This window comes from Bradyrhizobium paxllaeri, assembly GCF_001693515.2.
GTDB classification, from domain to species: domain Bacteria; phylum Pseudomonadota; class Alphaproteobacteria; order Rhizobiales; family Xanthobacteraceae; genus Bradyrhizobium; species Bradyrhizobium paxllaeri.
The window spans coordinates 1,812,333-1,868,562 of the sequence record NZ_CP042968.1 but is presented as its reverse complement, the minus strand read 5'-3'; the positions used below and the strand labels follow the sequence as shown (position 1 = coordinate 1,868,562).

The 56,230-nt window shown below is 63.9% G+C and carries 51 protein-coding genes; 24 read left to right on the top strand and 27 right to left on the bottom strand.

Features of this window, described 5'->3' with window-relative positions:
• Positions 1-135: 135 nt before the first annotated feature.
• Entirely contained in the window at positions 136-537 is a 402-nt protein-coding gene (locus LMTR21_RS08865; RefSeq protein WP_065753781.1) for an RT0821/Lpp0805 family surface protein, read from the bottom strand.
• Between the two features lie 122 nt (positions 538-659).
• On the opposite strand from LMTR21_RS08865, the gene pdxH reads away from it, so the two are divergent.
• Positions 660-1,301 carry a pyridoxamine 5'-phosphate oxidase gene (gene pdxH, locus LMTR21_RS08860; RefSeq protein ID WP_065753782.1) on the top strand — a complete coding sequence of 214 codons (642 nt, stop codon included), beginning with the start codon at positions 660-662 and terminating at the stop codon, positions 1,299-1,301.
• A 35-nt stretch (positions 1,302-1,336) separates the two neighbouring features.
• Positions 1,337-2,089: an SDR family NAD(P)-dependent oxidoreductase gene (locus LMTR21_RS08855; RefSeq protein WP_057840125.1), complete on the top strand. Its 753-nt coding sequence runs from the start codon at positions 1,337-1,339 to the stop codon at positions 2,087-2,089.
• Positions 2,090-2,205: 116 nt separating this feature from the next.
• Here LMTR21_RS08855 and LMTR21_RS08850 read toward each other — a convergent pair whose 3' ends face one another.
• Together LMTR21_RS08850 and LMTR21_RS08845 are read right to left on the bottom strand one after the other, a co-directional pair.
• Positions 2,206-2,424, bottom strand: a complete 219-nt coding sequence (locus LMTR21_RS08850) for a hypothetical protein (RefSeq protein WP_057840124.1) — start codon at positions 2,422-2,424, stop codon at positions 2,206-2,208.
• A 129-nt stretch (positions 2,425-2,553) separates the two neighbouring features.
• On the bottom strand, positions 2,554-3,531 hold the full coding sequence (locus LMTR21_RS08845; RefSeq protein WP_065753808.1) for a magnesium transporter CorA family protein: 978 nt from the start codon (positions 3,529-3,531) through the stop codon (positions 2,554-2,556).
• Between the two features lie 419 nt (positions 3,532-3,950).
• Between LMTR21_RS08845 and LMTR21_RS08840 the strand changes: the two genes are divergently transcribed.
• A complete protein-coding gene (locus LMTR21_RS08840) occupies positions 3,951-4,640 on the top strand; it encodes a L,D-transpeptidase (protein ID WP_065753783.1) in 690 nt (229 codons plus the stop codon).
• 25 nt (positions 4,641-4,665) lie between these two features.
• Here LMTR21_RS08840 and LMTR21_RS08835 read toward each other — a convergent pair whose 3' ends face one another.
• A complete protein-coding gene (locus tag LMTR21_RS08835) occupies positions 4,666-5,760 on the bottom strand; it encodes an extensin family protein (protein ID WP_148635943.1) in 1,095 nt (364 codons plus the stop codon).
• Positions 5,761-5,846: 86 nt separating this feature from the next.
• On the opposite strand from LMTR21_RS08835, the gene LMTR21_RS08830 reads away from it, so the two are divergent.
• Complete coding sequence (locus LMTR21_RS08830) at positions 5,847-7,475, top strand: fatty-acid--CoA ligase (RefSeq protein WP_065753785.1); 1,629 nt, start codon at positions 5,847-5,849, stop codon at positions 7,473-7,475.
• A gap of 107 nt (positions 7,476-7,582) precedes the next feature.
• On the opposite strand, the gene LMTR21_RS08825 is transcribed toward LMTR21_RS08830, so the two are convergent.
• Entirely contained in the window at positions 7,583-8,626 is a 1,044-nt protein-coding gene (locus tag LMTR21_RS08825) for an SEL1-like repeat protein (protein ID WP_246175405.1), read from the bottom strand.
• Positions 8,627-9,278: 652 nt separating this feature from the next.
• On the opposite strand from LMTR21_RS08825, the gene LMTR21_RS08820 reads away from it, so the two are divergent.
• Entirely contained in the window at positions 9,279-10,136 is an 858-nt protein-coding gene (locus LMTR21_RS08820) for a DUF1499 domain-containing protein (protein WP_065753786.1), read from the top strand.
• A gap of 48 nt (positions 10,137-10,184) precedes the next feature.
• Here LMTR21_RS08820 and LMTR21_RS08815 read toward each other — a convergent pair whose 3' ends face one another.
• From LMTR21_RS08815 to LMTR21_RS08805, 3 genes are read right to left on the bottom strand one after another with little or no spacing between them, the layout of a single operon-like run.
• Complete coding sequence (locus tag LMTR21_RS08815; protein WP_065753787.1) at positions 10,185-10,439, bottom strand: hypothetical protein; 255 nt, start codon at positions 10,437-10,439, stop codon at positions 10,185-10,187.
• Positions 10,420-10,842, bottom strand: coding sequence for a hypothetical protein (locus LMTR21_RS08810; protein ID WP_065753788.1), 423 nt, complete (start codon positions 10,840-10,842; stop codon positions 10,420-10,422). Before LMTR21_RS08810 ends, LMTR21_RS08815 begins: the two co-directional genes overlap by 20 nt.
• Positions 10,843-10,868: 26 nt before the next feature.
• Positions 10,869-12,872 carry a TonB-dependent receptor gene (locus LMTR21_RS08805; RefSeq protein ID WP_065753810.1) on the bottom strand — a complete coding sequence of 668 codons (2,004 nt, stop codon included), beginning with the start codon at positions 12,870-12,872 and terminating at the stop codon, positions 10,869-10,871.
• A gap of 376 nt (positions 12,873-13,248) precedes the next feature.
• On the opposite strand from LMTR21_RS08805, the gene LMTR21_RS08800 reads away from it, so the two are divergent.
• Complete coding sequence (locus LMTR21_RS08800) at positions 13,249-13,884, top strand: TetR/AcrR family transcriptional regulator (protein WP_065753789.1); 636 nt, start codon at positions 13,249-13,251, stop codon at positions 13,882-13,884.
• A 39-nt stretch (positions 13,885-13,923) separates the two neighbouring features.
• On the opposite strand, the gene LMTR21_RS08795 is transcribed toward LMTR21_RS08800, so the two are convergent.
• From LMTR21_RS08795 to LMTR21_RS08780, 4 genes are all read right to left on the bottom strand, one after another.
• Complete coding sequence (locus LMTR21_RS08795; RefSeq protein ID WP_065753811.1) at positions 13,924-14,844, bottom strand: MBL fold metallo-hydrolase; 921 nt, start codon at positions 14,842-14,844, stop codon at positions 13,924-13,926.
• Positions 14,845-14,999: 155 nt separating this feature from the next.
• On the bottom strand, positions 15,000-16,214 hold the full coding sequence (locus LMTR21_RS08790) for an acyl-CoA dehydrogenase (RefSeq protein ID WP_057856930.1): 1,215 nt from the start codon (positions 16,212-16,214) through the stop codon (positions 15,000-15,002).
• A gap of 168 nt (positions 16,215-16,382) precedes the next feature.
• On the bottom strand, positions 16,383-17,459 hold the full coding sequence (gene ribB / locus LMTR21_RS08785) for a 3,4-dihydroxy-2-butanone-4-phosphate synthase (protein WP_057836422.1): 1,077 nt from the start codon (positions 17,457-17,459) through the stop codon (positions 16,383-16,385).
• Between the two features lie 270 nt (positions 17,460-17,729).
• Positions 17,730-19,454: a cation:proton antiporter gene (locus tag LMTR21_RS08780; protein WP_065753790.1), complete on the bottom strand. Its 1,725-nt coding sequence runs from the start codon at positions 19,452-19,454 to the stop codon at positions 17,730-17,732.
• Between the two features lie 58 nt (positions 19,455-19,512).
• Here LMTR21_RS08780 and LMTR21_RS08775 point away from each other — a divergent pair, with 58 nt between their 5' ends.
• The gene (locus LMTR21_RS08775; RefSeq protein ID WP_084030672.1) at positions 19,513-20,052 is read left to right on the top strand and encodes a DUF3124 domain-containing protein; all 540 of its coding nucleotides are present in this window, start codon (positions 19,513-19,515) and stop codon (positions 20,050-20,052) included.
• Positions 20,053-20,110: 58 nt separating this feature from the next.
• Positions 20,111-21,355, top strand: a complete 1,245-nt coding sequence (locus LMTR21_RS08770) for an aminotransferase-like domain-containing protein (RefSeq protein WP_065753791.1) — start codon at positions 20,111-20,113, stop codon at positions 21,353-21,355.
• A 26-nt stretch (positions 21,356-21,381) separates the two neighbouring features.
• Here the strand turns inward: LMTR21_RS08770 and LMTR21_RS08765 are convergent, their stop codons facing one another.
• Both LMTR21_RS08765 and LMTR21_RS08760 read right to left on the bottom strand, forming a co-directional pair.
• A complete protein-coding gene (locus LMTR21_RS08765; protein WP_084030673.1) occupies positions 21,382-21,660 on the bottom strand; it encodes a helix-turn-helix domain-containing protein in 279 nt (92 codons plus the stop codon).
• A 111-nt stretch (positions 21,661-21,771) separates the two neighbouring features.
• Positions 21,772-22,758, bottom strand: coding sequence for a Bug family tripartite tricarboxylate transporter substrate binding protein (locus LMTR21_RS08760; RefSeq protein WP_065753792.1), 987 nt, complete (start codon positions 22,756-22,758; stop codon positions 21,772-21,774).
• Between the two features lie 36 nt (positions 22,759-22,794).
• Here LMTR21_RS08760 and LMTR21_RS08755 point away from each other — a divergent pair, with 36 nt between their 5' ends.
• Positions 22,795-24,486, top strand: coding sequence for an FAD-dependent oxidoreductase (locus LMTR21_RS08755; RefSeq protein ID WP_141688362.1), 1,692 nt, complete (start codon positions 22,795-22,797; stop codon positions 24,484-24,486).
• Between the two features lie 13 nt (positions 24,487-24,499).
• On the opposite strand, the gene LMTR21_RS08750 is transcribed toward LMTR21_RS08755, so the two are convergent.
• Positions 24,500-25,780, bottom strand: a complete 1,281-nt coding sequence (locus LMTR21_RS08750) for an amidohydrolase family protein (RefSeq protein ID WP_065753793.1) — start codon at positions 25,778-25,780, stop codon at positions 24,500-24,502.
• 296 nt (positions 25,781-26,076) lie between these two features.
• Here LMTR21_RS08750 and LMTR21_RS08745 point away from each other — a divergent pair, with 296 nt between their 5' ends.
• Positions 26,077-26,304, top strand: a complete 228-nt coding sequence (locus tag LMTR21_RS08745) for a hypothetical protein (RefSeq protein ID WP_065753794.1) — start codon at positions 26,077-26,079, stop codon at positions 26,302-26,304.
• A 68-nt stretch (positions 26,305-26,372) separates the two neighbouring features.
• On the opposite strand, the gene LMTR21_RS08740 is transcribed toward LMTR21_RS08745, so the two are convergent.
• Both LMTR21_RS08740 and LMTR21_RS08735 read right to left on the bottom strand, forming a co-directional pair.
• A complete protein-coding gene (locus LMTR21_RS08740; protein ID WP_065753795.1) occupies positions 26,373-27,545 on the bottom strand; it encodes a thiolase family protein in 1,173 nt (390 codons plus the stop codon).
• 100 nt (positions 27,546-27,645) lie between these two features.
• The gene (locus LMTR21_RS08735; protein ID WP_065753796.1) at positions 27,646-28,464 is read right to left on the bottom strand and encodes an aldo/keto reductase; all 819 of its coding nucleotides are present in this window, start codon (positions 28,462-28,464) and stop codon (positions 27,646-27,648) included.
• Positions 28,465-28,596: 132 nt separating this feature from the next.
• Between LMTR21_RS08735 and LMTR21_RS41445 the strand changes: the two genes are divergently transcribed.
• The gene (locus LMTR21_RS41445) at positions 28,597-28,725 is read left to right on the top strand and encodes a hypothetical protein (protein WP_283813546.1); all 129 of its coding nucleotides are present in this window, start codon (positions 28,597-28,599) and stop codon (positions 28,723-28,725) included.
• A gap of 52 nt (positions 28,726-28,777) precedes the next feature.
• Here the strand turns inward: LMTR21_RS41445 and LMTR21_RS08730 are convergent, their stop codons facing one another.
• The 6 genes from LMTR21_RS08730 to LMTR21_RS08705 form a co-directional block, all read right to left on the bottom strand.
• The gene (locus LMTR21_RS08730; protein ID WP_065753797.1) at positions 28,778-29,761 is read right to left on the bottom strand and encodes a tripartite tricarboxylate transporter substrate-binding protein; all 984 of its coding nucleotides are present in this window, start codon (positions 29,759-29,761) and stop codon (positions 28,778-28,780) included.
• A 30-nt stretch (positions 29,762-29,791) separates the two neighbouring features.
• A complete protein-coding gene (locus LMTR21_RS08725; RefSeq protein ID WP_065753798.1) occupies positions 29,792-30,808 on the bottom strand; it encodes a Gfo/Idh/MocA family protein in 1,017 nt (338 codons plus the stop codon).
• Between the two features lie 39 nt (positions 30,809-30,847).
• Complete coding sequence (locus LMTR21_RS08720; RefSeq protein WP_065753799.1) at positions 30,848-31,288, bottom strand: GlcG/HbpS family heme-binding protein; 441 nt, start codon at positions 31,286-31,288, stop codon at positions 30,848-30,850.
• Between the two features lie 191 nt (positions 31,289-31,479).
• Positions 31,480-33,060, bottom strand: a complete 1,581-nt coding sequence (locus LMTR21_RS08715) for an alkaline phosphatase D family protein (RefSeq protein ID WP_065753800.1) — start codon at positions 33,058-33,060, stop codon at positions 31,480-31,482.
• A gap of 231 nt (positions 33,061-33,291) precedes the next feature.
• Positions 33,292-33,690: a hypothetical protein gene (locus LMTR21_RS08710; protein ID WP_065753801.1), complete on the bottom strand. Its 399-nt coding sequence runs from the start codon at positions 33,688-33,690 to the stop codon at positions 33,292-33,294.
• A gap of 145 nt (positions 33,691-33,835) precedes the next feature.
• On the bottom strand, positions 33,836-37,309 hold the full coding sequence (locus tag LMTR21_RS08705) for an indolepyruvate ferredoxin oxidoreductase family protein (protein WP_065753802.1): 3,474 nt from the start codon (positions 37,307-37,309) through the stop codon (positions 33,836-33,838).
• Between the two features lie 189 nt (positions 37,310-37,498).
• On the opposite strand from LMTR21_RS08705, the gene LMTR21_RS08700 reads away from it, so the two are divergent.
• From LMTR21_RS08700 to LMTR21_RS08675, 6 genes are all read left to right on the top strand, one after another.
• Complete coding sequence (locus LMTR21_RS08700; RefSeq protein WP_065753803.1) at positions 37,499-38,440, top strand: hypothetical protein; 942 nt, start codon at positions 37,499-37,501, stop codon at positions 38,438-38,440.
• Between the two features lie 40 nt (positions 38,441-38,480).
• Positions 38,481-39,035 carry a carboxymuconolactone decarboxylase family protein gene (locus LMTR21_RS08695; RefSeq protein ID WP_065753804.1) on the top strand — a complete coding sequence of 185 codons (555 nt, stop codon included), beginning with the start codon at positions 38,481-38,483 and terminating at the stop codon, positions 39,033-39,035.
• Positions 39,036-39,836, top strand: a complete 801-nt coding sequence (locus LMTR21_RS08690) for an SDR family NAD(P)-dependent oxidoreductase (protein WP_065753805.1) — start codon at positions 39,036-39,038, stop codon at positions 39,834-39,836. It begins immediately after the preceding gene.
• Positions 39,837-39,915: 79 nt separating this feature from the next.
• Complete coding sequence (locus LMTR21_RS08685; protein ID WP_148635942.1) at positions 39,916-41,076, top strand: IS110 family RNA-guided transposase; 1,161 nt, start codon at positions 39,916-39,918, stop codon at positions 41,074-41,076.
• A gap of 744 nt (positions 41,077-41,820) precedes the next feature.
• Entirely contained in the window at positions 41,821-42,045 is a 225-nt protein-coding gene (locus LMTR21_RS08680; protein ID WP_065751568.1) for a hypothetical protein, read from the top strand.
• A gap of 231 nt (positions 42,046-42,276) precedes the next feature.
• On the top strand, positions 42,277-43,155 hold the full coding sequence (locus LMTR21_RS08675) for a DMT family transporter (RefSeq protein ID WP_065751567.1): 879 nt from the start codon (positions 42,277-42,279) through the stop codon (positions 43,153-43,155).
• A 123-nt stretch (positions 43,156-43,278) separates the two neighbouring features.
• Here the strand turns inward: LMTR21_RS08675 and LMTR21_RS08670 are convergent, their stop codons facing one another.
• From LMTR21_RS08670 to LMTR21_RS08660, 3 genes are read right to left on the bottom strand one after another with little or no spacing between them, the layout of a single operon-like run.
• Positions 43,279-43,662, bottom strand: a complete 384-nt coding sequence (locus LMTR21_RS08670; RefSeq protein WP_065751566.1) for a cupin domain-containing protein — start codon at positions 43,660-43,662, stop codon at positions 43,279-43,281.
• A gap of 17 nt (positions 43,663-43,679) precedes the next feature.
• Complete coding sequence (locus LMTR21_RS08665) at positions 43,680-44,384, bottom strand: SDR family oxidoreductase (protein ID WP_065751565.1); 705 nt, start codon at positions 44,382-44,384, stop codon at positions 43,680-43,682.
• Positions 44,385-44,404: 20 nt separating this feature from the next.
• The gene (locus tag LMTR21_RS08660; RefSeq protein ID WP_065751564.1) at positions 44,405-46,204 is read right to left on the bottom strand and encodes a thiamine pyrophosphate-binding protein; all 1,800 of its coding nucleotides are present in this window, start codon (positions 46,202-46,204) and stop codon (positions 44,405-44,407) included.
• Positions 46,205-46,396: 192 nt separating this feature from the next.
• Between LMTR21_RS08660 and LMTR21_RS08655 the strand changes: the two genes are divergently transcribed.
• From LMTR21_RS08655 to LMTR21_RS08620, 7 genes are all read left to right on the top strand, one after another.
• Positions 46,397-47,290, top strand: a complete 894-nt coding sequence (locus tag LMTR21_RS08655) for an IclR family transcriptional regulator (RefSeq protein WP_084030481.1) — start codon at positions 46,397-46,399, stop codon at positions 47,288-47,290.
• 179 nt (positions 47,291-47,469) lie between these two features.
• Complete coding sequence (locus LMTR21_RS08650; RefSeq protein WP_065751563.1) at positions 47,470-48,714, top strand: ABC transporter substrate-binding protein; 1,245 nt, start codon at positions 47,470-47,472, stop codon at positions 48,712-48,714.
• A gap of 293 nt (positions 48,715-49,007) precedes the next feature.
• Positions 49,008-49,883: a branched-chain amino acid ABC transporter permease gene (locus tag LMTR21_RS08640; protein ID WP_065751562.1), complete on the top strand. Its 876-nt coding sequence runs from the start codon at positions 49,008-49,010 to the stop codon at positions 49,881-49,883.
• Positions 49,880-52,414 carry a branched-chain amino acid ABC transporter ATP-binding protein/permease gene (locus tag LMTR21_RS08635; protein ID WP_065751561.1) on the top strand — a complete coding sequence of 845 codons (2,535 nt, stop codon included), beginning with the start codon at positions 49,880-49,882 and terminating at the stop codon, positions 52,412-52,414. The genes LMTR21_RS08640 and LMTR21_RS08635 overlap by 4 nt, the downstream gene beginning before the upstream one ends.
• A 112-nt stretch (positions 52,415-52,526) precedes the next feature.
• The gene (locus LMTR21_RS08630) at positions 52,527-53,486 is read left to right on the top strand and encodes a sugar ABC transporter substrate-binding protein (protein WP_065751560.1); all 960 of its coding nucleotides are present in this window, start codon (positions 52,527-52,529) and stop codon (positions 53,484-53,486) included.
• Between the two features lie 88 nt (positions 53,487-53,574).
• Positions 53,575-54,045 (top strand): cyclic nucleotide-binding domain-containing protein, encoded by a 471-nt coding sequence (locus LMTR21_RS08625; protein WP_065751559.1) that lies wholly within the window; start codon positions 53,575-53,577, stop codon positions 54,043-54,045.
• A 148-nt stretch (positions 54,046-54,193) separates the two neighbouring features.
• A complete protein-coding gene (locus LMTR21_RS08620; RefSeq protein ID WP_187399327.1) occupies positions 54,194-54,925 on the top strand; it encodes a PEPxxWA-CTERM sorting domain-containing protein in 732 nt (243 codons plus the stop codon).
• 162 nt (positions 54,926-55,087) lie between these two features.
• Here LMTR21_RS08620 and hemC read toward each other — a convergent pair whose 3' ends face one another.
• Positions 55,088-56,044, bottom strand: a complete 957-nt coding sequence (hemC, locus tag LMTR21_RS08615) for a hydroxymethylbilane synthase (RefSeq protein WP_065751579.1) — start codon at positions 56,042-56,044, stop codon at positions 55,088-55,090.
• Positions 56,045-56,230: the final 186 nt, after the last annotated feature.

Below are 56,230 nucleotides of genomic sequence, written 5' to 3'. Positions count from 1 at the left end.
ACGTCTCCTTCACGGGAATTCGATTTTTCGAAGCTTAGGGCAATTCGCCCGCTTTGGCTTCATCTGGGGAGCCAGTTGCATTTTTGCAACTACCCCAGGCCACTCAATCAAGGCGCTCAATAGCACCTTGAGGCGCTAACCCCTCGTCCAAGGCTTGATCGTATGGATTTCCCATCGGCCCTGGCCGGCCTTGCAGGCGGCACCCTGCAGCCAGCTCTCCGCGCGGCCGTTGACGTAGCTTGCCAGGAAATCCCGGCAGGTGCGCCCGTCCTCCGCGGAATAGGCCTGCGACAGCGGCGTCACCGAGCCGCGCGCACCGGTCTCCGGATTTTCCCAGGGCTGGCTGGAATCCTTGTCGCCCTTGGTCAGCACGTCCGAAGCGGCGGTGCGGGCAAAGGCAAGATCACTCTCGGTCGGCGCCGTGGCCGCTTGCTTGCCCAGCGCGCCCGTAACATCGGCGGCATTCATCTTGGCGTAGGCATCGGGGCGCGACAGGCTGCAGCCGCCCGTGCCGAGGCCGATCAAAATCAACGTCATTACGGCGCCTCGCGGCCCGATCGCCGATAGGCCAACGCGTCCCCATGCCCTATATAGGGCGAGCCCGTATCGGGGCTGTAACGCGCTCTGAGACGCGAGGGTACGCAACTGGGACTCCTGACATGACGGACACGACCTCCATCAAACACCCGACACCGTTAACATCGGGTGATTTTACCGCGGCCGAGGAACCGTTTGCGCTGTTCGCCGAATGGTTTGCGGAAGCCGTGAAGTCCGAGCCGAACGATCCCAACGCGATGGCGCTGGCAACCGTCGATGCCGACGGACTGCCGGATGTCCGGATGGTGCTGATGAAGGGCTATGACGCGGATGGTTTCGTGTTCTACAGCCACATCGCCAGTCAGAAAGGCCGCGAACTCGCCGCAAATCCTAAGGCCGCTTTACTATTTCACTGGAAGTCGCTGCGCCGTCAGGTGCGCGTCCGCGGCAACGTGTCGCCGGTGACGGATGAGGAAGCCGACGCCTATTTCGCCACGCGTCCAAAACAGGCGCAGATCGGCGCCTGGGCCAGCAAGCAGTCGCAGCCATTGGAGAGCCGCTTTGCCTTCGAGCAGGCGATCGCGCTGGTCGCCGCCAAATACATGATCGGCGACGTGCCACGCCCGCCGGGCTGGAGCGGCTGGCGCATTACGCCATCCCGCTTCGAATTCTGGCACGACCGCCCGTTCCGCCTGCACGACCGCATCGAATTCCGCCGCGATGCGCCGTCACAAGCCTGGAGCAAGGTGCGGCTTTATCCTTGATGCCATTCGTTGCCGCTCAAAGTTGAAAGACTTACATGCCTCCTTCATCCAACGCGCCGCGGCGCACGCTGCTTCTGACCGGTGCCAGCCGCGGCATCGGCCATGCGACCGCGATCCGGTTTTCCTCGGCTGGCTGGCGCGTCATCACCTGCTCGCGGCATGCCTTTCCGGAAGTCTGCCCGTGGGGCGCCGGTCCTGAGGATCACATCGAGGTCGACCTCGGAAGCCACGACGACACCGTGCGCGCGATTGGCGAGATTCGCCGACGGCTGGAGAACGACGAGCTGCACGCGCTCGTCAACAACGCCGCGATCTCGCCGAAGGCTCCGGGCGGCGGCCGGCTCGGCACCATGGACACCGACATCGAGACCTGGAGCCACGTCTTCCACGTCAACTTCTTCGCGCCGGTCATGATCGCGCGCGGGTTGATCGAGGAGCTGAAACACGCCAGAGGCGCCGTGGTGAACGTCACCTCGATCGCAGGCTCGCGCGTGCACCCGTTCGCCGGCGCGGCCTACGCGACGTCGAAGGCCGCGCTCGCCGCGTTGACGCGCGAGATGGCGTCCGACTTCGGCCGCGTCGGCGTGCGCGTCAACGCGATCGCGCCGGGCGAGATCGATACCGCAATCCTGTCGCCTGGCACCGAGAAGATCGTCGACCAGCAGATTCCGATGCATCGCCTCGGCACGCCGGATGAAGTCGCCAAGATCATCTATGTGCTGTGTACGGAAACCAGTTCGTATGTGAACGGCGCCGAGATCCACATCAACGGCGGCCAGCACGTGTAGTGCTGCGCATCGTAGGGTGGGCTGAGCGAAGCGAGCCCACCACTTCTTTCAGCGAGGGACAATGGTGGGCACGCTACGCTTTGCCCACCCTACGTCACCTCGCACGCAATGTCCGTTCACTCCGCGTAAAATTTGCGCTGCGCCACGCGTGGAGCAGCCGCTGCAAGATTGAACGTGCTCGAACACTCGTCTTCGTTCTCGCCGTCCGCCAGTGCCGCTCCGCAGTACCGGCAAAGCCGCGTCGAGAACGCCTGCGCCTTGCCAACGCCGCGGCCCTGCTGATAGCGAGCCAGCTCGATGACGTTGCGTGGCGACATTATGAGTTTCTCAACCATGGGATCCTCGCGGCCTGAGAGACACGTTATCGCAGACAAGTTTCGACCATTCGTTCAGTCCACCGCTCAAATTTTAGCGGTGGAGTTGAGCCGATCTTCGCACGTGTGGAAGCGCAGGGAACCGCTGTCTTACAGCCACTTCTTCCACTTGAAAAGAAAGTACGGCAGCACCGCTGCCATGAGCATCATGAACAACGCCATCGGATAGCCATGCACCCATTCGAGTTCCGGCATCACCTTGAAATTCATGCCGTAGATCGAGGCGATCAGCGTCGGCGGCATCAACACGACAGCCATCACCGAGAACAGCTTGATGATGTTGTTCTGCTCGAGATTGACCACGCCGAGCATGGCGTCGAGCGTAAACGTGATCTTGTTGGAGAGGTAGGAGGCGTGGTCGGTCAGGGAACCGACGTCGCGCTGCATGGTCTTGAGCTGCTCGCGCATGTCCTTGGACCATTTGACGCCCTCCACCACCGCCGACAGGAAGGTGACGACGCGGCCGATCGAGACCAGGCTCTCGCGGATCTTCGAGACCAGGTCGCCCTTGCGCCCGATCGCGATCAGGATCTGCGAATATCGCTTGGCCTGGCCATGGCGCGCGCTTTCGGGTTCGAAGATGTCGTGCGAGACTTGGTCGACCTCGGCGCCGGCGCGCTCCAGAATGTCGGCACAGCGGTCGATCACCGCGTCGAGCAGTTCCATCAGCACCATTTCGCCCGATATCCCCGGCATGCATGAGCGCGCCAGCTTGTGCTCGACCAGGGCAAACGGCTTCGGCTCGTCGTAGCGCACGGTGACCAGGCGGTGACCGGCCAGGATGAAGGTCACAGCCGTGGTCTTCGGCGCATCGGTGTCGGACTGGCACATCAGCGTCGCTGTCATGTAGCGGGCGCCGTTCTCGATATAGAGCCGGCTGGAAATCTCGATTTCCTGCATGTCCTCCCGGGTCGGCACCGCGATCCCGGCCAGCCGCTCGACCGCACGGTCCTCCTCCATGGTCGGCTTGACCAGGTCGATCCAGACCGCATTGTCCGGCAACGCCACCGGGTCGATCGCGGGGAGTTTCTTCAGGCTGGATTCCGAGGGAACAAACACCGAAAACATGAGCAACTCCGGAACGGGGGGCAGCAGCCTGCTGTTTTGACGCGCCGTCTTGACGCGAACCGGGTACCCGCTTCGCTTCGCCATGGCTACCCAGCGGCACTAAACCCGATTCTGGCAAGCGCTTCATGACCGGCGCATTAACCGCCCGTCCATATTTATGGCGGCGGAGTGGCGCTTATGGCGTCCAGATGGCGTCAACGCGGCCGTGATCCCCCGCCGGCAACACCCCTGCCCGGGATTCAACCGGAACTCGCAAAACTTGCGGCACAAAAGCCACAGCCGGCCTTCCGCAGCGCCGAACGGGCGTGCAAATGCTGGCTTATCGGCCGCTTATTGCGGATAATGCGCTTAATGGAATCGTCGCGTTTTAGGCGCAAGATTGTTGCTGCGAACGCCAGACTTTCGATTGGAAGTGTGCCATGTCGTCGTTGAAAGTAATCTTGGGGTTGCTCGCTGCTGGCCTTGCACTGTCCGGCTGCATGCCGGCAACCACCTATCAGGCCGCCCCTGAAGCCACCCTCAAACCGAACGACAAGGCCCAGCTCGCCAAGGCGCGCTATGCCGCCGTTTCGCCGCCGGAACCGTTCCGCCGCGCCATTGTCGACTACCACCGCAAGGAATTGCCCGGCACCATCGTCGTGGATTCTGATAACCACTATCTCTATCTGGTCCAGGACGGCGGCAAAGCGATCCGCTACGGCGTCACCGTCGGCGAGGAAGCCCTCGCATTCTCCGGCATCGCCAAGGTCGGCAACATGGCCGAATGGCCGAAGTGGACGCCGACCGCCGACATTCACAAGCGCATCGAAGGCCTGCCGGCGTCCGTGCCCGGCGGCGTCGACAATCCGCTCGGCGCCCGCGCGCTCTACCTTTACCAGGGCAACCGCGATACCCTGTTCCGCATCCACGGCACCAACCAGCCGGAATATATCGGCGCCTCGATTTCCTCAGGCTGCATCCGCATGACCAATGAGGACGTCATCGATCTCTACAGCCGGGTGAAGCAGGGTACGGTCGTCGTCGTGCTCGACCCCAAGCAGGGTGACTCGCCATACAATTCCAAGATGGCCCTGCAGGGTGGCGGCACCAGCGGCCCGATGCCGCAATAAGCCGGCATCGTCACAGCGGTCAGGATCAAGAGCGCCGGTTTTGCCGGCGCTTTTTCGTTGCAGGCTTCTCCTCGCGCGGCGGCTCGGCCTCATCCGGCTTCTCGGCGTCTGATTTTTCAGACTTGCCGGCACCGGATTTGCCAGCATGCGGTTTGGCGTCTTCGGCGACCTCGCGCGGCGGCGCTTCCTCGGGCCGCTCGGCAGGCAATAGCGGCGCCTTCTGCGGCAGCGCGTCCCACACGTCCCACTGGCAGATCCGGTAATTGCCGCGCCGTTCCATCAGATCGAGATGGATATGGTCCTCATGGTACCAGTCCGAGCCCGGGCCGAGCACGGTCGGGAATCGCGTGCAGGCGGAGTGCAGCACGGTCTCGCGCAATCCCCGCGGCACGGTGCGGTCGGTCAGCGAGATGAAGGTGCCGTCGGCGAGCTTGAAGCCGCGCACGTCGAGCGCGTTGGCGCGGCCGTGTTCGGAGAGTTTGGCGCCGACAATGCGGTTGCGGCCGCGGCACTCGAACGAATCGAAATTATCGATATCGGAGATCGCGCTGCCGAGACGCTGCGCCAGCGGCGCGATGTCCTTGCGGATCCAGTCGGCCAGTGCGGACGCCATGGTACAACGCAGGATCGCCGCCGGCTTCACCGAGACCCGCCGGCTGTCCGGCAGCACGATCGCCTCCAGCCGCACCAGATCCTCACCCCCGCAGCCGCCGGCGCCCTTGATATCGGGGATGCTGGGGGCAATCGCCACGGCGTCAGTCAGCGCCAGCCGGCACGCGGACGGCTGCGGCGCGGGTGCGGCCTGCTCGCCGGGCTTGCCGTTCGGGGAAGACGCCTGCTGCTCCTTGTCCGGCTTGTCGGGCTCAGCCGACGGCGCTTCGGCCGGGCGCGGCTTTGGCAAGGGCACCGCCGCCGCGCGGTGCCCTGTCGCCCGCGGTTTTGACGGGGACACCCTCAACAGATCGTCCCACACCGTACGGGATGCTTTCCTGGCCTGCGCCGGTTCGCTTGGCATGCCAAGCAGGAGCGCCGCCACGGCAACGGTAACCATTACCGCTCGACTGCGGCCAAAGGCGCCAATAGCCCATTTTCGGCTTGCTTTACGCGCGGTAAAGTTCATGTCAATTCCATGAACCCACCCACCGATCTGCCCGTATCATCGGCGGATCGTGTGGAGACAAACAAGACCATCGGAGGGACGTGCGTATGCTCGGATTGATGCAAGACTGGCCTTTGCTTTGCCACCGGATTATCGAACACGCGGCGAAGTATCACGGTACGCAAGAGGTCGTCACGCGATCCGTCGAAGGTCCCATTCATCGCACCAATTACGCCGAAATTCATGCACGCGCGCTGAAAGTATCGCAACGGCTCGACCGCGACGGCATCAAGCTCGGCGACCGCGTCGCCACCATCGCCTGGAATACCTGGCGCCACCTCGAATGCTGGTACGGCATCATGGGAATCGGCGCGATCTGCCACACCGTCAATCCGCGGCTGTTTCCCGACCAGATCGCCTGGATCATCAACCACGCTCAAGACCGCGTGGTGATGACCGACATCACCTTCGTGCCGATTCTGGAAAAGCTCGCCGACAACCTGCCGAGCGTCGAGCGCTACGTCGTGCTGACCGACAAGGCGCACATGCCGCAGACCACGCTGAAGAACGCGGTCGCCTATGAGGACTGGATCGGCGCGGTCGACGGCAAGTTCGCCTGGAAGGACTTTGACGAAAATACCGCGGCCGCGATGTGCTACACCTCGGGCACCACGGGCGATCCGAAAGGCGTGTTGTATTCGCACCGGTCCAATGTGTTGCACGGGCTGATGGCCAACAATGTCGACGCCCTCGGTACCAGCGCCGCCGAGACAATGCTGCCGGTGGTGCCGTTGTTCCATGCCAATAGCTGGGGCATCGCATTCTCCGCGCCGTCGATGGGCACCAAGCTCGTGATGCCGGGCCCCAAGCTGGACGGCGCTTCGGTCTATGAGCTGCTCGACACCGAAAAGGTCACGCATACCGCCGGGGTGCCGACCGTGTGGCTGATGCTGCTCAATCACATGGCCGCCGGCAATCTGAAGCTGCCCCACCTCAAGAGCGTGGTGTGCGGCGGCTCTGCGATGCCGCGCTCGATGATCAAGTCGTTCGTGGACATGGGCGTTCGCGTGCGCCACGCCTGGGGCATGACCGAGATGAGCCCGATCGGCACCGTTGCGGCGCTCAAGCCGCCGTTTGCCGAGCTCAGCGGCGAGGAGCGGCTCGACATTCTGCAGACGCAGGGTTATCCGCCGTTCGGCGTCGAGATGAAGATCACCGACGATGCCGGCAAGGAACTGCCGTGGGACGGCAAGACGTTCGGCCGCCTCAAGGTGAGCGGGCCCGCGGTCGCCAAGGCCTATTTCAAGCTCGACACCGACATCCTCGACGAGGAAGGTTTCTTCGATACCGGCGACGTCGCGACCATCGACGAGCACGGCTATATGCGGATCACCGACCGCTCCAAGGACGTCATCAAGTCCGGCGGCGAATGGATCTCATCGATCGACCTGGAAAACCTCGCGGTCGCCCATCCCGCGGTCGCGGAAGCCGCCGTGATCGGCGTCTACCATCCGAAATGGGACGAGCGTCCGCTCCTGATCGTTCAGCTCAAGGCCGGCCAGCAGGCGAGCCGCGAGGACATCCTGAAATTCATGGATGGCAAGATCGCCAAATGGTGGATGCCCGATGACGTCGCCTTCGTCGAGGGCATTCCGCACACCGCGACCGGCAAGATCCTGAAGACCGCGCTGCGCGAGCAGTTCAAGAGCTACCGCTTCCCGAACGCGGCGGCCTGATGCGAAGCCCTGACGCTGATTGAGAAAGGCCGCCTTCCGGTAAAACGGGAGGCGGCCTTTTTCTGAAAAGTCTTACTCAAACGGCGCGTGTACCACGCCCGTCCGGATCAGCGCGCGAACGCGAGGCCGTCGAGCTGTCGCTGCGCGTCGGGTTCGCCCCATTCCTTTGCCCGCTGATACCACATGCGGGCCTGCGCGACGTCGGCAAGGCCGCTGGCGCCGAGCTGCCTGAGTGGCGCCGGATCGTAGGTGTTGCCGACGAGCAGCGCAGCGCGCGCATTCTGTGCTTCCGCACCGCGCATCAGAAACAGCCGCGCCGACTGCACGTCGCCGCTGGCGAGCAAATCCTGGCCACGCCTGATCAGGGCGGCGATTTCCCTCGAATCGAGGCTGCGCACCACCTCCGCCTGCGGCTGCGCCGGTACCGGCAGCGCCGGTGGCGCGGCCGCGACCACGGCGACCGGCGGCGGGGCGACGACCGGCGGCGGCGCGACGGCAACCGGCGGAGGAGCGGCGGCGAGAACCGGCGACGCGGCGGCGACGACCGGCGCGGCGGCGCTGGGCGAGGCCACCCAGGTCAGGCGGGTGGAGGTGCCGGTGAGCGCCACGCCACCACCGTCACGCAATTCTGCGGTCACCAGCATCTGGCCGGTGAACCCATCCGGCGGAATGACCGAAACGCCGGAAATCTCCGTTGCCGGCACGCGCCATTCGTTGGCGCCGATACGCTTGCCGGACGTCAGCCGCGCGCCACCCACCAACCCGTTGATCGATACGAACGCGCCGGGCGGCGGAGCGCCGACGTGAATTCCGAGCGGCACGGGATCGTTGACGAAGCCGCTGCCGTCCTGCACGGCCAAGGTCGCCGTGCGCTTCGGTGGGGTCGCCGGCTGCGCCGGCAGCACCGAGGATTTCACCGACTGCCAGGCAGCCGAAAGCGACGCATCCTGGTTTGCGGGGCGTTGCGACGACGGAATGGCCATGACCAGAAGCATCGCGATGCTCGCTGCGATCGCGACCGCGATCGAGAAGCGAATGACCTGCTGCATCAGCGCGCGGCGTCCAGACAGGTCGCGGAGCACGGAGGGCACCTCGACCGGCACGTTGTCCCTCGCCTCCTGCATGGCCTGGGCCACGGCTTTGGTAAACATTTCGGAATCCTGGCGGCGGGACGGCTTGCTCAAAGGTTGCAAGGGCGGTCCTTCCGTTCGCGGACGCCAGCCATCATTGTTCTGCATGAGCATCGGATTCGACTGCTCACTGCTCGTCCGTTCCCTCAACTCCCGCGGCGCATAATATGCCGGATCGTTCGGGCCGACATATCCTTCGTGCTTTGCATCACTACTCATACTGAACTCGCCCTCATGGGGCCTTCCGCCAGCCCCGCGGACGTATGCCGATAGCGCCCTGTACAATCCTAGAACTCCGGGAGCGTAACCGCAATTTATTTGCGACTCCGCCCGCAACAAGGACCGGAAGTTGAGATCATCCTGCAGCGCTTCCGGCCGACGCCCGCCGTTTCCCCATTTGGTTGGCGCTCGCCGTGCCCCGTGCAGGACAGTCCCGTGTTGCGGCAAATACGACAACCCGGCGGCGAGAGGTAGACGAAAGTTGGACCAACTTCAATCTACAACTAATAATCAATTTACAGGGATGGTTAAACCCGTGAGGTTGTCGCCGCCTGCCTGATCAGCATAGCCGGCAAACCTTGAAATTCTACGCACGCCGTGGTCTCAAGTTTTCCTAGTTTGCAGTCCGGCCCACCCGCCGGCCAGACAGATTTCAACCCGGCAGATTGCACCGATGGCCCGAAGGTTTTCCGCTCCCTACCAGTCGGAGCCCGTGTCCAGCCTCGCCACCTGGTCGCGCAACCTCGCCATCTTTGCCGTGGTCGCGGTGGTGGGGTCGATCCTCATCGTCCGCTTCGGCTTCCTGGAGATGAAGCCGGCGCTGGCGACCTTCTTCGGCGCACTCGGTTGCGCCGTGCTTTCGATCCTGGTCGGCCTCGCCGCCTTTGCCGCAATCTGGCAGAACGGGTCGCGCGGCATGGGCCGGATCCTGCTGGCGTTCCTGATCAACGCCGTCCTGCTCGCCTACCCGGCCTACCTCGCTTTGCAATACCGCAAGCTGCCGCCGATCCACGACATCACCACCGATCCGATCGATCCGCCGCGCTTCGAGGCCCTGGCGCGGCTGCGCAGCGGCGAAGGCGCCAACTCGGCGGTCTATGCCGGGCTCTATTCGGCCGAGCAGCAGCGGATTGCCTACCCCGACATCGAGACGGTAGAGCTCGAGGTCCCGCCGCAGCGGGCCTATGAGGTGACGCTGGCGCTGGTCAACAGGCGCAAATGGCTGGTCATCGACGAACGGCCGCCGCAGCCGCCGCGCCGCATCGGCCGCATCGAGGCGGTGGCGCGAACGCCGATCATGGGTTTCCGCGAGGACGTCTCGATCCGCGTCACGCCCGACGGCGAGGAATCGCGTGTCGATATCCGCTCCTCCTCGCGCTATTTCGAAAGCGACCTCGGCAGCAACGCCTCGCGCGTGACGAAACTGATCGAGGACATCAACTCGGCCGTCGACAACGCCAAGCCGGCGGCACCGAAGAAACCGCAGGCGCCGGCGAAAGCGCAAGCGAAGAATGTGAAGAAGGGCAGCTAGCGCGGCACGGAGAATGCGCGCTTTCGTCCCACAGAGCATGGGGAGAGGTCAGGAGCGCATTCGGGCGCGCCGCCGGCCGAGCCACACGCTCATCCGGCGTCGCCATCTGCGGACTCGGGGAATGTCGATCGATAGCAGCGCAAGCGCCGCCGGCAACAGGATATAGCCCGCCGGCGGGAGGACGCCGCGGATAGCGAGAGCGATGCCGAGTGCGATCCGGACGCCGCGACGCTTCGGGATGCGCAGGCGTCTCTTGCCGATGCGCAGATAGGCAGGCGGCGCCTCACTCCTGCTCGGCGTCATCGGGTACGGGACTTCCGGCCAACGCCAGGCTCGCAAGGCGCTCAGCTTCCTCGGTCGTGGCCACAACGCGGAAACGCAATCCGAAAGCCACGGCGATAGCCGCGCCCTGAACGCGTTTCAGGAGACGCTTCGCCTTGTTTGGTTCGACACTGAAGATCCCGCTGCACTTCGCTGCGAGGCGCGTCTTGTTGGCCTTCAGGAATACGGTGCGCAGCTTCTGATCCTCGTGCGTCTCGTCTTCCACCGAGTCCGGAAAGATCATCACGAACGGCTGGTCCTGGCTCAGCAGGGCTTCCAGCTCCTTCGCCCAGGTAGCACCGTATCCCGGTGGCAGGCTGCGACCATGCAGCGTCACAACCGGGAAGCGCGAGACGTCATGCAGCTTGAAGTCTTCGGTTCTCATTCCAGCGTCCTTTCGATCGCGCGCGCCTAAAACCTCGCCGTCGCCCCGACGCCGACGATGCGCCCCTGTCCCACGCGGACGGATTGCGTCGCCGGGCCGAAGCTCTGCCCGAAAACTTCGTAGCGTTCGTCGAACAGATTGTTGGCGAACACATAGGCGTCGAAGCTTTGATGCTTCCAGCCCAGCCTGCCGTTGACGACGCCGTAGGATGGAAGGTCGAAACTGTTCGCAACATCCGCGGCGCGCACACCGACGAACTGGTAGCTGCTGCGAAGGAAGACGTCGCCCGAAAGTCCAAGCGGCGCGGCCGACGTCTGGTATTGGAAACCGAGATTGGCCGTCAGCGGCGCAACGTTCGGGACACGATTGCCATCCCGCGCTCCGGTGGCGCCGCCGAACGGCACATTGACCAACTCTGCCCGCGTCACACCGATACCGCCCAGTAGCTCAAAGCCCGGCATGACCCGGAACGCCGCCTCCAACTCGCCGCCCCAGGATTGATAATCGAGCGTCGCGATGGTGAATGACGCAGTCGGGACATTGAAGACGAAGAGATGACCGTTCTTGACGTCGTTGAAGAACAACGCCCCGGTCAGCTTGAGACGGTGGTTGAGCAACTCCGACTTGAAGCCGGTCTCATAGGTCCAGCTTGTCGAGGCGGCGAACGGCACCTCGGGCTTGCCGAGCGGATTGTTGATTGAATTGGCCGGGAAACCGCCCGTCACGTAGCCGCGCGCAACCGAGGCATAGGTCATGAAATCCGCCGCCCAGTCGTAGCTCAGCGCCGCACGACCGGTGAGGAAATCGTCGCTCAGGCCCAGATTCTGCGCATAGCTTGAAACCGTGCCGGGCGTACCGACCCCGCGATAGCGATAAACGGCGTCCTTCTCTTCGTGGGTCGCGCGGAGTCCCAGCGTTCCCTTGAGCGCACCGATCAGCGGCACCGTCGCCTCGCCGAACGCCGCGTAGCTGTTGGTTGTGAAGGTGTTGTTGCGGATGCCGGTGGCGGTCGCATAGGCCGGCGTGACCGAACGCCCATCGCCGTTCAGCGCGGCTTCGGTGCGATAGAAATTCAGGCCCGTGGTCCAGGCGACGGCGCTGCCCTTGGGCGCAGACAGGCGCACTTCCTCGAGCCAGGTGTTCTCGTTGATGCCGATCTTGGCGAGGTCGGCCCCAGGCGTGCTGAAGAAGGAAGACGGCAATCCGGTCAGTTTCGCGAACACGAGCGAGTCGGTGAGATCGGTGACCTGGAACGACGTGGTGCGCTGGAAATTGGAGACCGACTCGAAGATCATCGGGCCGAAATCGTGCCTGACCTTCAGGTTGTAGTTCTGGTTCTCCCGATTCACCTCGTTGCGCGGGTTGACGGCGCTCACGGGAAAATCCGCGGCACCACGCAGCAGCCAGCGCGGCACGGTGTCGTCATCCTTGGCGTAGGAGCCGCTGAAGGTGACCGTGGTGCGCTCCGTGGGCGTGTACAGCAGGCTGCCCCTGAAAGCACCGATCTGCGTCGCCGCGTCATTGCCGCCGAGCAGGACGTTTGGAACGTCGCCGCCGAAGTTCTGATAGCGCAAGGCCACGCGGCCGGCGAGGACGTCCGGTATCAGCGGTGAATTGGCGATCAGTTCGCCCAGACCATAGGCCCTGGTGCCCCATTCCCCGGTCAGCGAAAAGGACCGATCGAAGGTCGGCAGGCGCGAGACGATATTCACCGCGCCGCCCTGTGCATTGCGCCCGAACAGCGTGCCCTGCGGGCCGCGCAGCACTTCGACGCGTTCCGTGTCCATCAGGTTCGGCGCGATCCCGTAGACCGACTGCGGCGCCTCGTCGACGTAGAAAACCACGGACGTATCGTCCGGCGACACCGGGGAGAACGAGCCAACACCGCGTATATTGGCGAGGTTGGACGACTGCCCGCCGAGATCGACGAAGTTGAAGTTCGGCACCGAGCGCGCCAGATCGGCGTTCGATCGGGTCTTGGAGAGGTCCGCAAGCTGCGCACCCTGGATTGTGGTCAGGCTGATCGGCACATCCTTTTCAGCCTCCGGCCGCTTGCGCGCCGTGACCGTCGTCTGTTCGGGCTGGACGGACCGTCGAGCGGCAGGCTGAGGCCTTTTCGGCTTTCGCTTTGGCGACTCGACCGTGACCGCCGGGAGTTCGACGGTTTGTTGGGCTTGAGTCGGTTCTGGCAGGAAGCTCCATGAGATCGCCGCCAGCGCCCCGGCCACCGAGAAGGCGCGACTTCTCTTCCACCCCCGTCTGCGCCATTTCCGGCTTGTATTGCACCCCTTCCCTATTTCACGCCCCTGCATGTTCAATCTACTGACTGGTTGAGCAGTCAGCATTGACCGCTTGACCTGTCAATATAAAATTCGCTAGCAATTTAGAATATTTAGAAGGCGAGAGATGAAGGAAGCACGCTCAGCAATCGCATTGCAGGCCGGCCGGGAGGCTATCCTCGCGGCGGCGCGGATCGAATTCGCCAAGAGCGGATTTCACGGGACGAAAATGCGTGATATCGCCCAGCGCGCCGGGGTCTCCCAAGGCCTGTTACATCACCATTTCCAGGGCAAGGAAGGCCTTTGGAGCGCCGTCGGCGAGCAGGCTTCCGCCGAATTCCTGACCTATGTGTCGAACGTGGTCGGACAGGAAACGCTCGACGCGGACTCAGTACCATCAGCCATACGCACCTACTTGAGGTACTGGCGCGAGCATCCCGACGCGTTCCGCATCAACCTGTGGCGGCTGCTTGATGGCCCGACAGACGAGCGGAAATCGCGTTCGCTCAGTTTGAACGAGCGCGCCGTTCCGCTCATCAAGCGCGCGCAACACTCAGGATTGCTGCGCGCCGATATGCCGGCCGGATTGGTGCTCTGCGTTGCCGGAAGCCTGGTCCAATTCTGGCTGCACAGCCGCATCGAAATGCAGGATGCGATCGAGATCGGCGGCGAGAAAATGCCCGACGACGAGACATTCATCCGTCACATCATGCAACTGATTCAATCTTCGCCCGCGTCCGAACCCAGCGGAAAAGACGGATGAACGGCGTGAAAAGCTCAGGGGGCGGAACGATCCCCTAAATCAGCCCGCCATCCGATACGTCCCGCCGATCACGGGATCGCCATCCGTCGCGACGATGCCGCGGGCGACGAGATCTTCCAGGTGGGCCAGTACTGAATAACCGGCGGCATTGGTCAGCCGCGGGTCGATGCCGATATAGATCGCGCGCACCATGGTCGGGATATCGGCCTCGCCCTTGGCAAGGCGGTGCAGGATCGAGGCTTCGCGGGCCTGGCGGTGGCGGGTCAGGAAACGGACGTAGCGCGGCCCTTCCGGAATCTCCGGCCCGTGGCCCGAGAAATACAGATCCTCCTCGCGGGCTTCCAGCCGCGCCAGCGAGGCCATGTAGTCGATCATCGATCCATCCGGCGGCGCCACGATCGAGGTCGACCAGCCCATCACGTGGTCGCCGACGAAATTGATCTTTCGCTCGGGCCAGGCGAACGCCAGATGATTGGCGGTGTGGCCGGGGGTCGCGACCGCCTCCAGCGCCCAGCCCTGCCCCTCGATCACATCGCCGTCCTTGACCGTGATATCGGGCCTGAAATCGCGGTCGGCACCGGATTCCGGATTGTGCTTCTCGCTCTCGAAGCGCGGTCGCGAGGCGCGGTGCGGCCCCTCGGCATAGACGGGCGCACCGGTGGCGGCCTTGATCCGCGCGGTGTTCGGCGAGTGGTCGCGGTGGGTGTGGGTGACGAGAATATGCGTCACCGTCTCGCCGCGTACGGCGTCGAGCAGCGCTTTCGCATGCGCTTCATCGTCGGGACCGGGATCGATGATCGCGACATTGCCTTTGCCCACGATGTAGCTGACCGTACCGGTGAAGGTGAACGGGCTCGGATTGTTGCAGAGGACCCGCCGCACGCCGGGGCGGGCTTCATCGACGACGCCAGGCTTCAGCGGAAAGTCGCGGTTGAACGGGATGTCGTCGTTGTCGGCCATGGGATGTTTGTCCGTGATTTCCGGATTCTCTTTGACCTTTGTCATGCCCGGGCTTGTCCCGGGCATCCACGTCGTCCTTGTGAGCCCAAGACGTGGATGGCCGGGACGAGCCCGGCCATGACGGCGCTTGGGTTATGCTGCGCGGAACGATCCCCTTACGAAAACGCCTGAATGCCCGTGATCGCCCGACCCAGGATCAGGGCGTGGACGTCGTGGGTGCCTTCGTAGGTGTTCACGGTTTCCAAATTCGCGGTGTGGCGCATCACGTGGTATTCGATCTGGATGCCGTTGCCGCCGTGCATGTCGCGGGACACGCGGGCGATGTCGAGCGCCTTGCCGCAATTGTTGCGCTTGACGATCGAGATCATCTCCGGCGCCATCTTGCCCTCGTCCATCAGGCGGCCGACGCGCAACGAGGCCTGCAGGCCGAGCGCGATTTCGGTTTCCATGTCGGCGAGCTTCTTCTGCACCAGTTGCGTGGCCGCCAGCGGCCGGTTGAACTGCTTGCGGTCGAGCGTGTATTGCCGCGCGCGATGCATGCAGTCTTCGGCGGCGCCCATTGCCCCCCAGGAGATACCGTAGCGGGCGCGGTTGAGGCAGCCGAACGGTCCCTTCAGGCCCGAGACGTTGGGCAGCAGCGCGCTCTCCGGCACCACCACGCCGTCCATCACGATTTCGCCGGTGATCGAGGCGCGCAGCGAAAGCTTGCCGCCGACCTTCGGCGCCGACAAGCCCTTCATGCCCTTCTCGAGAATGAAGCCGCGGATCTGGTTGTCATGCGCGGCCGACTTGGCCCAGACCACGAAGACGTCGGCGATCGGCGCGTTCGAGATCCACATCTTGCTGCCGGTCAGGCGGTAGCCATCGGATACCTTTTCAGCGCGGGTCTTCATGCCGCCGGGATCGGAGCCGGCATCGGGCTCCGTCAGGCCGAAACAGCCGACCCACTCGCCGGTGGCAAGCTTGGGCAGGTATTTCTTGCGCTGGTTCTCGTCGCCATAGGCGTAGATCGGGTACATCACCAGCGACGACTGCACCGAGTTCATCGAGCGATAGCCGGAATCGACCCGCTCGATCTCGCGCGCCACCAGGCCATAGGCGACGTAGCTGGCGTTGGCGCAGCCATATTCCTCCGGCAGTGTCACGCCGATCAGGCCGAGTTCGCCCATCTCGTTGAAGATCTCGCGGTCGGTCTTTTCTTCCAGATAGGCGTTGATCACGCGCGGCAGGAGCTTGTCCTGCGCATAGGCGCGCGCAGTGTCGCGGATCATGCGCTCATCTTCGGTGAGCTGGTCGTCGAGCAGGAACGGATCGTCCCACTGAAAGGAAGCCGCCGCCGGCTTGTCCTTGGCTTGAGGGCGCACGCTCATGAAAATCCCTTTCGCATCACTGTCCTGTTGGAAATTTGCCGCCAAATTAATGCGCTATCGGCAGAAGCGCAAATTTTTCCGGTGTCATTCCGGGGCATGCGAAGCATGAACCCGGAATCTCGAGATTCCGGGTCTGGTGCTGTCGCACCATCCCGGAACGACTGTGAGCTATCCCTCCAACTTCTCGTTGGAGACAATCTCGATGCCGAAACCGGATAGTCCCTTGTAGTCGTGCACCGACGACGTCAGGTTGACGATCGAGGTGATGCCGAGATCGCGCAGGATCTGGGCGCCGACGCCGACTTCACGCCATTGCCGGTTGCGATCGGCCTCGGCCGATTTCTGCTCGCCCACCGGCTCGACGGGAACCCCGGCCGCGCCGTCGCGCAGATACACCAGCACACCGCGGCCGGCCTTCTCGAAATGGTTCAGCACGATCTGCATCCGCGCCTGGCCGGTGAAGAGATCCTTGACGATGTTGGGCTTGTGCAGCCGCGTCAGCACGTTCTTGCCGTCGCCGATGCCGTTATAGACGAAGGCGGCATGGGCGATCTCGTCGAATGGCGAGCGATAGGCATAACCCTGCAACGGTCCGATCGGGCTGTCGGTGGTGAAGGTCGCTACCCGCTCGATCAGCTTCTCGCGCGCCTGGCGGTAGGCGATCATGTCAGCGATCGTGACGTGCTTGAGCTTGTGCTTGGCGGCGAAACGCGCCACCTGCTCGCCCTTCATCACGGTGCCGTCGTCGTTCATCAACTCAGAGATGACGCCGACCGGCGGCAAGCCGGAGAGCTTGCAGAGATCGACCGCCGCCTCGGTATGGCCGGAGCGCAAGAGCACGCCGCCGTCGCGGGCGATCAGCGGGAAGATGTGCCCGGGCCGGGCAAAGTCGCTGGCGCCGGCATTGGGATTGGCGAGCGCGCGGCAGCAGGAGGCGCGCTCTTCCGCCGAAATGCCGGTGCCTCCATCGGGCTTGTAGTCGATCGAAACGGTAAAGGCCGTGGTGTGGTTGGACTCGTTATGCGCCACCATCGGATCGAGCCGCAGCCGGCGGGCGTCGTCGGTGGTGATCGGCGCACAAACGATGCCGGAGGTATGGCGGATAATGAATGCCATTTTCTCCGCGGTACAGAGCGAGGCCGCGACGATCAGATCGCCCTCGCCCTCACGGTCGTCATCGTCGGTGACGACGACGAGTTCACCCTTGGCAAAGGCTTGCAGAACTTCCTGGATACTGTCGGCCATTTTCTAAAAATCTCGCCAAATCTCGCTTCTTTCAGCCAGTGCATTAGCCGGACTCCATGCGCAGCGCCAGTGTCATTACGCAGGGCGGAACGCCGGAGAGGCATGGCGGAAAGGCCATGCTGCGGTCGGGCCGGAACGGAGAGGTATTGGCGATTTCGCCCGATCGCAGGGGACGGTTTCGCCTGGCGAAAACACTCGCGGGATTATAGCTCTTCTCGCGACGCCGGCGAATGGTAATGCCGGTTCGCGACACCACGCCAACCGTCCCGGCTACGGCAGCACCTCACGGCGCTCGCTGAGCAGCACGTCGGTCTCGGCGCGCTTGTCGTCCAGCAGCCCGGCCTGGGCCGCCTCGATGACCTTGTAGAGTTCGTCGGCGTCGCTGAGCCGGGTCACCGTCACGTAATCGGCGCCGGCCTCATAGAGGTCGTTGACATTGGCCAGGATCTCCGCAGTCGCGACGATCTTGGCGCTCGGATTGAGCGAGCGGACGTGCCGGACCAGCTTTTCGTTGTCGGCGCCCTTCAAGAGCGAGTCCGGGATGCTAAGGATGATCAGCTCGGCCTTGCCGACGCCGGCATGCACCAGCGTATCGACGTTGCTGATGTCGCCATAGACCACGTGCATGCCGCGGTCGGTCAGGGTCCGGAACACCAGCGGATTGAAATCGATCACGGTGATCTGCTCCAGTACCGCCGGCGTTCGGCGTTCGATCTCGGCGATCAATGCGCTGGCGGCGCGGAAGAAGCCGAGGATGACGATGCGGCGCGCCTCGCCATGCCCGCCGTGCCCGGCCTCTCCCTCATGCTTGTGGTCGAGATCGCGCAGGCCGATCCGCTTCAGGGGACCGATCAGGCCGCGCGTGACCTGGTCGCTGCGGCTCATGACGAAGGTGCTCAGCACCGCCAGCACCACGAAGGCGAACGACGCCGCGCTCGACGTCTCCTTGGTGATATGGCCGGCGAGCACGCCGGTCTGGATCACGACCAGCGAGAACTCCGAGATCTGCGCCAAATTGATCGCCGGCAACAGGCTGGCGCGCAGGCCCTGATTCATCAAATAGAGCGGCACGAACGTCGTGACCATGCGGCTGACGACGGTGAAGGCCGCGATCGCGAGCGCCAGCCCGATCACCGACGCATTGGGGATCGGGATCGTCATGCCGAGCGAGACGAAGAACAGTGTGATGAAGAAGTCGCGCAGCGTCGTCACCTTGGCGGTGACGTCGAGCGCATAGGGGAATGTCGATAGCGAAACGCCCGCCACCAGCGAGCCCATCTCGCGCGACAAATGCAGCCGCTCCGCGATCTCGCCGATCAGAAAGCACCAGGCCAGCGCGCCGAGCAGGATCAGTTCCGGCCTGCGCGCGATCTGGTGGAACAGCCATGGCAGCACATAGCGGCTGAGCACCAGCGCGGTCGCCACCAGCGCGCCGACCCGGGCGACCGACAGCAGGATGACGCTGATCTGCAGATTATCGAGACTTGGCTGCACCGCCAGGAACAGGATCGCAAAGATGTCCTGCAACACCAGCACGCCGAGCGTGATCCGGCCCGGCAGCGTGTCGAGCTCGCGCTTCTCGTACAGCACCTTGACGATGATGACCGTGCTCGACAGCGCGCAGGCGACGCAGAGATAGAGCGCATCGAAATGGCCGCTGCCCATCGACAGGCCGATCCCGATAAAGAACAGGATGCCGAGCAGGCAGCCGCCGATCAGTTGCCCGCCCGCGGCGAACAGGATCACCTTGCCGGCGCGCACGATCTTCTTCAGGTCGATCTCCAGCCCGATCATGAACAGCATGAAGATCAGGCCGAGTTCGGAGATGACGTTGATCGATTCTTCGGACTTGACCCATTTCGTGCCGAATGGACCAATGAAGAACCCGGCGATAAGGTAGGCCAGGATCAGCGGCTGCCGCGAGAAATGCGCCAACAGGCCGAGCACCCAGGCGAACAGGATGCATAAGGTGATATCGCGAATAAGTTCGTGCATGGTTCCGGATTTCCCCTTCTTGCAACCTAGAGGTCCCGGCGCAAGGGTCAAACAAGCAATGTGTCACAGCCCTGGATTGGGGGCTTTTCTCGCGATTCTGGCCGCGCTGTCGATCCTTTCCGCTTCCCGCGCCGGCGCGCAACCTGCGGGCAGCATCGAGCAGAATTTCGCCGCCTCCCTCACCGCGCTGCCGGCGGAAAATCTCACGGTCTCCGGCGCCTTCTACGTGCCGGTCTATTCCAGCGTCTCGATGAACCCCGGCAAGCTGCGGGCGGATTTCTCGGTCACGCCCAGCGTCCACAACGCCTCCGAGACCCGCCCCCAGGTCCTGAAGCGGATCGCCTATTTCGACACATCAGGCAAGATGGTGGAGAGCTACCTCAAGTCGCCCGTTGCGCTAAAACCGTTCGCAACCATCGAAGTCTTCATCGCCGCGAGCGACGTGCGCGGCGGAACGGGCGCCAATTTCGTGGTCGACTGGGCGGCCACGGGAGAGATCGCCGAGCCCACGGTGGAAGCCTTGATGTTCGGCGGCGTCGGCGCCGGGCATTATGCCTTCATCAGCCAGGACCGGCCGATCAGGGTCATCAAGAACTAGCCTGCCGGAAGGCCGCTTGCGTCCTTCTCAACGAACAACAAAACGGGAGTAAATATCCATGTCTGCCGCATCCCCCTTCGATTTCGCAGCCCTGCTGCCCGCCGGACTGCCGGCGCCAGCAGCGCGGTGGACGGGCCTCGCCAAATACTCCTTCGTCGGCGGCAACAACGATCCGGACCAGGTGCCGGTCGACGGCCTGATCGACGCGGTCAACGCCGTGCTCCGGCGCGAGGGCAAGACGCTTGCGACCTATGGCCTCGCCAGCGGCCCGCAGGGCTATCGCCCCTTGCGCGAATTCCTCACCGCAAAACTCAAGCGCGACGCCGGCATCGCCTGCGGCGCCGATGACATCATGATCGTCTCGGGCTCCCTGCAGGCGCTCGACCTCGTCAACCAGACGCTTCTCGCGCGCGGCGATACCGTGCTGGTCGAGCAGGAGACCTATCAGGGCGCGCTGACCCGGCTGACGCGGCTCGGCGTCAACGCGGTCGGCATTCCCCTTGACGATCAGGGCATGCGGATGGACGCACTGGCCGCAAGCCTTGCCGACCACAAGCGCCGCGGCATCACGCCGAAATATATCTACACCATCCCGACCGTGCAGAACCCGACCGGCAGCATCCTGCCGCAGACGCGCCGCACGGAGATGCTGAAACTGTCGCGGGAGTACGGCGTGCCGATCTTCGAGGACGATTGCTATGCCGACCTGATCTGGAAGGGCGAGCGACCGCCCGCGATCTACGCCATGAGCCAGCACGGCGGCGTCATTCATATCGGTTCGTTCTCGAAATCGATCGCGCCGGCGCTCCGCGTCGGCTTCATCGTGGCGCCCTGGGAGATGATGTCGCGGATGCTGGCGCTGAAGACCGACGCAGGTTCCGGCGCGCTTGAGCAGATGGTGCTGGCGGAATATTGCGCGCCGCATTTTGCAAATCATGTCCCGAAACTGACGCGCGGCCTGCGCGCCAAGCTCGATACGCTGATGGAGGCGCTCAACGAGCAGTTCGGCACCGCGGCCGAATTCGAAGCGCCCGAGGGCGGCATCTTCCTGTGGGTGAAGCTGCCCGACAATGTCGATACGCTAAAACTCTATCAGGCCGCGCTCGCCGCCGGCGTTTCCATCAATCCCGGGCCGGAATGGTCGACGGACAAGGCCTACGCCGGCAGCCGACTGCGGCTGTGCTTTGCCAGCCCTTCGCACGAACAGATCCGCGAGGGCGTCGCCGTGCTCGCGGAGGTGTGCCGCAAGGAGTTCGGCGTGCCGGAGCGGATTGCCAATGTGGAGAAGCGAGCAAGGAGTTGAGCGGGCTCAACGCCTTGCGCGAAACGCTATTCGCCGCGAAACACCAGCGCGATCCGCAACAGGCGAACGATCGAGACGTTGCCCTTGCCGGCTTCGATCTGGGCGACGTAACGCTCGGACATGCCGGCGCGGCGCGCGAGTTCCCGGCGCGACAGGCCGTGCTGCGCACGCATCTCGCGCACCTTGTCTCCGAGCTGCGCCAGAAACTCGCGCTCGAAAGGCAGGCGGCCGTCTTCGTCATAGGGTATCGCCCGGACGCGATGACCCGGGTGTGCTTCGGTCTGGCATAGGTTTTCGCTGCGCATCACGCTCGGTCCTTTTGCCCGGCATCGTCGCCAGGCAAAACGACCGCCGCATTGACTGGGATCAAATGGGATCGGCTAATTGATCTCGATCAATCGGCCTCGGACCGTCGCCTATTCAGCCTTGATGCCGGCCTCGGCGATCAGCTTGCCCCATTTCGCGCTTTCGCTCTGGATGAACTTGGCAAAAGCATCCGGCGAAGTCGGCACCGGCTCGGCGCCGAGCGTGCGGATCTTCTCGATCGCGGCGGGATCGCTCAATGCCTTCACGAAGGCGGTGTTCAGCGTGGTGATGATATCAGGCGGGGTGCCGGCGGGCGCGACGATGCCGAACCAGCCGACGGATTCGAATCCGCTGAGGCCCTGCTCCGCCAGCGTCGGAACGTTGGGCAGGAACACCACGCGCTTGGCGGCGGAGACGCCGAGTGCCTTCAACTTGCCGTCGCCGATCAATTGTTTCGAGGCCGGGATATCCAGCACGGCCAGCGGGACGTGGCCGGCCAGAACGTCCGTCGTCGCCGGCGCGGTGCCGCGATAGGCGATCAACTGAATTCCGACGCCGGCCTTCTGGTTGAACAAGGCCGAGGTCAGGTGCATCGCGGTGCCGTTGCCGCCATGGCCGATCGACAGGCCCGCCGTTTTCGCTTTGGCCCTGGCAATGGCGTCTGCGACGGATGCAATGCCCGATTGTTGCGAGGAAACCAGCACGAACGGGATTTCCGCCAGCATCGTCACCGGCGCCAAATCCTTGACCGGATCGAACGACATCGCCGCGCGATTGAGATGGGGATTGACGGTCAGCACGCCCGCCGCGGCGATGCCGAGCGTGTAGCCGTCGGGCGCGGCCTGCGCCACCGCCCCGATTCCGATATTGCCGCCCGCGCCTGCCCTGTTCTCGATCACGATCGGCTGGCGCAGCGTGTCCGCAAGCAACGGCTGCAGGGCGCGGATCACGATATCGGCACTGCCGCCGGGCGGAAACGTCACGATGATCTTGATGGGTTGATCGGGATATGCGTTTGCTGCTTCAATCGCCGACAGCGACAGCGACAAAACAACAACAAGAGCGCGGACCATGCCTTGGCGGATCGACGGAAACATTCAAGGGCCTCCCGATGATCTCTTTGGCGCGCAGTAATGCATGATCGTCCCAGCGCAGCAAGCGAGAAGGCAGCATTCGACATGGTGAAGACCAGCATTCTCGTGGTCGGCGGCGGTCCTGTCGGACTCACCCTGGCCATGGACCTCGCATCGCGCGGAATTTCCGTCACCGTGGTTGAAACACGCGCTGCCGGCGAGCCGCCGAGCGTGAAGTGCAACCATGTCTCGTCGCGCTCGATGGAGATTTTCCGCAGGCTGGGTGTGGCGCAGAAGCTGCGCGACACCGGTTTGCCGGCCGACTACCCCAACGATTGCTCCTACCGCACCACGGCAACCGGCATCGAGCTGTCGCGCATCCTGATCCCCTGCCGCCGCGATCGCTACACCGCCACCAGCGGGCCGGACACCGGCTGGCCGACGGCCGAGCCGCCGCATCGTATCAATCAGATCTACATGGAACCGGTGCTGTTCGCTCACGCGGCTTCGATCGAGGGGCTTCAAATTCTGAACCGCACCGCGTTCGCCGATTTTCGCGAAGATAATGACGGCATCGTTGCCACCGTCCGCAACCTCGACACCGGAACCGCCTCGCCGATTCACGCCGATTTCATCGTCGGCTGCGACGGCGCGCGCTCGCTGGTTCGCAAGGCCATCGACGCCAACCTGCAGGGGACACCGATCATTCAGCGCGTGCAATCGACCTATATCCACGCGCCCGCTTTGCTCGGCTTGATGGACAAGCCGGCCTGGATGACGCTGTCGCTCAATCCACGGCGCTGCGGCACGGTGGTGGCCATCGACGGTCGCGAGAACTGGCTGATCCACAACCACCTCAACCGCGAGGACGAGACCTTCGATTCCGTCGATCGCGACGCCTCGATCCGCGCCATCCTCGGCGTCGGCCCCGATTTCGAATACGAGATCCTGAGCAAGGAGGACTGGGTCGGCCGCCGCCTCGTCGCCGACCGCTTTCGCAGGGGACGCGCCTTCATATGCGGCGACGCCGCGCATTTGTGGATGCCCTATGCCGGTTACGGCATGAATGCCGGGATCGCGGACGCGACCAACCTCGCATGGCTGCTCGCCGCCCATCTGCAAGGCTGGGCCGACATCAAGATTCTCGATGCCTATGAGGCCGAGCGCCTTCCCATCACCGAACAGGTGTCGCGCTTTGCGATGGAGATGGCCGGCAAGGTGTTGAGCCAGCGCCGCACCGTTCCCGAAGCGATCGAGCAGCCGGGGACGGAGGGTGACGCCGTCCGCAAGCAGGTTGGCCAAGCAGCGTACGATCTGAACGTGCAGCAATATTGCTGCGCCGGCCTCAACTTCGGTTATTTCTACGATCATTCCCCGATCATCGCCTATGACGGCGCCGAGCAGCCGGGCTTTACGATGGCGGATTTCACGCCGTCCTCGACGCCGGGATGCAGGCTGCCATTCGCGAAGCTAGACGACGGACGGCCGGTCTATGATGCGTTGGGTCCGGGCTACACGCTTCTGCGATACGATCGGGATGTCGCGGTGGCGCCATTGGCTGAGGCGATGCGCGCCAACGGCGTGCCGTTTGCGATCGTCGATGTACCCGCCGGAGACGCGCAACAGACCGGCGGCCGCAAGCTCATCCTTGCGCGCACCGACCAGCACGTCGCCTGGCGGGGCGACGTCATCCCCGATGATCCCGCCGCGCTCGTCAGCAAGCTGCTCGGCCGCGCCGGCGTGTCCGCCTGAGCGGCGCGATCTCTTACCGCACCGCGAACGGCGCCTGATACGGCCGGCCGAACGGCACGCCGTTGATCACGGTCTGCACCGGCTTCAACAACAGCTTGCCCTCGCGCTTGTTGTTGCGGGTGTCGACGAACGAGGTCTGCCCCTCCACCAGATCCATGATCGCGACGTCGCCGGGCGCGCCGATCTGCAGCGTGCCGATCTTCGGCGCACGGTTGATGATCTTGGCCGGCGTCACCGTTGCCGCCGCCACCACCTGCTCCAATGTCAGGCCGAGCGGGATGAATTTGCTCATGACGTTAGGTAAATACGGCATGCCCGGCGAATTGCCGGAGAAGACGTGGATATCGGAAGAGATCGTATCGGGCGTGCAGCCGCCGGGAAGCGCGACTTCCGCCACGGTGAAATCAAAGCTGCCGCCGCCATGGCCGACATCGAACATCACGCCGCGCTGCTTGGCGGCGAGCGCCGCCGGCAGCAATTTTCCATCCTGCACGATGTTGGTGAAGACGCCGCCAATATTCGGCGCGCCGGAATAGGCATGCGTCAGCACGTCGCCGGGCCGCAGCAGGTCGAGAATCTCCGACATCAGCTCCCTGGTCTCGACGCCACCGATATGCACCATCATCTTGGCCGGCCAGCCGCACATCTCGCAGGCCTTGATGCTGCGCTTCAGCGGCTCCAGCCCGTGCTTGGCGATCACGTTCTCCGACATCCTCACCTTCACGCCGAGCAGGAAATCCGGATTTTCCGCCAGCGCCATCGCGCAGGCTTCCACCTGCGCATAGTCGATATTGTAGAGCTCGGCGACCGGGAATCCCGACAGGCCGTTATTCGCGATATGGACGAAGGCGTAAATCCGCGCCCGCGACTGCGCCACGATGTATCGCCGCAGCGCCGCGAGATTGTTGACGCCGGCATCGCCCGCCGACACCACCGTGGTGGTCGCCTGTGCCTGCACCAGCTCGTCGGCGGGAATACCGATCGCCGAGCCGTAGGGATAGACGTGGGAATGCAGATCGATCAGCCCGGGCGTCACCAACTTCCCTGACGCGTCGATGGTCTTGGCGGCGCGGGCGGCCGGAATCTCGTTCTCGACCGCCTCGATCACACCCCAGCGGATGCCGATGTCGCGCTTGCCCCTCAACGACTGGCTGGGGTCGAGCACATCGCCGCCCTTGATCACGAGGTCGTACTTGTCGTTCGGACCCATCGCGGCGTTGGCGCGGCCGGACATGGCGGCAATGGCAGCCGTTCCCGTCAGGCCCAGAAAATCACGGCGTGAAAACCCGGTCATCGCAGCGCTCCCCCTGATAATTATTTTATCGGACGATGATGCGCCCGGCTGCGGCCTTCCGCAAGCAGGGCGCGCATCGCCCACGCGGCAGCGGCAATGAGGCCAATGATCCCAGAGTGGGCAAACCGGCGCATCACGCCAGGCGGCATACAGCTCGCTATGCGTCCTCATCCGAAAGTTCAGCGGAAGCGCGCCACGCGCGAGCCTGAACAACCGTTCAGAATTCTCTTCAAGTTCCGCCGGAACGTTCTTCGCGATGTGAGGTTTTACGTCAGCTCAATTGGAGGAGAATTGGAATGAAAAGGCTTGCATATATCGTCGCTGCACTCGGCGCGCTCGTCATCGCGGCGCCGTCGATCGCAAGCGCCGAGACGGTCATCATCAAGAAGCGCGGTTATCATCACCACCACCACCACCCCCACCACGGCGCGCGGGCTGAATTCAGGCGCGACCGCGGGTGGCACCGTGGATGGCGGCATGGTCATCGCGACAGGACCGTGGTCATCAAGAAGTATCGCTACTGAGACCGACCTGAAATGGAAAATGGCTCCTCGCGGAGCCATTTTCTTTGTTGCACGCTGGAAGCTTCAGCTCAGCTATAGATCTCGAACAGGCCTGCGCCGCCCTGGCCGCCGCCGATGCACATCGTGACGACGCCCCACTTGGCCTTGCGCCGGCGGCCTTCCTGCAGGATGTGGCCGGTGAGACGCGCGCCGGTCATGCCGAAGGGATGACCGATCGCGATCGAGCCGCCATTGACGTTATACTTCTCGGGATCGATGCCGAGCTTGTCGCGCGAATAGAGGCACTGGCTGGCGAAGGCTTCGTTGAGCTCCCAGAGATCGATGTCGTCGATCTTCAGGCCATGGCGCTTCAACAGCTTCGGCACGGCGTAGATCGGGCCGATGCCCATCTCATCAGGCTCGCAGCCCGCGGAGGCCCAGGCGACGAAACGGCCCAGCGGGTTGAGGCCGCGCTTTTCCGCATCCTTGGCTTCCATCAGCACCACGGCGGCGGCACCGTCGGAAAGCTGGCTGGCGTTGCCGGCGGTGACGTATTTGCCGGGGCCCTTCACCGGCTCGAGCTTGGCAAGGCCTTCAAGGGTCGTTTCCGGCCGGTTGCACTCGTCGCGGTCGACGACGTAGTCGACGATCGATTCCGCCTTCGTCGCCTTGTCGACCACCTTCATCTTGGTCTTCATCGGGACGATTTCGTCCTTGAACTTGTTGGCCTGTTGCGCAGCCGCCATGCGACGCTGCGATTCCAGCGAATACTCGTCCTGATATTCGCGGCTGAGCTTGTAGCGCTCGGCGACGATATCGGCGGTGTCGATCATCGCCATGAAGATGTCGGGCGCGACCTTGAGCAGCTCGGGATCGATCGATTCCTTGGGCGAGCCACCGCCGGGGATCGAGATGCTCTCGACGCCGCCGGCCACGATGCAGTCGGCACCATCAGAGCGGATCGAATTGGCGGCCATTGCGATGGTCTGCAGGCCCGACGAGCAGAAGCGGTTGACCGAGACGCCGGCGGTCGACTTCGGCAGGCCGGCGAGCAATGCGGCCTGGCGGCCGATATTCGGCGCGCCATGCGCGCAATTGCCGAGATAGCAGTCCTCGACATATTCCTTGTCGACGCCGGCGCGATCCACGGCGTGCTTGATGGCATGGGCCGCCAGCGACATCGGCGGGGTGATGTTGAACCCGCCGCGGCCGGACTTTGCCAGCCCCGTACGAGCGTAGGAAACGATGACAGCTTCACGCATTAGAAAGACCTCCCTTTGATGCGATCCAGTATGGACTGGGGCCGCGCCCGTGTGTAGCGAAAACCCGAATTCCGGCCAGCGGAAAAGGCAAGAACCGGCATCAATCCCAGGCCGGCGCATAGCCCGGATTTACACACCGTTTGTCTTTCGGCAAGCCCGCGATCGCTTTCCGGTCCGCGTCGTCGAGCCTCAGCTTCAGCGCGTCGAGATTGGCTCGTTGGCTTTCCGCGCGCGACGCCTTCGGGATCGCGGCAACGCCATCCTGATCGAGCAGCCATTTCAGTGCAACCTGCGCGGCGCTGGCGTTGTGCTTGCGCCCGATCGCGGCGAGCGCTGCGTCGGAAGCCGCAAGGCCCTTGGCCAGCGGTGAATAGGCGATCAGCGGTATCGATTTCGCAGTGAGAAATTGGCGAAGCCGCGTCTGATCCAGCATCACATGGTATTCGACCTGATTGCAGGCGATCGGCGCCCCGATCTCCTCGATCACCGTCTTGACGAGCGCAATGTTGAAATTGGCCACGCCGATGGCGCGGGTGCGGCCGTCCTCCTTCAGCCGCATCAGCGTTTCGAAGATCTCGGGCAGGTTCATATTGGGCGCCGGCCAGTGCACCAGATAGAGGTCGACATGGTCGAGCCGGAGTTTTTTCAACGAAGTATCGAACGCCCGGCGGAGCGCATCCGGCGCCAGGTTTTCGTTCCAGACTTTTGTGGTGACATGCAGGTTCCTGCGGGGAACGCGCGAGGCCGCAATCGCGGCACCCACGGCCTCCTCATTATCGTACATCTCGGCGGTGTCGATATGCCGGTAGCCCAACGCCAGCCCGCCCTCCACGGCCGCGCGGCAGGCATCGCCCTGCATGCGGAAGGTGCCGAGACCAAGCTTCGGCAGGCTGATACCCTGGGTTTGCAGATGTTCCATGATGGCTCTCCCGGAAAGGAAAAAGCGCCGCGTGCGTAACGAAAGCCGCCTCAACGGTATTTCATTGAGTGGAATAGGCCGCTATTGAATAGTTTGCGCGCAGGGCGCTGGGCAAATCAAGACAGGGGTGCGATGGTAAGGGCGTTGCGACAATGGCTGGATTCCCATGAACTGCCCGCGATCATCGCCGCTGTACTTGGCGTGGTAGTGACGCTCTCCGTGCTGCTGGTGGTGGGCGGCTATCTCGCGGTGACGCCCTGAGCCCACTTCATGTGGCGCACTAACCTACAATCGCAGGTTCGCGTGCGACGCCTCACTTCCCCGATCCGGCCGCAGCAAGAATGGGTGACCAGCGTGCGATCTCGGACCGGACAAACCGGTCGAAGGTAGCCGGGTTGCGTTCGTCCTTGGCCGGGATCGAGCCACCGAGCTGGGCAATCCGTTCGCGCACGGCCGCCTCATCAAGCGCTTTGTCGAGCGCTTCGGAAAGCCGGGCGATGATTTCAGGCGAAACGCCTTTCGGCGCAAACAGTCCGGCCCAGACGCTCATCTGATAGCCGATGCCCGCTTCGCCGGCGGTCGGAACATTCGGCAGGTTTTCGAGTCGTTTCGCGGCCGAGACGGCGAAGGCCCTGACCGAGCCGGCCAGAACCGACTCGGCGACGCTGACCGATTGCTCGCACATGAAATCGACGTGCCCGCCGACCAGATCATTCAAGGCCGGGCCTGAGCCGCGATAGGCAACGAGCGCCGGCTTCGCGCCGATTTCCGCGGTGAACAGCAGACACGCCATATGCGAGGACGCGCCGATGCCGCCATGCGCCTGCTTCACCGTGTCGCCCCGCTGCCGAAGGGTTGCGACGAACTCCTTCAGGTCGTTGGCCGGAAAATCCTTCCGCGCGATAACGATCGCCGGGGAATGGGCGGTGAACCCGATCGGCACGAAATCGGTAACCGGATCGTATTTGAGGTTCGGCGTCAGCACGGGAGCGGCGACATGCGAGCCCATCGCCGCGGCAAGCAGGGTATAGCCGTCGGGGGCGGCAGAGGCGACGCGCGCGCTGCCGACGGTGCCGCCGGCGCCGCTGACATTCTCGATGACGATGGATTGCCCGAGGATCTTCGACATCTGATTGGTGACGATGCGCGCCACCACGTCGCTGGCGCCTCCGGGCGGGAACGGCACGACCACCGTGATCGCTCTGGAGGGATAGTCCTGCGCACCTGCCTGCCCGGCGATGCCGACGAACAGCATCGCAACCGCGAAAACTTTCCAGACGCTCGTACCAGGTTTCATAACGCGCGCTCCTGTCCTGCTGCTGCGCCGTCACATTTTTCCGTCACCGTTCAGTATTTCCGCGACCTCGACCGAACGCCCCTCGCGCGCCGAAACGATGCCGGCGCGTACCACCGCGAGCGATCGCGTCGCCTCCTCGCCCCCGACTTCATGTTGGCCCTGCCCGCGCGCCGCCGCGGCGAACTCCTCGAGTTCCTCGACGAGGGTGTCGTTACTTTCGCAGGGCACCGCGACCGGCTGGCTTTCGCCGCGCTTGAGCAGCCGCAGCCCATGGTGCAGATCATAGAACGCCGTCATCTCCTTGCCGTAGACGTTCATCAGGTAATATTCCGACGCCGAGGCGTAGCTTGCGTTCAGCGTCGAGAGCGCGCCGTTCTCATGCTGCAGGATCAGGCTGGCGACATCAGGATTGTCGCCGGGCAGCACCAGTTGCGCCGACTGCGCACGCACCGCATGGACCGGCCCGATCAGGTAGGCGAGCACATCGATGTAGTGGATCCCGATCTGCAGCATCACGCCGCCCGGCATACCCGCGGCCTGGTAGCGCCAGGAGGTGAGATCGATCTTGCCGAGTCGGTCGCGGCTGATATTCGCCTCGGCGTTGACGAGCTTGCCGAACCGGCCAGCGTCGATCTCTCGCCTGACGTGGCGGAAATGGCTCTCGCGCCGCCGCTGATAGCCGAGCGCCAGCACCACGCCGGCCTTGCGGCAGGCATCGGTGATGGCGCGGCCGTCCACGATGCTGTTGGCAATCGGTTTGTCCAGAAAGACGTGCTTGCCGGCGGCAGCGGCCGCACAGGTCGTCGCCAGATGCACGTCGTTCGGCGTGGTATTGATGATCGCCTCGATCTCGGGATCGGCCAGCAGCGCCTCGTAACTCTCGGCCGGCCGGCAGCGATACTTTGCCGCGAAGCTTTTGCGCTTTTCTTCGGACCTAGTGTAGCAGCCGCGGATCTCGAGCTTGCCCGAGCGCTGAATCGCATCCGCCAAAACGTCGGACCACCATCCCATCCCGACACAGGCCACGCGGAGCGGATCGGCACCCATCACTTTGCCCTCCCGGGACCGGCTTCGGTCCCTGCGATATCATTCCCATTTCGCGCCGATCGACTCGACGGCTAGCTTGGCGATCCGCAAATCGGTCTCCCAGTCGCCGCCGCTCACGCCGACGCCGCCGACACATTCGCGGTCGACCAGCACCGGCACGCCGCCTTCCATCGCCGTCCACCGTTCCGGTCCGGCCGCGAGTGCAAGTCCGATCGCGTGGGCCACGTCGAGGTCCTGGCCGGCCGCGCCCTTGGCCGTGGTCGGACGCCGATTTGACGCGGCACACACTGCCTTGGTGGTCGAGGAGTGCACGGTGTGGAAGCGGCCGCCGTCCATTCGTTCGATCAGGATCACGTGCCCGCCGGCATCGACGATGGCACAGGAGATCGCGATCTTGGCCTGACCGGCCAGTTCCAGCGCCGTCGCCATGATCATCTTCGCGCCCTGATGCGTCAGGCGCTTGCTCTCGGCGACAAACATGGCAGCGCTCCGGTCGGGAGGGACAGGCGAATTGTGCGCCACCGCAACGCCTCCTTCAAGAAACGACACGCAATTTCGAGTTGTTTTTTTAGCCAACGTGTCGGTAGGGCGACAGAGCCTGGCCGAACTATGCGGCACGAACATGGAAGTTTGCCGGGATTTCCGTGCCGCGGGTCGCCCGATCGAAGGCGTCAGATATGCTGCGCCATGATCTGGCCCGGCCGCGCATCAGGACGGGGCTCGATGTCGACCGACCAGAGGTCGCGGTTGTCGACATCCTTTAGCGTCACGGTCATCACTTCGGTCTTGCCGTCGATATCGACGCGGCCGAAGAACTGCATCCCGAAGCATGGCGCGAGATTCTCGCCGCTGCAGCCCTTTTGGAACACCGCTTTCGGCCCGAACGTATTGTCGAGCGGAGCCGGCGCCCAGGTGCCGGCATGCAGCGGGCCGGAGACGAACTCCCAGAACGGTTCGAAATCCTGATAAGTGGCGCGGTTCGGATCGTAATGATGCGCCGCGGTGTAATGCATGTCGGCGGTCAGCCACACCGTGTTGCGGATGCCGGCGCGCTTCATGAACGACAGGAGATCAGCGATCTCGTGCTCGCGCCGCTCCGGCGGCCCGTCGCCGAGTGCAATCGCGTCCTCGCTGATCAGGCCGATCGGCATGTCGGCGGCAATCACTTTCCAGGTCGCGTCGGATGACACCAGCTCGCGCTTCAGCCAGGCCAGTTGCGCCGGGCCGAGGATACAGGTGTCGCTACAGTCGTCGCGCTTGTTGAAGGTGGAATCGCGGTAGCTGCGCATGTCGATCATGAATACGTCGAGCAGCGGGCCGTAGCCGATCTTGCGATAGATGCGGCCGTCCTCCTGCGCAGGTCGCGCGCGCATCGGCATGAATTCATGGAAGGCACGGCGCGCCCGCGCCACCAGAAGCGAGGAGCCGTCCTCGGCGTACCCGGTCTCGTCGGCGGTGCCGACCGGCGCCCAGTCGTTGGTGACCTCGTGATCGTCCCATTGCGCGAACAGGGGCACGGCGGCATGGAAGGCGCGAAAGTTCCGGTCGAGCCAGTTGTATTTGTAGTTGCCGCGAAACTGTTCGAGGGTTTGAGCGACGACGGACTTTTCCTCGGTGATAATATTTCGCCACACCCCGCCATCGGGCAGTTTCAATTCCCGCTCCACCGGACAGTCCGCATAGATGTGGTCGCCGGAATGGATGAAGAAGTCCGGACGGTTGTCGAGCATAGTCCGGTAAGTCCGCATCCCGCCACGGCTTTCGTCGATGCCCCAGCCCTGCCCCGTCGTGTCGCCCGACCAGGCGAACGATACGTTGCTCCGTGCGGCGGGCGCGGTGCGGAAATGCCCGAGCTGCGCCTCGCCGGCCAGTCCCGACGTGTCGATGCTTTCAAACCGAACGCGATAGAAGATGTCCTGCCCCGAGGGCAGGTCGTCGAGCAGAACCTTCGAGGTGAAATCACTCGCCGGCAAGGCATCGGCCGAAGCCGCGCCGATGATGGTCCTGAAGTTCTCGGCCGTTGAACACTCGACATGCATCCGTGCGGCGCGGTCGGCGCGGGCCCAGATCACGCCGGAGTCAGCCGAGACGTCGCCCGATTGAATGCCGCTCGTGATGAGCGGCCGATCCGCCGCGCGGCTGAGATAGGGTCTGGCGAGGCTGCCGAGACCGGCGACGGCGCCTGTTGCGGCGGAGCGAACCAATAATTGACGCCGGTTCAGGCTTTGCCCGGCGCGTATCGCAATCGGCATCGAAGCACCCTCGTCGAATCACGACGAAGGTGTGCCCGTTGAATTTGATACGCGGCTGAAGCTTTTACGACAGGTGGATGACGTGGAATCGTAGGTTTGTAGGGTGGGCAAAGCGCAGCGTGCCCACCATCTGTCCGCGAACGTGTTCGTGAATGGTGGGCACGCGGAGCCTGTCATCGGGCGCGCATTCGCGCGACCCGGTGGCTTTGCCCACCCTACGGCAGTTACGAATTAATTCTGCCAGCCGCAGATGGCGCCGGATCTGCACGGCCAGGTCTGAATCCGCGTGTCGCGGGCCTGCGCGTCGAGCGGATTGCTATGACGGCGCGCCAGCTGGGCGCGGGCCGCACCGCGCGGCTTCTCCACGCGCTCCTGCGCAACATGGGCCTTGCGCTCCGGAGTTTTACGGGCAACCACGCGCTCCGTCCTCACCGGCCTGCGGTCGGTCCTGGCTTCGATTCTAACCGGCGCGAATTGCGTCTCCGGGCCGAGCCGCTTCGGCGAAAGCAAAGCCGTCGAAGGATCGAGGCTGAACAGTTCGCCGGCGCGATACTCGTCCGCCAGCGCGGCGCTGCCCGATATCAGGAGCGCCGTGCAAAGTGCTGCGGCAATAGCATTCTTCAGGACCATCGCGGGCCTCGTGAAACCGACTCAACAAACTGGGGAATAACCATCATGTAGGAAGTGGTGCGGATAATTCCAGCCGGTTCCGCCCTCAGGGTTACCGGTGAGTGATGTCAGCGGTGGAAAAGTTCACACGCAAAGCGAGCAGCCGCTATTCGGCTGCCTGCGCCACCGGTTGGCCGATCGCGGCCTCCAGCCGCGCGCACTCCGCGCGGTATTTCGCGACATTAGCTTCCTTTATATGGCCGTAGCCGCGAACAAGTTCCGCAGATTTTGCCAGCGTCACCAGACGTGGCCAATCCTGCGGCTTCGCACTGCCGAGATGGCGGAAGATCATGGCGGAATATTCGCCCGGCAATGCGCGTTCCATCCGCCGCTCGGCCGTGTAGCCGAACGGATCGAACGCGGTGCCGCGCAGGAACTTGAACCGGGTCAGGATATCGAACGCGCGGAAGATCCAGCCGCCGAACTCGCGCTTGCGCAGACGGCCCGTGACCTTGTCACGCGACGCGAGCAGCGGCGGCGCGAGGCTGACCTTGACGCCCTCCTCGCCGTCGAACTGTTCCTTCAACGCTTTTGCGAACTCGCCGTCGGAATAAAGCCGGGCGACTTCGTATTCGTCCTTGTAGGCCATCAGCTTGAACAGGCCCTTTGCGAAGGCTTCCGTCAGCTCATGCGATCCGGGCGAGCCCTTGGCTTCCGCGGCATGGACGCGCTCGACCTCGGCGAGGTAGCGTTTCGAATAGGCCTCGTCCTGGTAGTCCGTCAGGAATTTGGCGCGGAAGGCGATGCTCTCCTCAAGCGTCCGCTTCACCGGCGCCGCGCCCGAACTCTTGAAGCGCGCCGCGCTGACGACGCGCTGGAGATCATGGGCGGCGAGCCGGCCCCACGAGAACGCCAGCTTGTTCATCTCGATCGCCGCGCCGTTCAGGTCAATCGCCTTCATGATCGCCTCCAGCGACAGCGGGATCGCGCCGCGCTGGAACGCAAAGCCGAGCATGAAGGCGTTGGTGGCGATGCTGTCGCCCATCAGCGCGGTCGCCAGTCCCGTCGCATCGAGAATGTCGAGATCGGAGGCGCTGACCGCCTCGTTGAGCGACTCCCGCATCGTCCCCGCCTCGAAATCGATGTCGGGGTTGATGACGAAGCTCGCCGTCGGCAAGAGATCGGCATTGACGATCGCCCGCGTGACGCCGCGCTCGGCCCGGCTCAGCGAAGGAACGCTAGTGGCGACGACGATGTCGCAGCCGAGAATGAGATTGGCGTTACCGGGGGCGATGCGGACGGTCGAGAGGTCGTCCGCCGTGGGCGCAATGCGGACGTGACTCATGACCGCGCCGTTCTTCTGCGACAGACCCGTGAAGTCGAGCGTCGAACACGCCATGCCCTCGACATGGGCGGCCATGCCGAGCAGCGCGCCGATGGTAATGACGCCGGTGCCGCCAATACCGGTAACCAGGATGTTGTAGGGACCGGCGAGCGCCAGCGGGGCGGGCGTCGGCAGATCGGCAAACAGCGCCGACGGATCGGCCGCGGTGCGGTCCGCCTTGCGCAGCTTGCCGCCATGCACGGTGACGAAGCTCGGGCAAAAGCCCTCGATGCAGGAAAAATCCTTGTTGCAGTTCGACTGGTCGATCCGCCGCTTGCGGCCGAATTCGGTTTCCAGCGGCTGCACCGAGACGCAGTTGGAGACGGACGAGCAGTCGCCGCAGCCCTCGCAGACGCGCTCATTGATGAAGATACGCTTCGGCGGGTCCGGATAAAGCCCACGCTTGCGGCGGCGGCGCTTTTCCGCAGCGCAGGTCTGGTCATAGATCAGGACGGTGAGACCCTTGACCTCGCGCAGCTCCCTTTGCACCGCGTCGAGTTCGCGGCGGTGATGAACAGTCGCGCCTGACGGGAAGTAATTGCTGGGATATTTCTCGGGATCGTCGGAGACGATGACGAGCCGCTTGGCGCCCTCAGCCGACACCTGATGCGCAATCTGCGAAACCGTCAGCCCGCCTTCGGCCGGCTGGCCGCCGGTCATCGCCACCGCGTCATTATAAAGAATCTTGTAGGTGATGTTGACGCCGGAGGCGGCCGCCGCGCGGATCGCCAGCAGGCCGGAATGGGTGTAGGTGCCGTCGCCCAGGTTCTGGAAGACGTGCGGCTCATCGGTGAACGGCGCCTGCCCGATCCAGGTGACGCCCTCCGCCCCCATATGCGAGATCGTCTGCGTCCGGCGGTTCGGCACCGACAGCGCCATGCCGTGACAGCCGATGCCGGCCATCGCACGGCTGCCCTCGGGAATCTTGGTCGACGTGTTGTGCGGGCAGCCCGAGCAGAAATACGGCGTGCGCTGCAGTTTTGCTGCGCCTGTGCCCTCCCCCGGCCGGTCGAAGGCTTCGAGTTTGGCGAGGCGCTGCTCCAGCGCCGGGCTGCGATGGCCAAGCCGGCGCAACCGCGCGACCACGGCCGCCGCCACCATGGTCGGCGTCAACTCGCCCTCGCTCGGCAGCAGCATGGCGCCGGCTTCGTCGCGCTTGCCGACCACCGAAGGCCGCTTCGACGCGTCGACGTTATAAAGAATGCGAAGAAGCTGGTCCTCGATGAAGCCGCGCTTCTCCTCGACGACAAGCACGTCCTGCAAGCCTTCAGCAAAGGCGCGCGCGCCGGTTTCCTCCAGCGGCCAGGTCAACGCGACCTTGTAGATGCGCAATCCCAGCGCCTGCGCTTCCGCATCGGTAATGCCGAGATCGGCCAGCGCCTGACGCAGATCGAGATAGGCCTTGCCGGTCGCCATGATGCCGAGCCGCGCCGGCTTGGAGTCCAGCACGATCCGGTCGAAGTGGTTGACGCGCGCGAATGCCGCGACCGCCTGCATCTTCGGGCCGTGCAGCCGCCGCTCCTGCTCCATCGGCGCATCCGGCCAGCGGATCGAGAGACCGCCGGGCGGCATCTCGAAATCATCCGGCGTGATGATCCTGATCCGGTCGGGATCGCTGACGATCGAGGCCGAGCTTTCGACCGTCTCCGAGATCGCCTTGAAGCCGACCCAGCAGCCGGAGTAGCGCGACAGCGCAAAGCCCAGAATGCCGAGATCGAGATAATCCTGCAGCGTTGCGGGATTGACCACCGGCATCAGCGCCGCGGCGAACACCTGCTCGCTCTGATGCGCCAGCGTCGAGGACTGGCAGCCATGGTCGTCGCCGGCCAGCGCAATCACGCCGCCATCCTTCGACGTGCCCGCCGAGTTGGCATGCTTGAGCGCATCGACCGAGCGGTCGACGCCGGGCCCCTTGCCATACCAGATACCGAACACGCCATCGACCTTGGCGCCGGGGAACATGCCGACCTGCTGGCTGCCCCACACGGCGGTCGCGGCGAGATCCTCGTTGAGGCCGGGCGCGAACTCGATGTCATGCTGCTTGAGGAAGCTTTTGGCGCGCCACAGCGCGTGATCGTACATGCCGAGCGGCGAGCCACGGTAGCCTGATATGAAACCGGCGGTGTTGAGTCCTGCTGCGCGGTCGCGTTCGCGCTGCAACATCGGTAGCCGGACCAGCGCCTGCGTACCGGAGAGGAAGATTCGCTTCGCATCCAGCCGGTACTTGTCGTCCAGCCCCACTTCCATCAACGCCATTCGTCCGCTCCCCGTCGCGCCGGTGATTTGAACCGGTCTAATTGCGAACAGAATGCACCGGTTTTGCTATGCGTGCCCAGCGTGAATTCATGGCCGCAGGACATATCTCGGCCTGCCCTGTGGATCGGCTCGCCCCTTGCGAGACCTCGCCTTCTTTGAAACGCTTGGGCGTAGAGGGAGACACCAAGGATGACAGAACCGGCGTTCAGAACCGAGTTATTGGAAAGCGGCGATCTGCTGGTGGGGCCGTGGCGCAGCCCCAAACAGATGCTCCACGCGCAGGTCTACGATTCCCACGCCTCGATCCACGACGATGCCACCGCGCAAAAGCTCGGGTTTCAGGGCGGCACCATCGAGGGCCCGACCCATTTCAGCCAGTTCGCGCCGCTGTGCGAGCGGATCTGGGGCCAGGCCTGGTTCGAAACCGGATGCCTGTCCGCGCATTACCGCAACCCCGCCTTCGAGGGCGAGGAGGTGCAGGCCAATATCGAGAGACCGAAGCCCGGCCAGACCATTTGCGCGATCGGCATGACCAAGCGCGACGGCACCGAGATCCTGCGCGGCACCGCTTCCGTCGGTGACGTCGCGGAGACGGCGCTTTCGCGGCGGCTCGGCGAGTTGAAGCCGCTCGCCGACCCCGTCATCCTCGCCGATCTCAAGGTCGGCATGAAGACGGGACGGCAGACCGTGAAAATGGATTTCGACCAGCACATGGGCGATCTCTATCCGTTTTCGCTCGCCGACAAGCTCAAGGCCATCACCGAACCTTCAGCGTATTATTCGCAGGAGCTCAATCCCTGGGGCCGGGCGATTATTCCGTTCGAGATGCTGAGCGTGCTGTTTCAATACCGCGCCCGCGAGGACCGCCTGCCGGTGCGCGGGCCCGCGGTCGGCCTGTTCGCCGATCAGGAAATCCGCCTGCTGCGCGGTCCGCTCTTCGTCGGCGAGAACTATTTCGCCGAACGCGAGGTGGTCGCGCTCAGCGGCAGCCGCCGCACCGAAAGCGTGTGGATGCGCACGACCGTATTCGCGGCAGATGAAAAACCGGTTGCAACCATGTTGCTGAACATGGCGAGCATCAAGGACTCCTACGCGAAGTATGAGCAGGAGCACAAAGCGCTGTACGGCTAGGTGAGCGCCATCCGCTATCGCCAACAAGGACAACAATAAAATGGCCCGCCTGCCCTATCTCGAAGCTGACCAGGTCGCCCCCGAATACCGCGACATGCTCATGCGCAACACCAATCTGCACAAGCTCCTGGTGAACTCGCCCGACATGGCCCGCGCCTTCAACGGCGTCGGCAATCATATCCGCTTCAAGAGCAAGCTCGATCCGCGCCTGCGTGAACTTGCGATCCTGCAGGTCGGCTGGATGGAGAAATCGGAATACGAGTTCACCCACCACGTGAAGATCGGCAGGGAATTCGGCGTCACCGATGACGATATCGCCGCACTAATGGCCGAGACCGAGGGCAAGCCCTCGAAGCTCGAGCCGCTGGCGAAGGTAATATTGCGCGGCACCCGCGAGATGGTGCGGGAACTGGCAATGTCGGAGGCGACCTTCGCCGAGATCAAGCGAGAGCTTTCCGATGAGGAGATGGTCGACCTCGTGCTCACCATCGCCTTCTATTGCGCGGTGGTGCGCGTGCTGGCGACGATGAAGATCGACAACGAACCCTATTACAAAGAGGTACTGCAACAGTACCCGATCCCGGGAGCGGAATGAATGCGTCTGAAAGATCGTGTCGCCATCGTCGTCGGCGCCGGCCAGAGCCCCGGCGAAGGCATCGGCAACGGCCGCGCCACCGCGCTGACCTTTGCGCGCGAAGGCGCCAGGGTGCTGTGTGTCGATCACCATCTGGAATCGGCGCAGGAAACCGTCGATCTGATTGCCGCGAATGGCGGCACCGCGGCAGCGTTCAAGGCCGACGTCACCAAAAATGCCGAGCTCAAGGCGATGGTAGAGGATGCGAAAGCACGCTGGGGTCGCGTCGACATCCTGCATAATAATGTCGGCGTCAGCCTGTCCGGCGGCGACGCGGAACTGCTCGAGATTTCAGAGGAAGCGTTCGACCGCTGCGTCGCGATCAATCTGAAGAGCTGCGTGTGGGCCGCCAGGCACGTGATCCCGATCATGCGCCAGCAAAAGAGCGGCGCGATCATCAACATCTCCTCGATGGCCGCGATCACCACCTACCCGTATGTGGCATACAAGGCGACCAAGTCAGCGATGATCGCCTTCACCGAACAACTCGCCTACCAGAACGCGCAGTACGGCATCCGCGCCAACGTCATCCTGCCCGGCCTGATGAACACACCGATGGCAGTCGACACCCGCGCCCGCGAGTGGGGAAAGAGCCGCGCCGAAGTCGAGGCCGAGCGCGACAGCAAGGTTCCGCTGCGGCAGAAGATGGGCACCGGCTGGGACGTCGCCAACGCCGCGCTGTTCCTTGCGTCGGATGAAGCGAGTTTTATTACCGGCGTGACGCTGCCGGTCGACGGCGGCGCGAGCGTACGGCGGGGGTAATCGTAGATTCCATGAGGCGGTGAGCGTGGCCTTTCCGATAAGGTTTGGGTTTCCACACTCGAACCCCTCGGAGAGTCAGATGCAAGCATCCACCGTAGCCGCGCCCACCGCCGGCCATATTGGCACAATTTTCGTTGCAATCGAACTGAGCCAGCGGAGCTGGCGGGTCGCGCTGCACAGCCCGGACAAGGACAAGATATCGCACCACAAGCTGGAGGGTGGCGATCATGCCGAGCTGTTGGCGTTGGTGGGTCGGGTTCGGGAGCGGGCGGCTCGAGCGCTGGGAGGCGTTCCGGCGGTGGCGAGCTGCTACGAGGCGGGCTACGACGGGTTCTGGCTGCACCGGCTGCTGCTGGCGGCCGGCATCACGAACTACGTGTTTGATCCCGCCAGCATTGCGGTGGACCAGCGGGCGCGGCGGGTGAAGACCGACCGGATCGATGGCGAGCGGATGCTGCGCACGCTGATGGCGTATCTGCGCGGCGAGCCGCGGGTGGTGCGGATCGTCCGGGTGCCTGCAGCCGAACAGGAGGACGCGCGCCGCGGCAGCCGCGAGCGCGACCGGCTGATCAAGGAGCAAACCGCGCACACCAACCGGATCAAGGCACTGCTGCGCCTGCTGGGCATGGCGGTCGGGAACCCGCGGCGGCGCGACTGGCTGAGCTGGCTGGCGGCGCAGCGGGATTGGCAAGGCCAGGCGGTGCCGCCGCGGATGCTGAGCGAGATCCGACACGAGCACGCGCGGCTGATGCTGGTGCGCGATCGGCTCGACGTGCTCGCGCAGGAGGCGGCCGCAGCGGAGCCATCCCCTGCGGAAGCCGAGATGACCCGGCGCAGCGAACTGCTGCGCCGGCTCAAATGTCTCGGCCCGGCGTTCGCGACGACGCTGACCAGCGAGGTGTTCTACAAGGACTTCCGCAATCGCCGCGAGGTCGGGAGCTATTTCGGGCTGACGCCCAGTCCGTGGCGGAGCGGCGGCATCGACCGCGACCAGGGCATCAGCAAGGCGGGCAATCCGCGCGCCCGCTGTGCCGCGATCGAACTGGCCTGGCTGTGGCTGCGGCATCAGCCGGACAGCAAGCTGACCCTGGAGTACCGCAAGCGCACGCTCGATGCCGGCAAGCGCATCAAGCGCGTCGCCATCGTCGCCCTGGCGCGCAAGCTGATGGTGGCGCTGTGGCGCTACCTCACGACCGGTCTCGTGCCGGAAGGCGCGGTGCTCAAGGCCGTAAAGATCTAAACACTTTCAACGAACGCGTCAGCGTCGCGGCATCTGCCGCGGTCAGCGCGGGATGGATGGTGACCGTGCCACCCTTGGGCCAGCAAACAGGCTGTTTCGTAGATGGGTCTCATCCTCGTGGCTTCCTCGCCGCATGCATGCGGAATGTGGGTGCGGATCACAGCGGTCCGACCGGATATGAGGTGATGCAGTGAGCAACTGCATAAATCGCCGGAAGCCAGTCCCAGAGCGCACCGACCGCGGCGGCACGCTGCGCTACGCATGGCTCCGCGCGCCGCCGCTCCACCGAACGTAAAAATCACATCCAAGCCCCGCCGGGATGCTTGACTCAAAACGCCTCATATGAGGGGTGGGCAAAGGCGCACAGCGCCGTGCCCACCATTCTCTGCTCGCAAAAGATGGTGGGCACGCTTCGCTTTGCCCACCCTACGGCTGCCGCGCTGTTCCTCGCGCTGTGAGTTGAATCACAGTATTTCAACCAGCCTCGCTGTTTACCTTTCGTTAGTAACCTTCTCCTAAGGGTTGCGGCGATCGGGCGGCCTTTTTGCCGGCCCTGCTCACGCGACCTGTGCCTGCGTTTTTGTTTTTTGGCCCCCCGCGTGATTCGACAACATCGACCAATTCCAATGACACGATGATGTGACAGCGCATCGTCGCTTGTCGAAATACCGACTCGTTGCGGTCGCACGAATTTCACGTGCGCTCGCTATGAGACGCCACAAGAATTGTGGAAGCCGAGGCACCATGAACGAAGAATTCGACTACGACCTGACGCCGTCCCAGTGGGAAGCCTTGAAGGCATTGCGCACGCCGGCATCAAGATTGCCGCGCATGAGCCGCTACACGATCGACGGCCTGATCGCACTGGAACTCGCTGTAATGATCGGCGATGCGCCCATTATCACGGCGAAGGGACGCAAGGTGCTGATTCGCGGCTCATCGCTGCTGTTGCAGGATCTGGCCGCCTGATCGCGCGGCATTGCGCACCTGCAGCATAGATTCCGCATTGACCGCACCCGATTCCCTGACATATCGGAGTTCCATCGACTGAGTGGCAACTAGGGTTCCGGATGGTGAAACCGCCATCGCCGGTCCGAGCGTTGCGGAAACCGCGGTGAGCGCCGCGGCTGCACCCGAGGGACAAAAGCCCAGAGGAGGAGATGTCGAGATCTTGTTCGCGCCGGATGGCACGGAGGTCTCATGTCGCTCGTCCCGCTTACCCTCGTTATCCTCGCCGCCTTTATTCACGCCACATGGAATTTGCTCGCGAAGCGCGCCGCTGCGGCCGGCGCGGCCTTCGTGTTCGCATCGAACCTCTTCTCCAGCATCGTCTACCTGCCGTGGATGATCTGGATTCTGATCTATGACGACCTGACCTGGAACGGGCCCGTCGTCATCTGCATCGTGCTCAGCACGATCATCCACCTTGCCTACAGCCTGTGCCTGCAGCGCGGCTACCAGGTCGCCGATCTCTCGGTGGTCTATCCGGTCGCGCGCGGCACCGGGCCGATGCTCTCCTCGATCGGCGCGTTCATCCTTTTGCGGGAGACGCCGACCACGCAAGGCATCCTCGGCCTGTTCGCCGTCGTCGCCGGCATCGGCCTCATCACCACCCAGGGCGACCTCTCCGCGTTCAGGAAGCCGCGCGGCCTCGACGGCGTGCGCTGGGGCACCGCGACGGGGTCGCTGATCGCGAGCTACACGGTGGTCGACGGCTACGGCGTCAAGGTGCTCGGGATTCACCCGGTCGTGCTCGACTGGCTTTCCAATCTGCTGCGCTTCTTCCTGCTGGTGCCGGTAGTGATGCGAGATTGGCCCGGGGCGAAGAAACGAATGCAGGGCCATTGGTGGCTGGCGCTCGGCGTCGGCGCGCTGGCGCCGCTGTCCTACATCCTCGTGCTGTCAGCCATCGAAATGGGCGCGCCGCTCAGCCTCGTCGCGCCCGCGCGCGAAATGTCGATGATGGTGGGCGCACTGTTCGGCATGCTGATCCTCGGCGAGCGGGTCACGGCCTGGCGGGTCGCAGGCTGCGCGGTGCTGATCGGCGGCGTGATGCTGCTGGGGTCGGCGACGGCGTAGCTGATCGCCTTGCATCTAACCGTCATGCCCGGCCTCGTGCCGGGCATCCACGTCTTTATTTGGGCTGGAAAGACGTGGATGGCCGGGACAAGCCCGGCCATGACGAAAGGGTCGGTCAGGACCTCACACCACCTTCTCCTCATCCGTCACCGGCGACGTGATCACCAGAAACACCAGATCGACCAGCCCCGAATTCGAGATCGCATGCTCGACGCCAGGCGGCAGGAAGATGAAATCGTGCTTGCGCACCACGTGATTCTTCCCCGCGATCTCCATCAGCCCCTCGCCTTCGAGCACGTGATAGATCTGCTCCTGCACCAGATGCTTGTGGCGCGCGACATGCGCCATCGGCTGGTACATCGAGATCCGGTAGTCGATGTGGCGCGAGCCTGCGGTCTCCGGCATGACAAGCGGCTTTGACAGCGCACCGCCGAAATGATTGGGAAATTCGCGCCATGGCACCTCCGCGATGTTGCGAATGAAGGCGCCGTTGTTTTCCGAAGCCATGATGGCCTCCTCTGCCGTCAGATCACCAGCGCGCCGCCGTCGATATAGACGATCGATCCGGTCGCAAACCCGTTGGCCATGAAAGCCAGAATCTGCCGCCCGATGTCCTCGGCCGCGCCGACGCGGCCGACCGGCAGCGCGGCCGCCGTCTTCGCCAGCATCTCGCGCCGCGCCTCTTCCGGCATCGCGGCGCGGATCGGCGTATCGATCACGCCCGGCGAGACCGCGTTGACGCGCACCGGCGCAAGTTCCAGCGCGAGCGCTTTCGCCAGCGATTCCAGCGCGCCATTGGCGGCGCTGACGATCGCCGAATTCGGCCGCGGCCGGACGCTGAGGAATCCCGATACCAGCGTCAGCGATCCGCCGGCGCGGATTTCCGCCTCGCGCGCCACCCGCCACGCACCCCAGAACTTTCCTTCCATCGTGCTCCGCACATCCTCCATCGCCACCGTCTTGAACGGACCGGTGCGCAACTGCGCCGCCGTGACCACGACATGATCGACCGGGCCGCAGCGCTGGAACAGCTTTGCGACGCTGTCATCGCTGGTGACGTCGGCCGGAATCGCGATCGCGTTCAGCTTCTCCGCCACCTTGTCGAGTTTTTCGACATTGCGGGAGGCGACGATGACATCTGCGCCCTCGCGCTTCGCCATCTCCGCGGTCGCAAGACCAATGCCGGAGGAGCCACCGACGACGACGACCTTCTTGCCTGCAAGCAGCATGTGGATTCCCTCGCGTGAGATCAGGCCGGCTGAAAACGCGTGCCGATGCCGGCCTTGCTTTGCCCGAGCCCGGGCAATTCCCAGACGCCGGCGCCGACCGGATTGATATCGGCGGCGATATCGACGTCGATCAGATAGGGCTTGTTGGCGGCGATGCCCTTGCGGATGGCTTCGCCGAGATCGCCGGCGCGATCGACGCGCACGCCCTCGACGCCGCAGGAGCGCGCCATCGCGGCAAAGTCCGGATTGTAGCGCTCGCCGGTATTGGGATCGTGGAAGTCGGTCGCGAGTTCGCGCCCTCCGAGATAGCCGCGCTGCAGGCCGCGGATCGAGGCATAGGCGTAATTATTCCAGACCACCCACACCACGGGCAGATTATATTCCACCGCCGTTCCCAGCACGTTGGCGTGCATGAAGAACGCGCCGTCGCCGCACACGGAGACGCAGGGACGGTCGGGAGCCGCAAACTTCGCGCCCATCACGCCGGCAACGCCAAAGCCCATCGGGCCGAACCCCATCGAACCGATCAGCGAATCCGGCCGCCGCGGCTTGCAGAAACCGAGCAGCCAGTTGTGGTGCACGCCGATGTCGCTGACGAGGATGGCATCTTCCGGCAGCGCCTTGTCGATCTCGAGCGCAGCACGCTGCGGATTGATCGGCGTGGTGTCGTCGGAGAAACCGGGGGCGACGAACTTGTCCCATTCTTTGCGGTAGCCATCGATCTGCGAAAGCCACTTCTTGCGCGCATCGGCCTTCTTGGTGAGGTCGCCACGGCGATCGAGTTCGGCGTGCACCTGCCGCAGGAAGGTCCGCACGTCGGCCATCAGCCCGAGCGTAACAGGATAATTGCGGCCGATCTCCTCGGGATCGATGTCGACATGGATCAGCCGCGTCGGGGGGATGGTGAAGGAGTAGCCGGGAATCCACGAGCTTGACGTGCGGTCGTCGAACCGCATCCCCATCGCCAGCAGCACGTCGGCCTGACGCGTCGCGTGGTTGGCCTGATAGTGCCCGGCGCGCGCGACAAGGCCCAGCGCCAGCGGGTGATTGCAATCGATCGCGCCGAGCCCGCTGGCCGAGGCCGCGACCGGAATCTGCAGCCGCTCGGCGAGCTTCAACAGCTCCTCCGCCGCGCCGCCATAACGGACGCCCTGGCCTACGATGATCGCCGGCCGCTCGGCGCCGAGCAGCATGTCGACGGCTTTCACCACGCCTTCGGGATCGGCGCCGCAGCGGCTCGATATATTGGCGTTCCATTCGATCGCGTTCGGCGCCTCCTCGGCCGCCGATTCCATGAACACGTCGAAGGGCACGTCGACCACGACGGGACCCGGCCGGCCGCTCGTCATCGTCTTCCAGGCCTGCCGCACCGCCAGCGGCACCATCTCGCCGCGCGTCGGCTGAAACACCTTCTTGCAGATGGTGCGCACGGTGGAAGGGAAATCGGCCTGATGATGCCGGTACATCTCCTGGAAGGCGCCGCGGTTGAACTGGCTGGTCGGCACGTTGCCGGTCACCGCCATGAATGGCACGGAGTCGAGATAGGCGTTGGCCAGCGAGATCGGCAGGTTCGCCGAGCCGGGCCCGCAGGAGGTGAACGTCGCGGTCGGCCGTCCCGACACACGATAATAAACGTCAGCCATGAAGCCGGCGACGCTCTCATGGTGCACCGAGATGGTCTTGATGTCGTGCGAGCGCTCGTACAGCGCATCGATGAACTGGATGTTGCCGTGGCCGCACAGGCCGAACACCTGCGGCACCTTCTCCTGGATCAGATAGTCGACGATGACCTGGGCGCCGTTGAGCATGTTACGCGACATCGCTTCGTTCTCTCCCTGTCCACGCGTTGGCTCGCGCGGTCTCGGCAATGACTGCGACCCTATTTCTCATAATACTGTACGTCAATTGCTATTGTGGTATGATCTCAATCGCGCCTCGTCCGATGCGCGGCGCTGTTGCCGGGCGAGGCCGGCCTGATAGAGTTTTGCTCGCCACCTGGAGAAGTGATTCCCGTGAAACCGCGCGCCAAGCCGAAGACGAGCGACAAGCCGGCCTCCCCTCGGAAGATCTCAATCGCAAGGTTGATGCCGTCCGCCGAGCCGAACATCGACGACGAGGCCGAAGAGCGCGCGCGCGGCGGCGTGCAGTCGCTCGGGCGCGCATTTTCCATCCTCGAAGAGGTCGCGCGTCACCGCGAGGGCATCGGCCTTGCCGACCTCAGCAAGCTGGTGGGCTTGCATAATTCCACCACCTTCCACCTCGCCAAGACGCTGGTCTCGCTCGGCTATCTCCGGCAGGAGCGCGATTCGAAGCGCTACCGCGTCGGCCGGCCTCTGTTTGCGCTGGCGGCAAGCGCGCTCGATGAGATCGAGATGGTCAATCTGGCAACGCCGATCCTGGAAGACCTGTCGCGGGAAACCGGCGAAAGCGGCCATTTTGCCGTACGTATGGGCGACTCTGTGGTCGTTATTGCCCGCACCAGCGGGGCCGGCGCGTTTCAACTGACCGACCGCGTCGGCGTAGTGCGGCCGGCGCATTGCACCGCGCTCGGCAAGATCATGCTGGCCTCGCTTCGCCCCGACCAGTTGAAGCGCTTTCTCGAACGGGTGGAACTGAAGCCCTCGACAAAAAAGTCGATCACCGATCCGGCCGTGCTGCTGCGCGAGATCGCCGAAATCCGCCGCAGCGCAATCGCCTTTGACGACGGCGAATTCAACGCGGAAGTCCGCTGCGTCGCCGTGCCGGTCTATCATTTCACCGGCGAAGTGATCGGCGCACTCGGCATTTCCGGCCCGATCTGGCGCATGACCGACCAGGCGGTGCAGAGCCGCGCCAAGCTGGTGCAATCGGCCGCCAGCCGGCTGTCGATTGAATTCGGCGCGCGGGGTCTGGTGAAATCCTCCTGACCCGATCGATCTAATTCCTCTCCACACCGCGAGAAGCGCACCTGCGACGCATTTGGCGTTGACAGGAACGACTGCGTCCGGAAATATCCTACAATAATAAAAGAACGTCTCTCACATTGTCGCATAAGCTGACATCGGTGAGGAGAACGTCAGGGCGAACTCTCGGGAGGAGATCAGTCATGACCCGCTACAGCCGACGCACTCTGTTGAAAGCCGGCGCTGCCTTTGCCGGCGTATCCGCCATCGGATCGCCGGCCATCCTCCGCGCACAGGCCGCGCGAATAAAGATCGGCCATCTGGTGCCGCTGACCGGCTTCCTCGGCGCGATCGGCAGCTACGCCCAGCTTGGCGTGAAGATGGCGGCGGAAGAAATCAACGCCTCCGGCGGCATCATGGGCAAGCAGATCGACCTGATGTCGGAAGACTCGGTCAATCCCGCCACCGCCTCGACCAAGGCGCAGCGCATGATCGAGCAGGACGGCGCGGTGCTCTTGTTCGGCGAAATCTCCTCCGCCTCGTCCCTGACCATCATGCAGGTCGCCGAGCGCAACAAGAAGGTGTTCTTCTCGACCGGAGCCCGCTCCGACGCGCTGCGTGGCAAGGATTGCAACCGCTACTCCTTCCACTGCGATATCCCGAACACCGTGATGGTCAACGCCGTCGGCACCGCGCTCAAACAGAAGGGCATGGTGAAGGGCAAGAAGTTCGTCACGCTGACCGCGGACTATATTTTCGGCCACGACCTGCTGAAGGCGGCGAAGGCGTTCTTCAGCGCCAACGATGCCACGCTGATCGGCGACGAGCTGATCGCGACCGATGTCACCGACTTCAGCCCGTATCTCCTTAAAGTGCGGCAGGCCAAGCCCGACGTCGTCTGCTGCAACCTCGCCGGCAATCAGGTCACCAACCTCGTCAAGCAATATGCCGAGTTCGGCTTCCCCTACCCGCTGGTCGGCTTCAACCTCAACACCGGCGACGCCTGGGCAATGGGCGAAGGCAATCTTTCCGGCACCTGGCCGACGGTCTGGTATCACACGCTCGACAATCCGGCCTCGAAGGCGTTCGTCGAGGCCTTCAGCAAGAAATACGGCAAGCCGCCGGAGAACCATGCCTGGATCGAATACATCACGCTGAAGATGATCGCGCAGGCGATCACCGAGACCAAGTCGACCGAGAGCGACGCGCTGATCGCCTATTTCGAGAAGCAGACCCAGTTCGACATCATGAAGGGGCGCAAGGGCTACTTCCGCTCCTGGGACCACCAGCTCGTGCAGGAAGCCTATCCGTTCACCGTCAAGCCAAAAGGCGAGATGAAGGACAAGTGGGACATGCTCGTGCTCGGCAACGCCGTGCCGGCGGCGGGCGCGGAGCTTGAAACGATCTACCCGACGAAGACGCAAAATCCCTGCAACATGAAGGCATAAAAGCCCGGGTCTAGGGCATTATGGGATTAGGTTTGCATGTTGCCACGAGGAAAGTGCGCTCCCTCTCCCGCTTGCGGGGGAGGGCTGGGGTGGGGGTGCCTCCACGGAGAGACTCTCCAAGACAGAGAGAGCCCCCACCCGGCGCTTCGCGCCGACCTCCCCCGCAAGCGGGAGAGGTTGAGGGAGCCCGCGGCCCAACCGATTCAACCTAAACCCATTCCGCTTTAGGCAACTGGCGTTGCCGCGCCGGCAACACCGCCGGCGCCGTCCCTTTTTATCCTCTCGGATCGCACATGCAGTTCGGTTTTCTGCTGGAACAGGTAGTGAATGGCCTCGTGCTCGGAGGCTATTACCTCCTGATTGCGCTTGGGCTGTCGCTGATCTTCAGCGTCGGCGGCATCGTCAACCTCGCGCATGGCGCGTTCTATGCGCTCGGCGCCTATGTCTCCGTCGAGATCACGAAGTATCTTGGCTTCGGTTCGGCGATAGTGCTGTCGCCGATCGCGGTCGCGCTGCTCGGCATTCTCTTCGAACGATTTATCCTCCGACGGTTTTACGACGCCGACCCGATCCTGAGCCTGCTGGTGACATTCGGCCTCGCCATGGTCACCGAACAGGCGATCCGCATTATCTGGGGTGCGCCGCCGATCTCGGCGGCGATCCCGCAGGCCTTTCGCGGCTCGGTCTTCCTCGGCGACTTCCTGTTCTCGCGCTATCGCCTGCTGATCCTCGCCGTCGTCGCCGCGGTCCTGCTTGGCGTCTGGCTGCTCCTGCACAAGACGTCGTTCGGCCGCGTGGTGCGCGCCGGCATCCAGCGGCCGGACATGGTGGCCGCGCTCGGTATCCGCCTGCAGCCCTACATGACCGCGATCGTGATGCTCGGCGTCGGCATGGCAGCGCTCGGCGGCGCGTTCTTTGCGCCGATCACGATCGTGCATCCGGCGATGGGCGCCGAGATCATCACGGTCGCCTTTGTCGTCGTCGTGATCGGCGGCCTCGGCAGTTTCTGGGGCGTGGTGCTTGCGGCAATGCTGGTCGGCGTCGTCAGGGGCATCACCATCCATTTCGCGCCGGCCGCAGGTGAAGCCTCGATCTATGTGCTGATGTTTTTGGTGCTGATGATGCGGCCGCGCGGGCTGCTCGGCGAGCGGATCGAGAAGTTCGAATGACAACCAGTTTTGCCAAATACCGCCCGCTGCTGATGGCGACGCTCGCGGTCATCGCGCTGCCGTTCGGCCTCTATCTGCTGGGCCTGTCGCTCAACACCGGCACCATGGTGGTAGCGCTCGCGATTGCGGCGATGGGGCTCAATCTCTGCATCGGCTATACCGGCCTGGTCTCGTTCGGCCACGGCGCGTGGTTCGGCATTGGCGCCTATGCGGCGGGGCTGATCCAGCGCAACTGGTTCGGCAACGACATCTTCCTCCCGCTCTTGCTGGCCGCGATCGTCGTCGCTGGAATCGCGACCTTCGTCGGCTTCGTCATCCTGCGCCGGCGCGGCGTCTACTTTTCGCTGCTGACGCTGGCGCTGTCGGCGCTGACCTACACCATCGCCTTCCGCTGGACGGCGGTGACCGGCGGCGAGGACGGCCTCGGCGGGCTGAAGCGCGGCAGCATTGGCCCGTTCAGCCTCGACAGCGCGCTCAATTATTACATCGTCGTCTCCGTGCTCTGCCTCGGCGTGCTCTATCTGCTGCTGCGGCTGGTGCGTTCGCCGTTCGGCCATGTGCTGATGGCGATCCGCGAGAACCAGTTGCGCGCGACATTCCAGGGCTATCCGGTCGAGCGCTACAAGCTCGGCGTCTTCGTGATCTCGGCGGTCGTCACCGGCTTCGCCGGCGGGCTGATCGGCTTTCAGAACTACCTCGTCTCGGCCGAGGCGGTCTCCGTGCCGTTCTCCGGCGAATTGCTCGCCATTGTTGTGATCGGCGGCATGCGCAGCATGCTGGGACCGGCGATCGGCGCGCTGTTCTTTATCCTGTTCCGCGAATTGTTTTCGATCTGGACGCCGAACTGGCTGCTCTGGTTCGGCCTCGTCTTCGTCGCCTTCGTGCTGTATTCGCCGGGCGGCCTGGTCGGCATCTGGGCGACGCTGTCAAAACGCTGGTGGCCGCCGCCGGAAGAAGCCGCCGCGATGAGCCGGCGCAAGATCTACGAAGGCCTGCCGCTGCCGGCTTTCCTTCGTCCGCAAGCGCTCGACGGCACCGTGCTCGACGTGCAAGGCGTCTCGAAGAGTTTTGGCGGCATCCGCGCCGTGACCGGTGCGAGCCTTCACGTCGGCGCCGGCGAAATCCACGCGCTGATCGGGCCGAACGGCGCCGGAAAGACCACGCTGTTCAACCTGGTCTCCGGCCTCTATCCGACCGACAGCGGCACCATCAGGCTGAACGGCCGCGAGATCCAGGGCGTGCCGCCGGATCTGATCTGCCATCAGGGGCTGGCCCGCTCGTTCCAGATCACCAATTTGTTCAAGGGCCTCTCGATCTACGAAAACCTGAGACTGTCGCTGCAGGCGCAGAGCGCCGGCCGCTTCAACCTGTGGCGCGACATCGACCATTACGAAGCCATCCACGCCGAGACCGCGGAGCTGATCAAGTTTCTCGGCCTCGAAGGCATCGAGACCATCGAAGGCGGTGAGCTCTCCTATGGCGGGCAGCGGCTGGTCGATCTCGGCATCGCGCTCGGCTCCAAGCCGCAGGTGCTGCTGCTGGATGAGCCGCTGGCGGGGCTTGCCGCCGCCGAACGCGAGCGCGTCTCGAACCTCGTCAAGAACATCGCCGCCAACATTCCGGTCCTGATCGTCGAGCACGATATCGACCGCGTGCTCGGCTTCTCCCGCACCGTCACCGTGATGAACCAGGGAGAGGTGCTGATGACCGGCACGCCCGAGGCCGTGCGCGCCGACCGCAAGGTGCAGGAGATCTACACCGGCACCGGCGTGCCCGAGGTCGAGCATCTCAGCAGCGACTACGCGCGAGAGAGCTTCGCGCCGATCCTGCGCTTCGAGCGCGTCAACACCTTTTACGGCAAGAGCCATATCCTGCACGATGCCACGCTCGACGTGCGCGAGGGCGAGATCGTGGCTCTCCTCGGCCGCAACGGGGCCGGCAAGTCGACGCTATTGAAGACGCTCGCGGGCCTTGTGCCGCTGTCGTCGGGCAACATCGAATATGCCGGCGCCGACATCTCCCGCCTGCCCGCACCGGACATCGCGCGCGCCGGCATCGGCTACGTGCCGCAGGGCCGCGGCCTGTTCGCCGGCATGACGGTGCGAGAAAACCTCGCGCTCGGGCGGCTGGCGCGCAAGACCGACGGCAGCACCGGCGTGGTGTGGACCGAAGAACAGATCCTCGACTATTTCCCTCGCCTGCGCGAGCGCATGGATGTCGCCGCCGATTATCTCTCCGGCGGCGAGCAGCAGATGGTGGCGGTCGCCCGCGCGATGTCGGGCAATGTCAAGCTGCTGCTGCTCGACGAGCCCTTTGAGGGACTGGCGCCGGCGGTGATCCTCGAACTGTTCAAAGTGTTCGACCGGCTGCGGCAGCACATCTCCATCGTCATCGTCGAGCACAATCTCGACCTGGTGCTGGCGCTCGCCGACCGTGTCTTCGCGCTGGAGCGCGGCGCGGTGTTCCATCAGGGACCGGCGCAGCCGCTGCTGACCGATCTCGAATACCGGAAGAAGATCTTGTGGCTGTGATTCTCACCACGTCATTGCGAGCGAAGCGAAGCAATCCATCGGGCCACAAGGAAAGTATGGATTGCTTCGTCGCTCCGCTCCTCGCAATGACGACACTCGTTGGGAGACGGCAATGCGACATCTGACGACAGCGATACTTGCGGGATCGATGGCCTTGTACGCAGGCCACTCCAGTGCCGCCGACAACCCCATGACCATCGCCGTCTTCACCAAGAACCGCACCAACCCGGCCTATGAGGCCTTCCGCATCGCTTCAGACCAGATCGCCCGCACGACCGGCGTGAAGGTGATCCACCTGGTCCCGGACAAGCCCGACAATGTCGACGAGCAGAAGGCGATGGTCGATCAGGTGCTGAAGGACAGGCCGGACGCCATCATCTTCATCCCCGTCGACGACGTCGCCATGATCGATTCCGTCAAGAAGCTCAACGACGCCAAGATCCCGATTGTGCTGGTTTCCAATCCGCTGCCCGGCAGCTTCGTCACCTATGTCGGCGCCGACGATTTCGAGATCGGCTACCGCGAGGCGCGCTATCTGTTCGAGAGGATGGGCGGCAAAGGAAAAATCGTCGTCATCGAGGGCACGCCGGCCGCACCGACCAATCGCGAGCGTGTCCGCGGCTACCAGCGCGCCTTCGCCGAATTTCCCGGCATCGACGTGCTGGGATCGGCGGTCGGCAACTACCAGCAGCCGGATGCCCGGCGCGTGATGGAGAAGTTTCTCGGCGAGCACAAGGAAATCGACGCGGTGCTGTCGGCCAATGACAGCATGGCGCTCGGCGTGCTGGAAGCGCTGAAGTCTGCCAACCGGACGGCCACCGTGATCGGCATCAACGGCATTCTTCCCGCCGTGAAGCAGATCGAAGCCGGCGGCATGCTCGCCACCGTCGATTTCAACATGTTCAAGATCGGCTGCACCGCGACGCGGGCCGCCGTGCGTCATCTCAGGAAGGAGCCGCTGCCGGAAAAGGTGATGCTGCCCGCGGAAGTGATCGACAAGACCAATTACAAGGCATGGCTGGTTCCGGTCGACCAGCGCGCCTGCCCGGAATGGTCGGACGTCGCGCGCTGATGCTGTTGGGAACAGAGAGGGGTCGCCGCACAACCGCGCGGCCGCAAGAGAAGGTTGCCGCTGCCGGGCGCGGGCGTATATTGGAGCCATGGCTGTCAGCTCGCCCGATCTGAAAGCATTTTTGCTCGCCACACCTTTCTTCGGCGGCCTCTCCGACGCAAGCCTCGATCGCCTGATCTCCATGCTGGTCGAGCGCCGCTTCGACGCCGGCGCCACCATCGTCGCGGAGGGAGAAGCGGGACGCTCGATGTTCATCATTCTCTCGGGCGAGCTCGTGGTGAGCAAGCTCGGTGAGGCCGGGCGCTCCATCCGGATGTCGGGTCTCGAGCCCGGCGATTTCTTCGGCGAAATGACGCTGATCGAAATGCAGAACCGGTCGGCCACCGTGGTCGCGGAGAGCGACACCGTGCTGTATGAGCTGACGGCCGGAAACCTCTACAGCTACTACAAGGCCGACATCCACGGCTATGTGATCGTGATGCAGAACATCAACCGCGAACTGTGCCGGCGGCTCCGCCGCGCCGACCGTCGCATCGCCGAGCTGATTCACGGGGTGTAGGCGATGCAGATAGGCTTGATCAAGAGAGCTTGCCCGCTTGCGCCGATGGCGTCGTCACACCCTGACGCAGGCCGTCATCAATCTGTAGCATCCCTTAATTAGCATTTTTTCAAGTTGTTTAAAAATGGTAAGCGAGGGAATTAAAGGAATGCGTATTCTAAAGGTGTGCGCGCTGAGTTGCGCGGTTTTATTGTCTGTGACTGCCGGGGGAGCCTCAAACGCCGCCACGATCCAGAACTTCGATAGCGGTTGGTATACGAACAGTGGTTTCACCGCTGGTGTTACCAACATCAACGTCGGCTCAAGCAATCTCAGCGGCGCAGTATATCATAATTGGCTTGCCTTCGACCTCGCGGGTTTGGCCAGCCAGAACGTAACATCAGCGACGCTCACGTTCTATGGTGGGAATGGAGTCAATACCTCTGCGACCAGCGAGACCTTGGGGCTTTTCGATTATACCGGCAGCATCAATGCCCTCATCAGCAATTCACAGAACAATGTGGGCATCTACAATGATCTGGGCAACGGCGACAGCTACGGCACGGCAGTCGTCTCAGGCGGGCCCATCCAGCAGTTCTCGATAACGCTTTCGCAGGCGGCAATTGCCGCCTTGAATGCTGCTGCGCATAATCAAAGCGACAACAGGTTTGTGATCGGCGGTTCGCTGCTTTCCATTAGTGGTCCATTTGCCAATGAGCAGTTGTTCGCGATTTTCGGGCCGCAATCCGCACTGGCTCCGGCCGCGGTCCTGAACCTCGAAACGTCTGTGGCGGCTGTTCCTGAACCATCGACCTGGGCCATGATGATCCTCGGCTTCGCCGGCGTGGGCTTCATGGCATATCGCCGCAAGCGGAATGGGCCCAAGCTTCGCTTCGCCTGATCCTTGCGTAATTCGAATTTGGAAAGCCGCCTTCGGGCGGCTTTTCTTTTCGGTCACAAGCAACTCGATGTCTCATGTGGGCCCTTGGCGTCGATCCGCTGCGGAATTGCGCCGCCATCGGCGCAGATCCGACATCGAATAGCGATCAAGCTCGATTTATAACTACGACTCCTGATGCTCGTCGGGCCGCGTCCGCGCGATGATCTCGGCGGCGCCCTTGTCGAGCAACTCCAGGCCGACGGCGCGGCCGAGTTCGCGGGGCCGGTCCGCCGCACCCCGCTGCGACACCTCGATGAAACGGTCGCCGGCTTCATCCAGCACCGCCGCCGTCAGCGTCACCTCGCGGCCATCAAGCGTGGCGTGGCCGGCGATCGGCGAGTTGCAGTGGCCGTTCAACACCCACAGCACCTCGCGCTCGGCTTCCGCGCAGAGCCGCGACGCGGCGTCCTCGATCCTCGCTAACCGCCCGCGCGTCAGCCAATCCTTCTCGACACATTCCACCGCGACAATGCCCTGCCCCACCGCGGGCAGCATCTCGTGGACCGAAAAATCATGGACGATGCGGGACGCCATTCCGATGCGCTCGAGGCCCGATCGCGCCATGACCAGCGCATCCGCAGGTCCCACCTCGCCGCCGTCGGGCAGCCGCTGCTTGTCGCCGCGATCGAGCTTTGCCACGCGCGTATCCGCCGCTCCACGGAAATGGATCACGGTCGCTTCCGGGAACAGCCGGCGCAGGTAAGCCGCGCGCCGCACCGCATTGGTGCCGATCTTGAAGCCCTTGCCTTTCGCTGCGCGAAACTCGTCGAGCGAGAGACCGGGACGCAGCACCAGCGCGTCATTGGCGGCGTCGCGCGGCAGGGTCGCGGCGATGATCAGGCCCGGCGTCTCCTCGTTCCCGGGCACGTCCTTCAGCGAATGCATCGCCGCCTGCAATTGCCCTGCGCGCATCGCCTCGCGAATTTCGGCGACGAAGGCGCCGCCCTTGCCGCCATGGCGAAGCAGCTTGCTGGTCTGGTCCTGGTCGCCGCGGGTTTCGAACTTGACGATCTCGACGTCGAGCGCGGGATCGGCCGCGCGCAGCAGCCGCGCGATCCCTTCCGTCTGCGCCAGCGCCATCGCGCTCTTGCGCGTGCCGATCTTCAAGGCCTGTCCTGACACAAGATCTCCGTTCGAAAGCGGTCCACCGCCGATGGTTCGTGCGTAGGGGATAGAGCAAGCCGCCCGTCAGAACAACGGCTTTGGCCTGCGGGCGGCAACGTGCCTTTCGGCCTTACCGACGCGGCCCGCTTCAGGCCCCGCTGG

What these genes read in the sequence shown, in the direction of transcription:
- LMTR21_RS08795 (WP_065753811.1), bottom strand. Translation starts at nt 14,844, where the DNA reads ATGGCCGACAACGACGACATCCCGTTCAACCGCGACTTTCCGCTGAAG.
- LMTR21_RS08810 (WP_065753788.1), bottom strand. Translation starts at nt 10,842, where the DNA reads ATGAGAACCGAAGACTTCAAGCTGCATGACGTCTCGCGCTTCCCGGTT.
- LMTR21_RS08845 (WP_065753808.1), bottom strand. Translation starts at nt 3,531, where the DNA reads ATGTTTTCGGTGTTTGTTCCCTCGGAATCCAGCCTGAAGAAACTCCCC.
- LMTR21_RS08815 (WP_065753787.1), bottom strand. Translation starts at nt 10,439, where the DNA reads ATGACGCCGAGCAGGAGTGAGGCGCCGCCTGCCTATCTGCGCATCGGC.
- LMTR21_RS08735 (WP_065753796.1), bottom strand. Translation starts at nt 28,464, where the DNA reads ATGGAACATCTGCAAACCCAGGGTATCAGCCTGCCGAAGCTTGGTCTC.
- LMTR21_RS08710 (WP_065753801.1), bottom strand. Translation starts at nt 33,690, where the DNA reads ATGGTCCTGAAGAATGCTATTGCCGCAGCACTTTGCACGGCGCTCCTG.
- LMTR21_RS08775 (WP_084030672.1), top strand. Translation starts at nt 19,513, where the DNA reads ATGTGTCACAGCCCTGGATTGGGGGCTTTTCTCGCGATTCTGGCCGCG.
- LMTR21_RS08755 (WP_141688362.1), top strand. Translation starts at nt 22,795, where the DNA reads ATGCATGATCGTCCCAGCGCAGCAAGCGAGAAGGCAGCATTCGACATG.
- LMTR21_RS08825 (WP_246175405.1), bottom strand. Translation starts at nt 8,626, where the DNA reads ATGTTTACCAAAGCCGTGGCCCAGGCCATGCAGGAGGCGAGGGACAAC.
- LMTR21_RS08620 (WP_187399327.1), top strand. Translation starts at nt 54,194, where the DNA reads ATGCGTATTCTAAAGGTGTGCGCGCTGAGTTGCGCGGTTTTATTGTCT.
- LMTR21_RS08700 (WP_065753803.1), top strand. Translation starts at nt 37,499, where the DNA reads ATGACAGAACCGGCGTTCAGAACCGAGTTATTGGAAAGCGGCGATCTG.
- LMTR21_RS08865 (WP_065753781.1), bottom strand. Translation starts at nt 537, where the DNA reads ATGACGTTGATTTTGATCGGCCTCGGCACGGGCGGCTGCAGCCTGTCG.
- LMTR21_RS08685 (WP_148635942.1), top strand. Translation starts at nt 39,916, where the DNA reads ATGCAAGCATCCACCGTAGCCGCGCCCACCGCCGGCCATATTGGCACA.
- LMTR21_RS08750 (WP_065753793.1), bottom strand. Translation starts at nt 25,780, where the DNA reads ATGACCGGGTTTTCACGCCGTGATTTTCTGGGCCTGACGGGAACGGCT.
- ribB (WP_057836422.1), bottom strand. Translation starts at nt 17,459, where the DNA reads ATGGCCGACAGTATCCAGGAAGTTCTGCAAGCCTTTGCCAAGGGTGAA.
- LMTR21_RS08730 (WP_065753797.1), bottom strand. Translation starts at nt 29,761, where the DNA reads ATGAAACCTGGTACGAGCGTCTGGAAAGTTTTCGCGGTTGCGATGCTG.
- LMTR21_RS41445 (WP_283813546.1), top strand. Translation starts at nt 28,597, where the DNA reads ATGGTAAGGGCGTTGCGACAATGGCTGGATTCCCATGAACTGCCCGCG.
- LMTR21_RS08705 (WP_065753802.1), bottom strand. Translation starts at nt 37,309, where the DNA reads ATGGCGTTGATGGAAGTGGGGCTGGACGACAAGTACCGGCTGGATGCG.
- LMTR21_RS08840 (WP_065753783.1), top strand. Translation starts at nt 3,951, where the DNA reads ATGTCGTCGTTGAAAGTAATCTTGGGGTTGCTCGCTGCTGGCCTTGCA.
- LMTR21_RS08630 (WP_065751560.1), top strand. Translation starts at nt 52,527, where the DNA reads ATGCGACATCTGACGACAGCGATACTTGCGGGATCGATGGCCTTGTAC.
- LMTR21_RS08720 (WP_065753799.1), bottom strand. Translation starts at nt 31,288, where the DNA reads ATGTTTGTCGCCGAGAGCAAGCGCCTGACGCATCAGGGCGCGAAGATG.
- LMTR21_RS08830 (WP_065753785.1), top strand. Translation starts at nt 5,847, where the DNA reads ATGCTCGGATTGATGCAAGACTGGCCTTTGCTTTGCCACCGGATTATC.
- LMTR21_RS08850 (WP_057840124.1), bottom strand. Translation starts at nt 2,424, where the DNA reads ATGGTTGAGAAACTCATAATGTCGCCACGCAACGTCATCGAGCTGGCT.
- LMTR21_RS08800 (WP_065753789.1), top strand. Translation starts at nt 13,249, where the DNA reads ATGAAGGAAGCACGCTCAGCAATCGCATTGCAGGCCGGCCGGGAGGCT.
- hemC (WP_065751579.1), bottom strand. Translation starts at nt 56,044, where the DNA reads ATGGCGCTGGCGCAGACGGAAGGGATCGCGCGGCTGCTGCGCGCGGCC.
- LMTR21_RS08635 (WP_065751561.1), top strand. Translation starts at nt 49,880, where the DNA reads ATGACAACCAGTTTTGCCAAATACCGCCCGCTGCTGATGGCGACGCTC.
- LMTR21_RS08835 (WP_148635943.1), bottom strand. Translation starts at nt 5,760, where the DNA reads ATGAACTTTACCGCGCGTAAAGCAAGCCGAAAATGGGCTATTGGCGCC.
- LMTR21_RS08820 (WP_065753786.1), top strand. Translation starts at nt 9,279, where the DNA reads ATGGCCCGAAGGTTTTCCGCTCCCTACCAGTCGGAGCCCGTGTCCAGC.
- LMTR21_RS08760 (WP_065753792.1), bottom strand. Translation starts at nt 22,758, where the DNA reads ATGTTTCCGTCGATCCGCCAAGGCATGGTCCGCGCTCTTGTTGTTGTT.
- LMTR21_RS08650 (WP_065751563.1), top strand. Translation starts at nt 47,470, where the DNA reads ATGACCCGCTACAGCCGACGCACTCTGTTGAAAGCCGGCGCTGCCTTT.
- LMTR21_RS08855 (WP_057840125.1), top strand. Translation starts at nt 1,337, where the DNA reads ATGCCTCCTTCATCCAACGCGCCGCGGCGCACGCTGCTTCTGACCGGT.
- LMTR21_RS08715 (WP_065753800.1), bottom strand. Translation starts at nt 33,060, where the DNA reads ATGCCGATTGCGATACGCGCCGGGCAAAGCCTGAACCGGCGTCAATTA.
- LMTR21_RS08765 (WP_084030673.1), bottom strand. Translation starts at nt 21,660, where the DNA reads ATGCGCAGCGAAAACCTATGCCAGACCGAAGCACACCCGGGTCATCGC.
- LMTR21_RS08740 (WP_065753795.1), bottom strand. Translation starts at nt 27,545, where the DNA reads ATGCGTGAAGCTGTCATCGTTTCCTACGCTCGTACGGGGCTGGCAAAG.
- LMTR21_RS08770 (WP_065753791.1), top strand. Translation starts at nt 20,111, where the DNA reads ATGTCTGCCGCATCCCCCTTCGATTTCGCAGCCCTGCTGCCCGCCGGA.
- pdxH (WP_065753782.1), top strand. Translation starts at nt 660, where the DNA reads ATGACGGACACGACCTCCATCAAACACCCGACACCGTTAACATCGGGT.
- LMTR21_RS08695 (WP_065753804.1), top strand. Translation starts at nt 38,481, where the DNA reads ATGGCCCGCCTGCCCTATCTCGAAGCTGACCAGGTCGCCCCCGAATAC.
- LMTR21_RS08725 (WP_065753798.1), bottom strand. Translation starts at nt 30,808, where the DNA reads ATGGGTGCCGATCCGCTCCGCGTGGCCTGTGTCGGGATGGGATGGTGG.
- LMTR21_RS08680 (WP_065751568.1), top strand. Translation starts at nt 41,821, where the DNA reads ATGAACGAAGAATTCGACTACGACCTGACGCCGTCCCAGTGGGAAGCC.
- LMTR21_RS08640 (WP_065751562.1), top strand. Translation starts at nt 49,008, where the DNA reads ATGCAGTTCGGTTTTCTGCTGGAACAGGTAGTGAATGGCCTCGTGCTC.
- LMTR21_RS08670 (WP_065751566.1), bottom strand. Translation starts at nt 43,662, where the DNA reads ATGGCTTCGGAAAACAACGGCGCCTTCATTCGCAACATCGCGGAGGTG.
- LMTR21_RS08660 (WP_065751564.1), bottom strand. Translation starts at nt 46,204, where the DNA reads ATGTCGCGTAACATGCTCAACGGCGCCCAGGTCATCGTCGACTATCTG.
- LMTR21_RS08690 (WP_065753805.1), top strand. Translation starts at nt 39,036, where the DNA reads ATGCGTCTGAAAGATCGTGTCGCCATCGTCGTCGGCGCCGGCCAGAGC.
- LMTR21_RS08745 (WP_065753794.1), top strand. Translation starts at nt 26,077, where the DNA reads ATGAAAAGGCTTGCATATATCGTCGCTGCACTCGGCGCGCTCGTCATC.
- LMTR21_RS08790 (WP_057856930.1), bottom strand. Translation starts at nt 16,214, where the DNA reads ATGAGCGTGCGCCCTCAAGCCAAGGACAAGCCGGCGGCGGCTTCCTTT.
- LMTR21_RS08675 (WP_065751567.1), top strand. Translation starts at nt 42,277, where the DNA reads ATGTCGCTCGTCCCGCTTACCCTCGTTATCCTCGCCGCCTTTATTCAC.
- LMTR21_RS08625 (WP_065751559.1), top strand. Translation starts at nt 53,575, where the DNA reads ATGGCTGTCAGCTCGCCCGATCTGAAAGCATTTTTGCTCGCCACACCT.
- LMTR21_RS08665 (WP_065751565.1), bottom strand. Translation starts at nt 44,384, where the DNA reads ATGCTGCTTGCAGGCAAGAAGGTCGTCGTCGTCGGTGGCTCCTCCGGC.
- LMTR21_RS08780 (WP_065753790.1), bottom strand. Translation starts at nt 19,454, where the DNA reads ATGCACGAACTTATTCGCGATATCACCTTATGCATCCTGTTCGCCTGG.